Annotated in this window: 50 protein-coding genes and 6 pseudogenes (1 of these 56 running past the window's edge); 42 read left to right on the top strand and 14 right to left on the bottom strand. The window is 65.2% G+C overall.

Going from position 1 to position 57,017, the window contains the following annotated elements:
- From ICN82_RS07995 to ICN82_RS07890, 22 genes and pseudogenes are all read left to right on the top strand, one after another.
- On the top strand, window positions 1-159 hold the final stretch of the coding sequence (locus ICN82_RS07995) for an ABC transporter permease (RefSeq protein WP_193181515.1). It extends 762 nt beyond the left edge of the window; 159 of the gene's 921 nt are visible here — the last part of the coding sequence; its start codon lies off the left edge, out of view; its stop codon occupies window positions 157-159.
- Window positions 159-1,043 (top strand): ABC transporter permease, encoded by an 885-nt coding sequence (locus ICN82_RS07990; protein WP_226898363.1) that lies wholly within the window; start codon window positions 159-161, stop codon window positions 1,041-1,043. Before ICN82_RS07995 ends, ICN82_RS07990 begins: the two co-directional genes overlap by 1 nt.
- An 8-nt stretch (window positions 1,044-1,051) precedes the next feature.
- A complete protein-coding gene (locus ICN82_RS07985; RefSeq protein WP_193181513.1) occupies window positions 1,052-2,008 on the top strand; it encodes a formylglycine-generating enzyme family protein in 957 nt (318 codons plus the stop codon).
- Window positions 1,977-3,257: an ROK family protein gene (locus tag ICN82_RS07980; RefSeq protein ID WP_407943752.1), complete on the top strand. Its 1,281-nt coding sequence runs from the start codon at window positions 1,977-1,979 to the stop codon at window positions 3,255-3,257. The genes ICN82_RS07985 and ICN82_RS07980 overlap by 32 nt, the downstream gene beginning before the upstream one ends.
- Window positions 3,258-3,610: 353 nt before the next feature.
- Window positions 3,611-3,841 (top strand): annotated as a pseudogene (locus tag ICN82_RS07975) (phosphonate ABC transporter ATP-binding protein); the annotation flags it as partial.
- Window positions 3,842-4,585: 744 nt separating this feature from the next.
- On the top strand, window positions 4,586-5,743 hold the full coding sequence (locus tag ICN82_RS07970; RefSeq protein WP_193181511.1) for a transporter substrate-binding domain-containing protein: 1,158 nt from the start codon (window positions 4,586-4,588) through the stop codon (window positions 5,741-5,743).
- Window positions 5,740-6,399 carry an ANTAR domain-containing response regulator gene (locus tag ICN82_RS07965; RefSeq protein WP_193181510.1) on the top strand — a complete coding sequence of 220 codons (660 nt, stop codon included), beginning with the start codon at window positions 5,740-5,742 and terminating at the stop codon, window positions 6,397-6,399. Before ICN82_RS07970 ends, ICN82_RS07965 begins: the two co-directional genes overlap by 4 nt.
- A 29-nt stretch (window positions 6,400-6,428) precedes the next feature.
- On the top strand, window positions 6,429-7,664 hold the full coding sequence (locus ICN82_RS07960) for an urea ABC transporter substrate-binding protein (protein WP_193181509.1): 1,236 nt from the start codon (window positions 6,429-6,431) through the stop codon (window positions 7,662-7,664).
- 121 nt (window positions 7,665-7,785) lie between these two features.
- Window positions 7,786-8,658 (top strand): ABC transporter permease subunit, encoded by an 873-nt coding sequence (locus tag ICN82_RS07955; protein ID WP_193181508.1) that lies wholly within the window; start codon window positions 7,786-7,788, stop codon window positions 8,656-8,658.
- 1 nt (window position 8,659) lies between these two features.
- On the top strand, window positions 8,660-9,730 hold the full coding sequence (locus tag ICN82_RS07950; RefSeq protein WP_193181507.1) for an ABC transporter permease subunit: 1,071 nt from the start codon (window positions 8,660-8,662) through the stop codon (window positions 9,728-9,730).
- Window positions 9,730-10,446, top strand: a complete 717-nt coding sequence (locus ICN82_RS07945) for an ABC transporter ATP-binding protein (protein WP_193181506.1) — start codon at window positions 9,730-9,732, stop codon at window positions 10,444-10,446. Before ICN82_RS07950 ends, ICN82_RS07945 begins: the two co-directional genes overlap by 1 nt.
- Window positions 10,439-11,152 (top strand): ABC transporter ATP-binding protein, encoded by a 714-nt coding sequence (locus ICN82_RS07940; RefSeq protein ID WP_193181504.1) that lies wholly within the window; start codon window positions 10,439-10,441, stop codon window positions 11,150-11,152. Before ICN82_RS07945 ends, ICN82_RS07940 begins: the two co-directional genes overlap by 8 nt.
- A gap of 67 nt (window positions 11,153-11,219) precedes the next feature.
- On the top strand, window positions 11,220-12,218 hold the full coding sequence (locus ICN82_RS07935; protein ID WP_193181502.1) for an acetamidase/formamidase family protein: 999 nt from the start codon (window positions 11,220-11,222) through the stop codon (window positions 12,216-12,218).
- 108 nt (window positions 12,219-12,326) lie between these two features.
- Complete coding sequence (locus tag ICN82_RS07930) at window positions 12,327-13,892, top strand: amidase (protein WP_193181500.1); 1,566 nt, start codon at window positions 12,327-12,329, stop codon at window positions 13,890-13,892.
- A 388-nt stretch (window positions 13,893-14,280) separates the two neighbouring features.
- Window positions 14,281-15,103: pseudogene (locus ICN82_RS07925) on the top strand (DDE-type integrase/transposase/recombinase); the annotation flags it as partial.
- Window positions 15,104-15,232: 129 nt separating this feature from the next.
- Window positions 15,233-16,066, top strand: coding sequence for a MurR/RpiR family transcriptional regulator (locus ICN82_RS07920; protein WP_193181499.1), 834 nt, complete (start codon window positions 15,233-15,235; stop codon window positions 16,064-16,066).
- Window positions 16,067-16,251: 185 nt separating this feature from the next.
- The gene (locus tag ICN82_RS07915) at window positions 16,252-17,802 is read left to right on the top strand and encodes an ABC transporter substrate-binding protein (RefSeq protein ID WP_193181498.1); all 1,551 of its coding nucleotides are present in this window, start codon (window positions 16,252-16,254) and stop codon (window positions 17,800-17,802) included.
- A 107-nt stretch (window positions 17,803-17,909) separates the two neighbouring features.
- Entirely contained in the window at window positions 17,910-18,836 is a 927-nt protein-coding gene (locus tag ICN82_RS07910) for an ABC transporter permease (protein WP_193181497.1), read from the top strand.
- Entirely contained in the window at window positions 18,833-19,714 is an 882-nt protein-coding gene (locus ICN82_RS07905) for an ABC transporter permease (RefSeq protein WP_193181496.1), read from the top strand. Before ICN82_RS07910 ends, ICN82_RS07905 begins: the two co-directional genes overlap by 4 nt.
- The gene (locus ICN82_RS07900) at window positions 19,711-21,381 is read left to right on the top strand and encodes an ABC transporter ATP-binding protein (protein WP_193181495.1); all 1,671 of its coding nucleotides are present in this window, start codon (window positions 19,711-19,713) and stop codon (window positions 21,379-21,381) included. The genes ICN82_RS07905 and ICN82_RS07900 overlap by 4 nt, the downstream gene beginning before the upstream one ends.
- A complete protein-coding gene (locus ICN82_RS07895) occupies window positions 21,378-22,331 on the top strand; it encodes a DUF6963 family protein (RefSeq protein WP_193181494.1) in 954 nt (317 codons plus the stop codon). The genes ICN82_RS07900 and ICN82_RS07895 overlap by 4 nt, the downstream gene beginning before the upstream one ends.
- Window positions 22,332-22,533: 202 nt before the next feature.
- Entirely contained in the window at window positions 22,534-23,130 is a 597-nt protein-coding gene (locus ICN82_RS07890) for a recombinase family protein (RefSeq protein ID WP_193181493.1), read from the top strand.
- 303 nt (window positions 23,131-23,433) lie between these two features.
- Here the strand turns inward: ICN82_RS07890 and ICN82_RS07885 are convergent, their stop codons facing one another.
- Window positions 23,434-23,682 carry an Atu4866 domain-containing protein gene (locus tag ICN82_RS07885; protein ID WP_226898362.1) on the bottom strand — a complete coding sequence of 83 codons (249 nt, stop codon included), beginning with the start codon at window positions 23,680-23,682 and terminating at the stop codon, window positions 23,434-23,436.
- 65 nt (window positions 23,683-23,747) lie between these two features.
- Complete coding sequence (locus ICN82_RS07880) at window positions 23,748-24,470, bottom strand: SDR family oxidoreductase (RefSeq protein WP_193181489.1); 723 nt, start codon at window positions 24,468-24,470, stop codon at window positions 23,748-23,750.
- 94 nt (window positions 24,471-24,564) lie between these two features.
- Between ICN82_RS07880 and ICN82_RS07875 the strand changes: the two genes are divergently transcribed.
- Window positions 24,565-25,455, top strand: coding sequence for a LysR family transcriptional regulator (locus ICN82_RS07875; RefSeq protein ID WP_193181487.1), 891 nt, complete (start codon window positions 24,565-24,567; stop codon window positions 25,453-25,455).
- A 453-nt stretch (window positions 25,456-25,908) separates the two neighbouring features.
- On the opposite strand, the gene ICN82_RS07870 is transcribed toward ICN82_RS07875, so the two are convergent.
- Complete coding sequence (locus tag ICN82_RS07870) at window positions 25,909-26,817, bottom strand: LysR family transcriptional regulator (RefSeq protein ID WP_193181485.1); 909 nt, start codon at window positions 26,815-26,817, stop codon at window positions 25,909-25,911.
- A 161-nt stretch (window positions 26,818-26,978) separates the two neighbouring features.
- Here ICN82_RS07870 and ICN82_RS07865 point away from each other — a divergent pair, with 161 nt between their 5' ends.
- The 4 genes from ICN82_RS07865 to ICN82_RS07850 all read left to right on the top strand — a co-directional run bounded on the left by ICN82_RS07865 (window position 26,979) and on the right by ICN82_RS07850 (window position 30,278).
- A complete protein-coding gene (locus tag ICN82_RS07865; RefSeq protein ID WP_193181484.1) occupies window positions 26,979-27,308 on the top strand; it encodes a nuclear transport factor 2 family protein in 330 nt (109 codons plus the stop codon).
- Window positions 27,305-28,084, top strand: coding sequence for an SDR family oxidoreductase (locus ICN82_RS07860; protein ID WP_193181483.1), 780 nt, complete (start codon window positions 27,305-27,307; stop codon window positions 28,082-28,084). Before ICN82_RS07865 ends, ICN82_RS07860 begins: the two co-directional genes overlap by 4 nt.
- Before the next feature lie 452 nt (window positions 28,085-28,536).
- Window positions 28,537-29,724: a DUF3500 domain-containing protein gene (locus ICN82_RS07855; RefSeq protein WP_226898361.1), complete on the top strand. Its 1,188-nt coding sequence runs from the start codon at window positions 28,537-28,539 to the stop codon at window positions 29,722-29,724.
- Window positions 29,721-30,278 (top strand): hypothetical protein, encoded by a 558-nt coding sequence (locus ICN82_RS07850; protein ID WP_193181482.1) that lies wholly within the window; start codon window positions 29,721-29,723, stop codon window positions 30,276-30,278. Before ICN82_RS07855 ends, ICN82_RS07850 begins: the two co-directional genes overlap by 4 nt.
- A gap of 262 nt (window positions 30,279-30,540) precedes the next feature.
- Here ICN82_RS07850 and ICN82_RS07845 read toward each other — a convergent pair whose 3' ends face one another.
- The gene (locus ICN82_RS07845; RefSeq protein WP_193181531.1) at window positions 30,541-31,926 is read right to left on the bottom strand and encodes an IS1182 family transposase; all 1,386 of its coding nucleotides are present in this window, start codon (window positions 31,924-31,926) and stop codon (window positions 30,541-30,543) included.
- Window positions 31,927-32,280: 354 nt separating this feature from the next.
- Between ICN82_RS07845 and ICN82_RS21705 the strand changes: the two are divergent.
- From ICN82_RS21705 to ICN82_RS21700, 4 pseudogenes are all read left to right on the top strand, one after another.
- A pseudogene (locus ICN82_RS21705) lies at window positions 32,281-32,406 on the top strand (IS3 family transposase); the annotation flags it as partial.
- A 594-nt stretch (window positions 32,407-33,000) separates the two neighbouring features.
- Window positions 33,001-33,150, top strand: a pseudogene (locus ICN82_RS07840) (IS5/IS1182 family transposase); the annotation flags it as partial.
- Between the two features lie 230 nt (window positions 33,151-33,380).
- Window positions 33,381-34,700 (top strand): annotated as a pseudogene (locus ICN82_RS07835) (IS3 family transposase).
- A 54-nt stretch (window positions 34,701-34,754) separates the two neighbouring features.
- A pseudogene (locus ICN82_RS21700) lies at window positions 34,755-34,949 on the top strand (integrase core domain-containing protein); the annotation flags it as partial.
- Window positions 34,950-35,188: 239 nt separating this feature from the next.
- On the opposite strand, the gene ICN82_RS07825 reads toward ICN82_RS21700, so the two are convergent.
- Together ICN82_RS07825 and ICN82_RS07820 are read right to left on the bottom strand one after the other, a co-directional pair.
- Window positions 35,189-35,392 carry a hypothetical protein gene (locus ICN82_RS07825; protein ID WP_193181481.1) on the bottom strand — a complete coding sequence of 68 codons (204 nt, stop codon included), beginning with the start codon at window positions 35,390-35,392 and terminating at the stop codon, window positions 35,189-35,191.
- Window positions 35,393-35,463: 71 nt separating this feature from the next.
- Window positions 35,464-36,372, bottom strand: a complete 909-nt coding sequence (locus ICN82_RS07820) for a LysR family transcriptional regulator ArgP (RefSeq protein WP_193181480.1) — start codon at window positions 36,370-36,372, stop codon at window positions 35,464-35,466.
- Window positions 36,373-36,461: 89 nt separating this feature from the next.
- Between ICN82_RS07820 and ICN82_RS07815 the strand changes: the two genes are divergently transcribed.
- From ICN82_RS07815 to ICN82_RS07805, 3 genes are read left to right on the top strand one after another with little or no spacing between them, the layout of a single operon-like run.
- Window positions 36,462-37,073, top strand: a complete 612-nt coding sequence (locus ICN82_RS07815) for a LysE/ArgO family amino acid transporter (protein WP_193181479.1) — start codon at window positions 36,462-36,464, stop codon at window positions 37,071-37,073.
- 11 nt (window positions 37,074-37,084) lie between these two features.
- Entirely contained in the window at window positions 37,085-37,720 is a 636-nt protein-coding gene (locus ICN82_RS07810) for a LysE family translocator (RefSeq protein WP_193181478.1), read from the top strand.
- A gap of 13 nt (window positions 37,721-37,733) precedes the next feature.
- Window positions 37,734-38,621, top strand: coding sequence for a dihydrodipicolinate synthase family protein (locus ICN82_RS07805; protein WP_193181476.1), 888 nt, complete (start codon window positions 37,734-37,736; stop codon window positions 38,619-38,621).
- 574 nt (window positions 38,622-39,195) lie between these two features.
- On the opposite strand, the gene ICN82_RS07800 is transcribed toward ICN82_RS07805, so the two are convergent.
- On the bottom strand, window positions 39,196-40,050 hold the full coding sequence (locus tag ICN82_RS07800) for a formylglycine-generating enzyme family protein (protein ID WP_226898360.1): 855 nt from the start codon (window positions 40,048-40,050) through the stop codon (window positions 39,196-39,198).
- Window positions 40,051-40,353: 303 nt separating this feature from the next.
- On the opposite strand from ICN82_RS07800, the gene ICN82_RS07795 reads away from it, so the two are divergent.
- On the top strand, window positions 40,354-41,115 hold the full coding sequence (locus ICN82_RS07795; RefSeq protein ID WP_193181472.1) for an SDR family NAD(P)-dependent oxidoreductase: 762 nt from the start codon (window positions 40,354-40,356) through the stop codon (window positions 41,113-41,115).
- 43 nt (window positions 41,116-41,158) lie between these two features.
- Here ICN82_RS07795 and ICN82_RS07790 read toward each other — a convergent pair whose 3' ends face one another.
- The 4 genes from ICN82_RS07790 to ICN82_RS07775 all read right to left on the bottom strand — a co-directional run bounded on the left by ICN82_RS07790 (window position 41,159) and on the right by ICN82_RS07775 (window position 45,846).
- Window positions 41,159-42,643, bottom strand: coding sequence for a sulfatase family protein (locus ICN82_RS07790; RefSeq protein WP_193181470.1), 1,485 nt, complete (start codon window positions 42,641-42,643; stop codon window positions 41,159-41,161).
- Window positions 42,644-42,679: 36 nt separating this feature from the next.
- Window positions 42,680-43,363 (bottom strand): HAD family hydrolase, encoded by a 684-nt coding sequence (locus ICN82_RS07785; protein ID WP_193181468.1) that lies wholly within the window; start codon window positions 43,361-43,363, stop codon window positions 42,680-42,682.
- Window positions 43,360-44,862 carry an FGGY-family carbohydrate kinase gene (locus ICN82_RS07780; protein WP_193181466.1) on the bottom strand — a complete coding sequence of 501 codons (1,503 nt, stop codon included), beginning with the start codon at window positions 44,860-44,862 and terminating at the stop codon, window positions 43,360-43,362. The genes ICN82_RS07785 and ICN82_RS07780 overlap by 4 nt, the downstream gene beginning before the upstream one ends.
- Window positions 44,863-45,042: 180 nt before the next feature.
- Window positions 45,043-45,846 (bottom strand): BtpA/SgcQ family protein, encoded by an 804-nt coding sequence (locus ICN82_RS07775; protein ID WP_193181464.1) that lies wholly within the window; start codon window positions 45,844-45,846, stop codon window positions 45,043-45,045.
- 162 nt (window positions 45,847-46,008) lie between these two features.
- Between ICN82_RS07775 and ICN82_RS07770 the strand changes: the two genes are divergently transcribed.
- The 7 genes from ICN82_RS07770 to ICN82_RS07740 all read left to right on the top strand — a co-directional run bounded on the left by ICN82_RS07770 (window position 46,009) and on the right by ICN82_RS07740 (window position 54,316).
- Window positions 46,009-47,373, top strand: coding sequence for an extracellular solute-binding protein (locus ICN82_RS07770; RefSeq protein ID WP_193181530.1), 1,365 nt, complete (start codon window positions 46,009-46,011; stop codon window positions 47,371-47,373).
- 284 nt (window positions 47,374-47,657) lie between these two features.
- Entirely contained in the window at window positions 47,658-48,428 is a 771-nt protein-coding gene (locus ICN82_RS07765) for a carbohydrate ABC transporter permease (RefSeq protein WP_193181462.1), read from the top strand.
- A gap of 2 nt (window positions 48,429-48,430) precedes the next feature.
- A complete protein-coding gene (locus ICN82_RS07760) occupies window positions 48,431-49,318 on the top strand; it encodes a carbohydrate ABC transporter permease (protein WP_193181460.1) in 888 nt (295 codons plus the stop codon).
- 4 nt (window positions 49,319-49,322) lie between these two features.
- Window positions 49,323-50,381 (top strand): ABC transporter ATP-binding protein, encoded by a 1,059-nt coding sequence (locus ICN82_RS07755; protein WP_193181459.1) that lies wholly within the window; start codon window positions 49,323-49,325, stop codon window positions 50,379-50,381.
- 3 nt (window positions 50,382-50,384) lie between these two features.
- Window positions 50,385-51,791: an amidase gene (locus ICN82_RS07750; RefSeq protein WP_193181458.1), complete on the top strand. Its 1,407-nt coding sequence runs from the start codon at window positions 50,385-50,387 to the stop codon at window positions 51,789-51,791.
- A gap of 97 nt (window positions 51,792-51,888) precedes the next feature.
- A complete protein-coding gene (locus tag ICN82_RS07745) occupies window positions 51,889-52,677 on the top strand; it encodes a DeoR/GlpR family DNA-binding transcription regulator (RefSeq protein ID WP_193181457.1) in 789 nt (262 codons plus the stop codon).
- A 118-nt stretch (window positions 52,678-52,795) separates the two neighbouring features.
- Window positions 52,796-54,316 carry a sulfatase family protein gene (locus ICN82_RS07740; RefSeq protein WP_193181456.1) on the top strand — a complete coding sequence of 507 codons (1,521 nt, stop codon included), beginning with the start codon at window positions 52,796-52,798 and terminating at the stop codon, window positions 54,314-54,316.
- Window positions 54,317-54,787: 471 nt separating this feature from the next.
- Here ICN82_RS07740 and cobF read toward each other — a convergent pair whose 3' ends face one another.
- The 3 genes from cobF to cbiT form a co-directional block, all read right to left on the bottom strand.
- Window positions 54,788-55,567 (bottom strand): precorrin-6A synthase (deacetylating), encoded by a 780-nt coding sequence (gene cobF, locus ICN82_RS07735; RefSeq protein ID WP_193181455.1) that lies wholly within the window; start codon window positions 55,565-55,567, stop codon window positions 54,788-54,790.
- A complete protein-coding gene (cobM, locus tag ICN82_RS07730) occupies window positions 55,564-56,352 on the bottom strand; it encodes a precorrin-4 C(11)-methyltransferase (protein WP_193181454.1) in 789 nt (262 codons plus the stop codon). Before cobM ends, cobF begins: the two co-directional genes overlap by 4 nt.
- A gap of 25 nt (window positions 56,353-56,377) precedes the next feature.
- Window positions 56,378-57,017, bottom strand: a 640-nt coding sequence (gene cbiT / locus ICN82_RS07725) for a precorrin-6Y C5,15-methyltransferase (decarboxylating) subunit CbiT (protein WP_193181453.1), incomplete at its 5' end; no start/stop codon positions are given.

Genomic DNA, 57,017 nt, shown 5'->3' with positions numbered 1-57,017 from the left:
CCAGGGATCGGGCAGCTGATCGTCAGTTCCGTCAGTTCGCGCGACGTGGCAGTGGTGCAATGCGTACTGGTTCTGGTGGCGACCACGATGGTGGTTTCCAACATGATCGTCGACCTGCTCTATGGCTGGCTCGACCCGAGAATGCGGGAGGCGGGATGATGCCTGCTGATGTATCGATGCAGACGGCCGCGGCGCGTCCGGGTCTGCGGGCGAGGCTTCCGGATGTGCCGGTCACGGTCCTTCTGTCGATGGTCTGGATGGTCCTGATGATCCTCGTGGCGCTGCTCGCGCATTGGCTGAAACCCTACACGATCACCGAGATGGACCTGATGGCGCGGCTTCAGCCCCCTGTCCTGATGGGGGGCAGCTGGGCCCATCCGCTGGGCACCGACCAGCTGGGGCGGGACGTGTTGGCGCGGCTGATCGTGTCCATCCGGGTCAGCCTGTCTCTGGCTGTGTCAGCGACCATCCTGGGCGTGCTCTTCGGCGGGATCATGGGGCTTCTCGCGGCGCATTTCCGTGGCTTTGTCGAGCAGCTGGTTCTGATCCTGATCGACGTGCAGGCGGCACTGCCCTTCATCATCCTGGCGCTGTCGGCGCTGGCGTTCTTCGGAAATTCCTTCCTTCTGCTGGTCTTCCTGCTGGCCTTCTACGGCTGGGAGCGTCACGCAAGGGTGGTGCGAGGCCTGGCGCTGGCCGCCTATGGGCAGGGCTACATGCGCGCGGTCGAGCAGCTGGGCGCCGGGCCGGGGCGGCTCTACCTGCGTCACATGGTGCCGAACATGGGCGCGACGCTGGTGGTCTCCGCGACGCTGGCCTTTCCCGAGGTGATCCTGGCCGGAGCCGGGCTCAGCTTTCTGGGCCTGGGGATCCAGCCGCCGGATACAGACCTCGGCAACATGGTGGGCTATGGGCGGACCTACCTGCAGACAGCGCCCTGGGTGTTGCTGTGTCCGGCCGCCGTGATCGTGCTCACGACGCTTGCCATCAGCATGCTGGGCGACTGGATGCGCGACCAGCTTGACCCCGGCCAGCGCGCATGAGCGGTTGCATGACGGCCGACCCCGCCGCGAGCGCCTCCTGCTGCGGGCCCGCCGGCGCGGCCTCTGCCGACGAGGACGCGCATCTGCGGCGGGCCCTCGATGTCCTCCCGGCGCCGCCGGAGGTGCAGGCGGAGCTGCGCCAGATGCTGCGGCCCGTTCCCGGGGGCTTCTTCGAGATGGGAGCCCGCATGTCGCGCTACGCCGGTGACCTGGATGCGCCCCGGCGCAAGGTGAAGGTCGCGCCGTTCCGGATCGCGCCCACCTCGGTGACCAACGCACAGTTCGGACGCTTCGTCGCGGCGACGGGCTACCGGACGGTGGCCGAAACCGAAGGCTGGAGCTTCGTGTTTCACCTGCTGGTGGCCCGGCCGCAGGCCCATCCCCGCGCGCCGCTGGGGATGCCCTGGTGGCACGCGGTTGAGGGCGCATGCTGGGCGGCGCCCGAGGGCCCTGGCTCGGGCACCGACGGACGGGCGGATCATCCGGCGGTTCACATCGCCTGGTTCGACGCCTTGGCCTATTGCCGGTGGTCCGGGCTGCGCCTGCCCTCCGAGGTGGAGTGGGAACGCGCCGCCCGCGGCGGCCTGGCGCGCCGGAAGTTTCCCTGGGGCAACGCGTTCCGGCCGGGCGGGCAACAGGCGATGAATACCTTCGAGGGCACCTTTCCCGATGCGCCCGCCACCGGGCAGGATTGGCGCGGTACCGTCGCGGCGGACAGCTTCGCTCCGAACGGCTACGGGCTGTTCAACATGACGGGAAATGTCTGGGAATGGGCCGCGGACCGTTTCGGGCCCTTGCCGGGCGGCGCCCAGGTGCCGCGGGCGGGGACGGAGCGTGTGCAGCGCGGGGGGTCCTACCTGTGCCACGCCAGCTATTGCGACCGGTATCACGTCCATTCCCGCACCCGGAACACGCCCGACAGCACCACCGGCCATGCCGGTTTCCGCGTGGCCTGCGGGGCCTAGTTCGCGGAGACGTCCAGATGGGCGCTTGCCCCGGGCAAGACGTTCCGCCATCAGCTCCGGAAATCCGAATGGACTGTTTCGTATGTCGATGCCGCAGAATTGCTTTCCCGTTGCACCAGAGACGCTTCTTCCGGAGCGCTTTCGCCGGCACGAGGGCGGCCTGGTCCGGCCCAGCGAACGGCGCCTTCTGTCTATCGTCCGGCGCAGGCCCGACGTGACACGGGCGGAAATCGGCGCTGACATGGATCTCGCCCAGCAATCGGTGCATCGGCTGCTCGGCGGCTTGCTGGATGACGGGCTGATCGTCTTCGGTCGCGCGGCGGCCGGCCGACGCGGCCAGCCAAGCCCGAGCGTTCGCCTCAACCCGCGCTTCGCCTGTTCCCTCGGCGTCGCCCTGAGTACCAGCAGGGTCGGGATCTCCTGCAGCGATTTCGCGGGTGGCCAAAAGATGCGCTCATTCGAGATCGACGGAGACCCGGTGGATGACGTCCTCGACCGGATCGACGCCTGTTTCACGGAGCTTCTGGAGGAGATGGAGTTTTCCCGGGACGACGTCCTGGGGATAGGCTTCGCGATTGCGGGCTACGTGATCGCGGACTGGCGCTACAGCCCCCCCCATACCCTGTCGCACTGGTCGAAGGTCGAGATCGCGCCCCGCGTGTCGCGGCGATTCGGTGTGCCGTGCTGGTCCGAGAACACGTCCAGCGCCGCCGCCCTGGGCGAAGCCATGTTCGGCGCGGGCAAGCAGCACGACAGCCTCGTCTACGTGGACATGAGTTACGGGTTGGGCTCGGGAATCTATTCGGACGGACGGCTGATGACAGGTGCCTACGGGAATGCAGGTGAAATTGGGGGGATCTTTCCCGATGCCGTCTATCATCTCCGCCCCGCACCCGGCCTTCTGATTGAAAAGCTGCGGCGGTCCGGGCGCCATGTCGCAGGCCTGCCCGATCTCGGCCGGGCGGTGGCCGAGGAATGGCCGGAGGTCGAAGACTGGCTTCGGCGCGTGCAGCCTCAGTTCGACAGCATGATCAGCGCCATTTCCGGTCTGATCGATCCTGATTGCATCGTCCTGGGGGGGGATGCCCCGGTGAACCTGGCAAGCAAGTTGGCCGAAAGGTCCACCTACTTCCGGCGCAAGCGCTACGGATTTGCCCGGCGCCTGCCGGACCTGATCCTGTCGCAGGTCGGGGACGACGCCTCTTGCATCGGCGCCGCGTGGCTGCCGTTGCAGGATTTTGCGTTCTGACCTGGTTCGTTTCCGCGGAGGCACCAACGGGCCGGTGGTCCAGGACCCGGCCCGGTGCTCCGCGCGACAGCGTCGCGCCTGAGCCCGGCGCAGCCCCCGGCCGTCGCTCGTCGGGGCGCGTCCGCCCCGAAAGCGGCAGCAAACCCATCCGGGACATCGGCGACCCTTCCGGCAATCTGCACATTTCATTCGCAAACCCGTCACGCTTCCGTTTTCGACCCAGCCTAGCAACGCCGCTGAACAAAGGATGACGCGTGCTTCAGGTCGAGACACTCACTCGGCACTTCGGCGCAAGAACGGCCGTGAACCGGGCCAGCTTCGAGATGCGGGAACCGGCAATGATCGGCGTCATCGGCCGCATGGTAATCGCCAACCTCCACATGCTGGACACCGCGAGGCGCTACTGCGACCGGATCATCGGCATGCTCGACGGGCGGATCGTCTTCGACGGGACGCCCGAGCAGCTGGCCACAGGCGTCGCCCTCGACATCTACGGAGCCGACGCGGATTTCTCCGAAACCGCCACCTCCACCGCCATCGTCACGCCGAACCGCGCGCGGTTCGAGGCTGAGGCGCATCTCTGACACCAATTCAAGATCATATCCACTTCCGCAAAACCGTCTTAACTACACTTAACGTATTGATATGAAGTCGTTCATGGCGAAAGGGCGGAGCGCGGCTCAGAACTTGCTGCGCCGCGGTGACGGAATTCCCGCCCCCGCGGATCGCTGATGCCCTGCTATTGCATCGCCTCCTCCCGCACCCGGATTGCCACGACGACGAGGAACGTGGCCAGGCGGATGGTCGACATATGTCCATCGCCTGTCGCGTTCGAGCGGCAGCAGAAACTGAGACAAGAAGGCGTCTAAGAAACACGGGGCTATTCAAGGTCTTTCCCGTCGCGGAGACCGCTGACTACCTTGAAGGCGCTTCATCAGGCACCTGCGGCTATTGCGAAGTGGCCAGGTCGGCCAGCCGGCGCATGAAGGCGAACTGCTTGGAGTCGACATTCAGGAGCTGCGTGAGACGAGGATAACCATAGGCGTTGCTTGCCACGACCTGACTCTCGGGAATGTCCCCGATCGGAAAAACAAGATCCGCGTAACTTTTGACCAAATAGCCGCGAGCTGAACGAAGTTTAATCGGCGCGACTGATCCGGCCAATCAGGTCCTCAGGGCAATTGACAGACGTGTGACCGCTTCATAGCGTCTCTACGTGGCGGAGAGCAAATGCGCTCGTACAACGTCATTCCCAAATCCCAGATATGTCAGCAAATGCGCTCCAAAAGCAGAAATGCTTCTGGGGCTTCTCGTCGTTGGAAACGAAGATGGTCCGTACAGAAATTCAGATCGGCATTTTGTTTTCCCGCACCGGGCCCTATGGCACGATCGCCCATTCGCAGCTCAATGGCGCGATGCTTGCCTGCAGCGAGATCAACGCAGACCCGAAAGGTGCCGTGTCTCTGATCCCCGAGATCCGCGACCCCGGGGGGCGGCTCGAAAATTACGCGAGCGATGTGAAGTCCATGCTGGGCAAAGGTATCCGGCATGTCTGCGGCTGCTATACCTCGTCCTCGCGCAAGGAAGTCATTCCGCTATTCGAAAAGCATGATGCCCTTTTGTGGTATCCAACCCATTACGAAGGTTTCGAAAGCGCGACCAACGTCATCTATACGGGTGCGGCGCCCAATCATCACATGTCGCCGCTGATCGATTATCTTTGCGGCCGGTTCGGCCAGCGTGCCTATTGCGTCGGCTCGAATTACATTTGGGGCTGGGAAAGCAATCGCGTGATGCGCGACGGCTTGCAGCGGCGCGGCGGCACTGTTCTGGCCGAGCGCTACATGGCGGTGGGGGATACCGATCTTGACGCGATCGTCGACGAGATCCTCGAGCTGAGGCCCGATTTCGTGTTCAACGCGCTGATCGGCGTGTCGTCCTACACCTTGTTTCGCACGCTGCGCGCCGCCTGTCAGGCGCGCGGAATAGATCAGCCGCGTGAGGTACCGGTAGCAAGCTGCAACCTGTCCGAACCTGAGCTGGAAGAGATCGGCGCCGACAGCGCCGACGGGCAGATCAGCTCCAGCGTCTATTTCTCGTCCCTTCAGAGCAGCTGCAATGCCGCGTTCGTGGCGGCCTATCACGCCGCCTATCCCGAAGGGCCGCGCGTTTCCGCCGAAGCCGAGGCCGCCTATATCGCCATTCACCTGATGGCACTGGCCATCGCGGAGGCGGGCAGCGATGAGGCCGATGCCGTGCGCGAGGCCGTGGCGGGACGTTCGTTCGAGGCGCCCCAGGGCTGCGTCACCATCGACCCCCTGTCCTTCCATGCCAGCCTGACACCGCGGATCGCCGTGTCACGCAAGGACTTCGAGTTCGACATCCTTCTCGACACGGGCGCCCCCGTCGAGCCGGACCCCTATCTGGTCGGGTCCATGACCTGCGCGCCGCGCCCGGCAAGAGCCAATGTGAGGATCGTGAAATGAAGACAGCCCGCATTGTCCAGAATTTCCGCGGACGTCAGGCCCATGTCATCACCCATGATCGCAGGGCGGGCGAGCTTCTGGCACGTGTCCTGCCGCGGCTCGGACTGCTGCCCGCCATCCTCCCCGTGTCGGAGCGTGACGTTGTGACATTGCCGCCGATCGCAGCCTGCGAGGATGCGGTGCTGTTCCTCGACGGTGACCTGTCGCTGCCCGAGGACTGGGCGCGGGAGGACCTTGCCGCGGGGCTGCCGCCTTGCCCGGTCGTGGGACTGGTCGGCAGCGAAGCTCCGAGCCGCCTGCGCGGCCTCGTGCAATTGGGGGTCGGCAGCCTTCTGACCAAGCCGCTGCAGGGCGGCGCGGTCTATTCCTCGCTGTATCTGGCCGTCAATTCCCATGCCGCAGCCCTGCAGAGCAGCGCGGTCCTTGAGGACATGCGCGAACGCAGACGCAAACGCATCTGGGTCCTGCGCGCGGTCAACGCAGTGATGCGGATGCAGGGGCTCGACGAAGATGCCGCCTACGAGATCCTGCGCAAGCAGGCGATGCGCGCACGCACCAGCATCGAGGATCACTGCGAGAGCTTCATGCAGGTGACAGACGACCCGGAGCCAATCCGGGCATCCATTGCAAACGGTGCGGGGCACCCCCTGAAATAGCACCTGAAATCCCAACAAGGAGTTGAAAAATGAAGAAAAATCTGAAAAGCACCGCTTCGGTGCTCGCTACCCTATTGTCTGTTGCAGGCGGCGCGATGGCGCAGGATGCCGAGCCGATCAAGCTGGGCGTCCTGGAAGACCAGTCGGGAGATTTTGCACTGGCGACCATCGGCAAGGTCCACGGGATCGAGCTGGCCGTCTCCGAGATCAACGCGGCCGGCGGCATTGCCGGGCGTCCGATCGAGATGGTCACCTATGACACCCAGTCCGACAACACGCGGTATCAGGAATTCATGCGCCGCGCGCTGCAGCGGGACAAGGTGGACGTGGTCTTCGCGGGCTTCTCCTCGGCCTCTCGCGAGGCCTATCGCCCGATCGTCAACCAGTTCGACGGGCTTGCCTTCTACAACAACCAGTATGAGGGCGGCGTCTGCGATGCCAACATGATCGTCACCGGGGCGGTGCCGGAGCAGCAGTTCTCGACGCTGCTGCCCTACATGATGGAAACCTACGGACCCAATGTCTACACGATCGCGGCCGACTACAATTTCGGCCAGATCTCGGCGGAATGGGTGCGCAACATCGTCGCCGAGAATGGTGGCGAGATGGTCGGCGAAGAGTTCATTCCGCTGGGCGTGTCGCAATTCTCGCAGACCATCCAGAACATTCAGGCGGCCAAGCCCGATTTCGTGGTGACGCTGCTGGTGGGCACCGCGCAGTCTTCCTACTACGAACAGGCAGGCGCCGCGAATGTCGATCTGCCGATGGCATCCTCGGTCAATGTCGGACAGGGCTACGAGCACAAGCGCTTCACCGCGCCCAGCCTCAAGGACATGTATGCAACGGTGAACTATGTCGAGGAAATCGACACGCCGGAAAGCCAGGCCTTCGTCGAGCGGTTCCGCGCGATGTTCCCCGACGAGCCCTATATCAACCAGGAAGCCGAGAATTCCTATGCCGCGGTCTATCTCTACAAGGAGATGGTGGAACGCGCCGATGGGTCGACCGAGCTGGAAGACGTGCGCGCGACCCTGGCCGATGGCACGCTGTGCTATGACGCGCCCGAGGGCGAAATGTGCATCGACCCCAAAAGCCAGCACGCGTCGCACACGATCTATCTTGCACATGTGACCGAGGATCACTCGATCGAATTCCCGAAGAAATGGGATGCGATCCAGCCCTATTGGCTGGGCGATATCGGCTGCGACCTGACCCAGGAAGACCCGAGCGCGCAATACACCCCCTCGAGCAATCCCAGCAACTGAGCCGAACCGCAGGGGCGGGCCGGGTGCCCGCCTCTGCATCTCTGCCGCAAGGCGCCCGGACGCGCCCGCTCTCTGCCTGTGTCCGCGTTGTCCCACCGAAAATTCCCGAAAGGACAAGGTCGTGGAGTTCCTCTACGCGATATTCAGTTTCCTGTACCAGTTCGGCGATGCCTTCGCCTTCCTGGTCCTGAGTGCCTGCGGCCTTGCCGTGATTTTCGGCATGATGGGCGTCATCAACCTGGCGCATGGCGAGTTCATCCTCTGCGGGGCCTATGTCTCGACTTCGGTGGCGCATATGGGCCTGCCGCTGCCCGTCGCCATCGCGGCCGGTTCGCTCGCCGCGGGCATCGCCGGCATGATCGTCGAGCTGGTGGTGATCCGTCCGCTCTACAAGCGCCCGCTGGACACGATCGTGGCCACCTGGGGGATCTCCATGATCGTCACCCAGGGCACGCTGATCGTGCTGGGCACGACCATGGCGGGCAGCGGAACGCCGCTCGGCAGCTTCGTCGTGGGGGATTACTCCTATTCCACCTACCGCGTCGTGCTGATGGGGATGGCGCTGGCGACGCTGGCGGCCCTGTGGCTGATGTTCACGAAGACCCGGTTCGGGATCCTGGCACGCGCCACGATCCAGGTGCCGCATGTGGCCGAGGCCCTCGGCGTGAACACCAACCTCGTCTACAGCCTGACCTTCGGCCTGGGCGCGGCCCTCGCGGGGCTTGCCGGGGGGCTTTACGCCCCGACGATGACCCTGGTGCCGACCATGGGAGCGGCATTCATGGTCGAGGCCTTCGTGACCGTTGTCGTGGGCGGCGCCGACATCTTCCTGGGCACCGCGCCCGCGGCGGTCGTGCTGGGCCTGATCAAGGCCACGCTGACCTCGTGGCAGGGGCAGCTTGCAGGCCAGATCGGCATGCTCATCGCCGTCATCATCGTGATCCGCATCCTGCCGCGCGGCATCAGCGGCAAGATCCTGAAAGAAAGGGCCTGACATGCTCGACTCTTCGCGTCGTGCCTCCATACTGCGCCTCGTCGAGGGGCCGCAGACCATGGGCCGCGGGCCCGGCTTCTGGACAGGCTTCGGGTTGGTGCTGCTGGGGGCCATCGCCTACCCGTTCTTCGCCGACAGCTATGATGTCGGCAACAATGTCTACTTCTTCAACTGGCTCTTCATGGCGATGGGGCTGAGCTTGATCTGGGGCTATGGCGGGGCGCTGAGCTTTGGTCAGACGGCCTTCTTCGGGGTGGCGGGCTATTCCTATGGCGTGCTGACGATCAATCTCGGCGATGCCTACGGGCTGACGCTCCTGTCCCTGGTTCTGGCCGTGGGGATCAGCGCGCTGTTTGCCGCGATCCTGGGATATTTCCTGTTCTTCGGACGGATCAGCGGCGTCTTCCTGGGGATCGTCACCCTGTCGGTGACACTGGTGCTGGAGCGGTTCATGGCGCAGACGGCCGGGCCGCAATGGGCAATCGGGGCCGCGCGCCTGAACGGGTTCAACGGCATGGGGGCGATGCCCTCGCTGACCATCCCGTGGTTCGGCGGCGATATCACCCTCTATCCGGATGTTGCGCTCTACTATGTCACGCTCGCGCTTCTGGTGGTGGTGTATCTGGGCCTCAGGATCCTGGTGAATTCGCGTTTCGGCAACGTGATCGTGGCGATCCGCGAGAACCCGATGCGCGCCGAGATGCTGGGCTACGACATCCGCAAGTACCAGCTTGCGACATTCGTCATAGGCTCGGCCCTGGCCGGCCTGTCGGGGGTCCTCTACACCTCGTGGGGCAATTACATCACGCCCGCCTCCATGGGGATGACGGCGGCATCGCTGCCCATCGTCTGGGTGGCCGTCGGGGGGCGCACCGACCTGACGACGACGATGATCGGCACGCTGGCCGTGCTGGTCATCTTCCAGTCGCTGACCATCCATGGCAGCCAGTACGCGCTGATCGTGATGGGGGCATTGCTGGTGATCACGGTGCTGGTCGCGCCGAAGGGCATCGTCATCGCGCTGGTCGACCTGTTCCGGCGCAGGCGCTCCCGCCAGGAAGGAGGTGCATGATGGCCATCCTCGAGACACGCCAGCTCAACAAGCGTTTCGGTGGTCTGCACGTGACCGGCAATGTCGATTTCGCGCTGCAGCCGGGCGAGATGCACTGCCTGATCGGCCCGAACGGGGCGGGCAAGAGCACATTCTTCAAGCTGATCCTGGGCGAGCATCTCAGCGACAGCGGGCAGATCCTGTATGACGGTGCCGATATCACGCGCGCCAAGCCCTTCGAGCGGATCCGGCGCGGGATCAGTGTCAAGTTCCAGGTGCCGGGGATCTTCCGCGAGCTGAGCACGCGGCAGAACCTGACCATCGCGCTGCAGCATCACGTCAGCCCGCAGGTCCTGTCCGAAGAGATCGACCGCCTGCTCGAATTCCTCAAGCTGGCCGATGACCGCGACAAGCAGGCCGGCAACCTGAGCCATGGTCAGAAACAGTGGCTAGAGATCGGCATGGCGGTCGCGCTGAAGCCGCAGCTTCTGCTGCTTGACGAACCGACGGCCGGCATGACCCCGGACGAGACCTACGCCACCGGCGCCATGCTGCAGGACCTGAACCGCGCAGGCATGACCGTCCTGGCCGTGGAGCACGACATGGCCTTCGTGCGCCAGATCGCGCACCAGGTCACCGTGCTGCATCTGGGCAAGATCTTTGCCCAGGGCACGATCGACGAAATCGTCGCGGACGAACGCGTGGCCGCCATCTATCTGGGAGAATCCGATGCATAGGGATGTGCTTCTCGACGTGATCGGCCTGCATGGCGGCTATGGCGGCAAGCCCGTGCTGCAGGGGGTCGATTTCCGGGTCCGCGAGGGCGAGATCGCCGCGGTGATCGGGCGCAACGGAGTGGGCAAGTCCACGCTCATGCGCACGCTGATCGGCCTGCTGCCCACCGCGCGCGGCTCGATCAACCTGCGAGGCCGCCCCCTGGATGCGATCAGCGCCCACAAGCGGGCCCGCCACGGCATAGGCTACGTGCCCCAGGGCCGCGATGTCTTTCCGCGCATGACCGTTGTCGAGAACCTTCTGGTCGGCGAGAGCATCGCGGGACGGTCCATTCCGGGCAGGCTGGAGGAGGTCTTCGGCTATTTCCCGATCTTGCGCGAACGCGCCGATCAGCGCGCCGGAACCATGTCCGGCGGACAGCAGCAGCAGCTGGCGATCGGGCGCGTGCTGATGGGCGATCCCTCGGTCATCCTGCTCGACGAACCCTCCGAGGGGATCCAGCCCAATATCGTGCAGGATATCGCGCGCATCATGGTGGAGCTGAACCGCAAAACAGGCGTCACGGTGATCTTCGTCGAGCAGAATATCGACATGATCCGCGCGATGGCGCAGCGCTGCTACGTGATGGACAAGGGCCGCATCGTCGCAGAGCTGGATCGTGACGCCCTGAGCGACCGCGCCCGGATACGGCAATACCTGTCGGTCTGAGGGCCGCCCCGCGTGGCGCCTGCGCGGTGCCACGCCCCCTCATGTTTCATGCAAGATGGAGATCCAGATGAGCTGGTTTGATGAATCCCTGATGGCCCGCAAGGGCGTTGCCGGCGGCAAGGCGCTTGACCATCGCACCCTGACCGAGGCCGAGCAAGGCGAATATCCCTATATCTACACCGCAGGCATCGCCCCGGTCATGACCATCGACCCCGGCACCGTGATCGCGGCGGAAACCCATGATGCCTTCGAGGGCGCGATCACCTCGGAAAGCGATGTCCCGACCGAGATTCTGAACTTTCCGTTCCTCAATCCGCAGAACGGCCCGATCTGCATCAACGGCGCCGAGCGCGGGGACACGGTGGCGGTCTATATCGAAAGCATCGTGCCGCGGGGGCCGCAGCCTCGCGGCACCACCGTGATCATGCCCGAATTCGGCGGGCTGGTGCCCACGGCCGATACCGCGCTTCTGACCCAGGCCCTGCCGGAGGTGGTGCGCAAACTCGAGGTGACCGCCGAAGAGGGCACCAAATGGAATGATCGCATCACGCTGCCCTACGAGCCCTTCATCGGCACCATCGGTGTCGCTCCGATGGCAGAGGCGATCTCGTCGCTGGTCCCCGACTACTACGGGGGCAACATGGATCTGCCCGATGTCGCGCCGGGCGCGGTTGTCTATCTGCCGGTGCAGACCGATGGCGCCTTCCTGTTCCTTGGCGATTGTCATGCGGCGCAGGGCGATGGCGAGCTGTGCGGCGTGGCGATCGAGCATCCCACGGTGACCACCGTGCGCGTCGACCTGATCAAGAACTGGACGATCCGCACGCCGCGCCTCGAAAACGAGAAATTCTACATGACCGTCGGCTCGTCGCGCCCGATGGAGGATGCCGCGCGGGGCGCCTATCGCGAACTGATCCGATGGATGGTCGCCGACATGGGCTTCGATGAAATCGACGCCTACATGCTGCTGACCCAATGCGGACGGGTAAGGCTGGGCAACATGGTCGACCCCAAATACTCGGTCGGGGCTTCGGTGCTCAAATCCATTGTCGGCATCGCCCGGTGACGCGGCGCCCGCGGCCGGGGGCATGCGTGCCGATCGGTTGCGGGCACAGGGCGGGGCACCGAACGCCCCGCAGCGCCCATCCCCCGGTTTCAGATTCAGGAGCTTTTCATGACCTCAGTCACCACCCATGCCGCGACTTCCCAAGGCGACCGCGCAGGCATTCCCGATCTCGGCTCGCTCGATGTCGAGACGATCCGCGAGGGGCTCCTGGCGGGGCGCTTTACCGCCGAGGAGCTGACGCTTGCCTCGATCGCGCAGATGAAGGCGCTTAACCCGCGCTACAATGCGATCATCTTCGAGAACGATGCCGCCCTGGCCACGGCGCGCGAGATTGACCGCAAACTGGCCGCGAAGGAGCCTGTCGGTCCGTTGGCCGGGGTGCCGGTCGTGGTCAAGGACCCCATGGACATGGTTGGCTTTCCGTCCACGGCAGGCTGGCGTCTTCTGTATTCCGGCACGGGCGGCGTGGATCTGATGCCGGAACGCGACAGCCCCGTCGTTGCCCGGATCAAAGCGTCTGATGCGGTGATCATCGGCAAGACGAATGTGCCGATCCTCAGCTGGACGGGCACGCATGCCGATGACAGCTGGGCAGGCCCGACGCTGAACCCTGCGATCGAGGATCGGGTGCCGGGCGGCTCAAGCGCGGGAACCGCCGCCGCGGTTGCAAGCCATATGTGCGTTCTCGGCCTGGCAGAGGAAACCGGTGGCTCGATCCAGAACCCTGCCTCGGCGCAGGGACTGGTGGGGATCAAGCCGACCATCGGTCTGGTGCCGAATGCCGGCGTCATCCCCTTGTCGGGAAATCGCGATGTCGTCGGCCCGATCGCACGCAACGTGCGCGATGCCGCGTTGGCGCTCGATGTGCTGGCGGGATTCACGACCGAGGACCCCAAGACCCTTGCCTCGGTCGACAAGATCCCTGATGGCGGCTATGCGCATGGTCTGTCGGCCGAGGGACTGCAAGGCAAGCGGCTTGGCTTGTATGGCCCCGGCTGGCGCGGCGATGCCCTGTCTCGCGAAACGGCGGAGTTGTATGCCCGTGCGCAAGACGAGCTGGAGAAACTTGGCGCGACGCTCATCGAGGACCCGTTTGCCGGCACCGATTTCGCCTCCCATAGGCAGATAACCCCCGGCACGCCATTCTTTGATGGCCGCGGGCTGGAATCAATTCCCTATGACATGACGCAATATCTGCGGCGCCTGGGCCCGGATGCGGCGCTGCAGAGCTGGGAAGCGTTCTGTCAGGCCACCGCAGCAGAGGATGTTTTCGCGCCCGGCGCAATCCTGGGCTACCTGCACGAACTGCCCGATTTCGTCGAGGCGGTGAAGACGCCCGAAACGCCGCCAAGCCTGCCGCAATTCCTCGCGCTCAAGCGCATCTACCTGAAACTGATCGAGCAGGTCTTTGCCGAGCATCGGCTGGACGGGCTGGTCTATCCTCAGATGCTCGAAGAGGTTCCGCAGCGGGGCTCTGGCGATGCGATCCGCGAAACGACCGTGGGCGAGCTGAACATTGCCGGTCTTCCCGGTGTGACCGTTCCGGCGGGCTATTATGCTTCGGGTGCGCCCTTCGAGCTGATTTTCCTCGGCCGTCAATGGTCCGAAAAGGGACTGATCGAATGCGCGCATGCTTATGAGCAGGGGACGCTGCATCGCATGGCAGCCGTCTGAAGCGCCGGTTTCGGCTGCTCGGGCAACGGGGGCCGCGCCACGGCACGGTCCACATGCCAGGGAAAGCACCATGCAAATGCGGTGCGGGGAGGCCCCCTTGAGATCGTGTCCCGCATGGTAATGATCTTGGGCTTGAGTGGACTGCTGGCCGTATCCGATGGACGAGCGGCACCAGCGCCAAGGGTTCACGCCGCCGCAGGGCCGGTGAGAGCCCAAACTGACCGCGTTTGTTGCTGGAGGCTTAGCACTTGCAGCATGGGCGCTCCTGTCGCGCCACGGCCCTGAGCTGCCGTTCGCCAGACTGGTCTCCGCTGCAGCGCGGCTTCTCCATACCGGACCTCCACAGCACCGCGCTGACCTGCCGCGCCATCGTCTCCTCCCCCAGGGCCGCCGGAATGAGCTTCTTCTGGACCCGCTGGACGATTGCCTCTATGCCCTGCAACCGTCGATCCCGCATCTGACGCGATCGGCGCTGCATCGGTGCCTGCAACGGCACGGCATCTCGCGTCTGCCGGATGTCGAGGGTGACAAACCCAAGCGCCAGAAGTTCAAGCGCTACCCGATCGGCCCTCGCCAGCGGTTCTCGGACCGATGGCGAACACGCTGGCTCGATCCACATCGACATTGCCGAGGTGCAGACCGCCGAGGGCAAGTTCTACCTGTTCGTCGGCATCGACCGGACGTCCAAGTTCGCAGTTGCTCAACTCGTTGCAACAGCTGACAGAAAGACGGCCTGGGAGGTCTTGCAGCACATGCTCGAAGCCGTGCCCTATCAGGTTCACACGATCCTAGCCGACAACGGGATCCAGTTCGCAGAGCAGCCCCGCAATCGGAACACCATCTACTCCCGGCCGATGCGCTTCGACATGATCTGCGAGGCCAACGGCATCGAGCACCGGCTGACCAAGCCCAATCACCCATGGAGTTCCGAGGGCCAGAAAACGATCCGGGGGATCGTTTTCCCGAGGGACGGCCAGGTCGAACGGATGAACCGCACGATCAAGGACGCGACGGTCAAACGGTTCCATTGCGACAGCCACGATCAGCTCCGAACCCATCTCGCCGACCTCTTGGCAGCCTACGATTTTGCACGCAGGCCGAAGACGCTCAGTGGCCTCGCGCCCTGCGAATACATCTGCAAAATCCGGACTTCAGAGCCGGATCGTTTCATCCTTGATCCCCTCCACCAGATGCCGGGACTGAACACCTAGCCCGGCAGCGAACTGGTCCAAACACCGGGACCATCTTCCTCGTACGTGTTGGCGGCAAGCTCAACAGAGTGTCCGGATTTCGGGGACTACCTCACTTGACATGAGGCGACGCGGCTTTATGCCTGCACAGTGACCTTCAGCCAGCGCATCGTTGACGTCTATGACGACCTGACCCGCAGCGAGCGGCGTCTGGCCGATCTATTGCTCGAGTCTCCCGAGCGTATCATTGCCGATCCGATGCCCAAGCTGGCCGAGAGCGCTGCCGTGTCCAAGGCGACGGTCGCGCGCTTTCTGCGGCGGCTCGGCTTCAAGGGCTTGCGCGACGCTCAAGCCAGTCTCGGCTCCGATGTGGCAGCCGGTCCTGAATGGCGGGGCCGTTTTCGACCGCAAAGCGGCCCCGGCGCGCATCTGACCAGCGAGCTGCAGAATCTCAGCCGCTCGATCGAACAGATCCGCACTGACGAGCTGGACCGGGCGATCCGCTCCATGGCGCGCTGCGAAAAGCTCTGGGTCGTCGGCTTCGGCGACAACTACCCGCTCGCGCATTTTGCGCGGGCGCTCCTCATCCGCGTGAAGCCTGACATCCGCATGATCCCCATCGGCGGCTTTTCCCTGCCCGAGGAGTTTGCCTCGATCAGCGGCGAGGATGCGATGCTGGCCCTTGGCGTCGGACGGCGGACACGCCTGCTGCGTTCGGTGATGCGCTCGGCCCGTCAGGCCGGGGCGCAGGTCACACTGATCACCGATCAGGCCGCCCCCGTCTCGAGGGATGTCGCAGATGTCGCGCTGCGGTGCCGCACCCGAGGCGCCGGCGTTTTCGACAGTGTCGTCGCCCCGGTATCGGTGCTGACATACCTTTGCTCTGCCATGGCCTTGCGCATCGGCGAACCGGCATTGTCCCGCCTTGATGATATCTCAAAGATTCACGAGGACTGGCAAGATCTGCTCGATGGCGATCTCTAGATCTCAGGATTGATGCTCCGCGCTCCATCCTGACTGCAAGGCAGAGTCAGTCTTGATGTCTTCGAGCACATTTTTGCAGTTTTTCTTGTCGGCGCCGGCACCCGCAGGCCATCTGTCGATCGAGGCCGCAACGACGGCCAGATTGCAGAAAACGGGCCGTCTGGTCCACCGACAGGAGAGTTGCCATGACCACCTTACCGAGGCTCCGCCTCTGTCTCGCCGGGGCTCTGGCCCTGGGCACTGCCCTGCCCGCCGCCGCGCAAGACAACGAAATCGTCTGGGCAAGATATGGCGATATCGACACTCTCGACCCGCACCGCGCAACCTCGACGCTTTCGCTGCAGGTCTGGTCGCTGATCTACGATACGCTGATGGCAACGGATGAAAGCGGTGCCCCGGTGCCCAACCTTGCCACCAGCTACGAGGTCAGCGAGGACGGGACCGAGTATACGTTCACCCTGGCCGAAGGCGTCACCTGCCACGATGGCACGCCGCTGGACGCGCAGGACGTGAAATACACGGTAGACCGCGCCTTCGACGATGCCGAACCGTCGGTCACGCAGTCCTCGTGGGGGCCGGTGACCAGCGCCGAGGTCATCGATCCGCTGACGGTGAAATTGACGCTCGGGTCGCCCTTCGTGGCGCTGATCCCCTTCTTGGCCGACAGTTTCAGCTCCATCATCTGCGACAGCAACGCGGAAGCCGAAGGGTTTGGCAGCAGCGTTGCGATCGGTTCTGGCCCATGGAAACTCGAAAGCTGGACCCGGGGCGACCGCATCTCGCTTGCCGCGTTTGACGACTACGTCAACCATGGCAAGCTTTCCGCCAATCCCGGCCGCCCGTACATGGACCGCCTCACGATTGTCACGGTGCCCGAGGCGCAGGCGCGTCTCGCAGGTCTGCGCACCGGCGAAATCCACGTGGCCGAGCCGCCGCTCGACGATGTGAGCGCCCTGCAATCCGGCGACGAGATCGATATCGTCGTGGCCGAAAACACCGGCCAGAACGTATTCTGGGAATTCGCCAATCGGGCGCCCTTCGATGATGTGCGCCTGCGTCAGGCAGTGGCCCACGCGACCGATGTGGACACCGCGCTGATGCTGATCTACGGCGACCTTTCGATCCCGGAGCAATGCCCCATCAGCCGCGGCGTCTTTGGCAATGACCAGGAATTCTGCGCGCAGCACCGGCCGCAATACGATCCGGAGCGCGCGCGCGAGCTGCTGGCCGAGGCCGGTTACGGCCCGTCCAACCCGCTCGAGACCAACCTGCTGGTCTGGACCGGCGGCAAGCGGGACCGTCTGGCCGAAGTGTTCCAGGCGCAGCTCGCGGAAGTCGGCATCAACGCACAAATCGAGATGATGGACATCGGCACCATGAACGCCCGCGTCCGTCAGGAGAACGAGCGCGAGGATGGCAAGGCCAGCATGGATATGATGACCTGGTCCTGGTACGACCCGGATATCCTCTATGCGCTCTGGCACACCCCCGGCGCCTATCGCGGCTTCACCTCGCCCGAGCTTGACGCGATGCTGGAGAAGACCCGCGTGACCAGTGGCGACGCGCGCGATGCAGCGGTTCGCGACGTGATGGCCTATCTGCTGGAAAACGCGATCCATGTCCCGCTGTATACGCCCGGCTGGGAATGGGTCTTCGCGATCCGCAGCGAGGTCGAGGGGTTCAAGGTGGCGCCCTTCGTCTATCCGATCTTCTCGGATGTGCGCATCGGCGACTGAGTGCCCGTTCCGACACTTTCACCTGCTCGGCTCCGGGATACATGCCCGGGGCCGGATTTCGCCAGTTCCGGATGCCGCAAAGACGCATCCCAGCATGAGAAGACATGATGGCGCGCTATCTGATCCGACGCCTGCTGATGGGCGTTACGACGATCTTCGTCACCACCATCGCGGTTACGCTGCTCATCCATCTCGTGCCGGGGGACCCGGTGCAGATCATGTATGCGCAGAGCCAGGGCACCACACCCGAACAACTCGAGGCAATCCGCGACAGGCTGGGCCTGAATGATCCGCTGCCGCTGCAATATCTGTCCTTTCTCGGTCGTCTGCTCGAAGGCGATCTCGGCCAGACCATCCGCGGGCAGCAGCCGGTCCTCGAGCTTCTGCTTGAACGCCTGCCGAACACGCTTGCTCTTGCCGGGGCGGCGATGGTCCTCGCGGTTGCCATCGGCCTTCCCATCGGGTTCCTGGCAGCCTATCGCCGGGGCAGCTGGGTCGATTCCACCCTGATGATCGCCGCCATCGCCGGTGTCTCGGTTCCGCATTTCTGGCTTGGCCTCGTCCTGATGTTCGTCTTCGCGGTCAATCTCGGCTGGCTTCCGGTCGCCGGCACCGGACCGGCAAACCTGATCCTGCCCGCGATCACGCTCGGACTGTCGAATGCCGCCATCGTCGCGCGCATGACACGCTCGAGCATGATTGACGTCATGAGCCAGGATTTCGTCCGGACGGCGCATGCCAAGGGCCTGCCCAAGGCCATGATCCTGAACGCCCATGTGATGCGCGCGGGACTCGTTCCGATCGTCACGATGATGGGCCTGCAATTCACCTACATGATGGGCGGCGCCATCGTGGTCGAGAACATCTTTGCATGGAACGGCATCGGCCGCCTCGCGATCGATGCCATCTTCCAGCGCGACTACCCGCTGATCCAGGGCTTCATCCTCGTCTTCGCCACGACCGTGGTAATCGTCTCTCTGCTGATCGACCTGGCCTATGCGCTGCTCGATCCACGTATCCGGAGAAGTGCATGACCGCCTTCGCCCCCTCTGATGCACCGCGCCGGACCAGATCGTTCTGGTGGCGTGTCCTCATGCAGCCTGCCGGCGCCATCGCCTGCGCCATCATCGTGCTGCTGCTCGCCGCTGCTGGCCTCGCCGACCTTCTGGCGCCGCATGATCCGACGCGAATGGCCGCCGGCCGCCCGTTGACGCCGCCTTCCCTGGCCTATCCCATGGGTACCGACGAGCTTGGCCGCGACGTTCTCAGCCGCATCATGTACGGCGCCCGGTTGACGCTCCGGATCGGAGCCATAGCCGTCGGCATCTCTCTCGTCCTCGGGCTGACGGTCGGCCTGCTGGCCGCGTATCTGCGCGGCTGGCTCGAAGCCCTGCTGATGCGCTCGGTCGACGTGCTTTTCAGCTTCACCGAAACCTTGATCGCGCTGGCCTTCGTCGCGGTGCTCGGGCCGTCACTGACCAACGCGATGATCGCGGTCGGCGTCGCCGGCATACCTTTCTATGCGCGCACGGCCTATGCCAGCGCTCTGTCCGAACGCTCCAAGCCATGGTTCGAAGGCGCCGTGGCAGCGGGAGCCGGCCCCGGTCGGCTGCTGTTCCTGCACCTTCTGCCCAATGTCATGCCGACGATGATCGTCGTGGCAACTCTGGGGTTGTCGAATGCCATCCTGGCGGCCGCGGCCCTGTCATTTCTCGGTCTCGGCGCCCAGCCGCCGCAGCCGGAATGGGGCTTCATGCTCTCGGCCGGGCGGGACTTCTTCAGCCGTGCGCCCTGGCTCATGCTGTTCCCGGGCCTTGCCATCGCATTGACCGTTCTGGCCTTCAATCTCGCGGGGGATGCGCTGCGCGAGGCGATGGATCCGCGCTCGCTGCTCAGGGAGGATGCCCGATGACCGTTCTCGACATCCGCAATCTTGCCGTCGCCTTCGGTGCAACGCCCGTGGTGCATGGCGTGGACCTCTCGATTGCGCGCGGTGAAGCCTTGGCTCTCGTCGGCGAAAGCGGCTCGGGAAAATCGATCACCGCAATGGCGCTGATGGGCCTTCTGCCCGCGCGTGCCAGCATGACCGCCGACGCGATGGAGCTGGAGGGGCAGGACCTCCGGGGGCTATCCGACGCGGCGCTGCGCCGGCTGCGCGGACCGCAGATGGGGATGATTTTCCAGGAGCCGATGACGTCCCTTACCCCGGTGCTGACCATCGGCCGCCAGATGACCGAAGCTCTGCGGGTTCATTTCGGGCTTTCCGGAGAGGCGGCGCGGGCCCGTGCCATCGACATGCTGGACCGGGTCGAAATTTCTCGGCCCGCTGATCGGCTCCGGCAATATCCGCACGAGTTTTCCGGCGGCATGCGCCAGCGCGTGATGATCGCGATGACCATGGCGCTAGAGCCGCGCCTGCTGATCGCGGATGAACCGACCACGGCGCTCGATGTGACCGTGCAGGCGCAGATCCTCGACTTGATGCGTACGCTTGTCCGAGAGACGGGGACGAGCCTTCTGCTGATCACGCACGACATGGGCGTCGTCGCGCAAATGGCCGATCGGGTGACGGTGATGCGGCACGGTCGGTTGGTGGAAACAGAGGCGGCCGCGCCGCTTTTCGCCGCGCCAAGGCAGGATTACACGCGCATTCTGCTCAATTCGGTTCCCAGGCTTGACGCCCCCCTTCGCCCGGCGCCGCAGCCGACCCCGCCAGTGCTCGGCTTTCGCGACATTTCGCGCAGCTTCGCCGGACGCGGGCTGCTCCGGCGCTCGGAGCCCGTGCGAGCGCTTGACGGGGTGACGCTCGACATCGCCCGGGGAGAAACGCTGGCGCTTGTCGGAGAAAGCGGCTCGGGGAAATCCACTCTCGGACGGATCGGGACCCGGCTGGACCTGGAGCATGACGGACGGGTCGAGATCGACGGCATCGACATCACGGGACTCCGCGGCAGGGCCCTTCGCAAACTGAGATCGCGTGTCCAGGTCGTGTTCCAGGATCCCCTGGCCAGCCTCGATCCGCGCTTCACTGTGGGGCGCACGCTCGGCGAGCCGCTGCGCATCCATCAAGGTCTTGCCGGCGAATGTCTGCGGACCCGCGCCGCCGACTTGCTGGCCCAGGTCGGCCTGCCCTCCTCGGCCCTCGGCCGCCTGCCGCACGAGTTTTCTGGGGGCCAGCGGCAGCGCATTGCGATCGCCCGCGCCCTTGCCGTCGATCCGGCCGTCATCGTCGCCGACGAGCCGACCTCCGCCCTCGATGTGTCGGTTCAGTCCAAGGTGCTTGACCTGATGGAGGATCTGCAGCGCGAGCGCGGCCTCGCCTACCTTTTCGTCACGCACGATCTCGCGGTGGTCAGGCGGATCGCGCATCGCGTTGCGGTGATGCGGCGCGGGCGGATCGTCGAAATGGGGCCGGTATCCGCGGTGCTCGACGACGCCCGCCATCCCTATACCCAAGCTTTGCTGGCAGCCGCACCGGTGGCTGATCCGACCCGCGCGCGCCGTCCGCCCGCCCCCATGCCGCATACGCCGGACAAGCCGCTTTCGCTGGTGTCCGACGGACATTGGGTGGCGGCATGACCATAGGAATCGCGGCGGCCGGGCATTGCGCGGGAACGGCGATCCTCGAGACCTTGGCCCGGATCGAAGCTGTTGCTCACGGTGCGGTCGGAGGCTTCATCAGCGTCGCCGCCATGACGGCCGAGGAGGAGATTTTCCGCGCCGAAGGCCAGCGCGGCGGGGCCCGGGCGCTTTTGCGCAGCGGGGTGCCAAGGCAACTTCTGGCCGCCCCTCTCGCGGTGCTGATGTCCTCCGGCCCGGACCGCCCCGCCCCCCTGTCGCAATTCACCCCGGCCCGGGCCGGGGTCGGTTTGGTGACCGGTCACCGTTTTCCCAACACCCGCGGGGTCGACGGTCCGCCGCTGTCCCACACCGCCCTCCAGGCGCTTGAAAACGGTCAAGCGCCGCAGGACGCGGTGGACAAGGTGCTGCAGCACAATCCGCGTGCTGATGCCGGGCTGATCGCCCTTTCGCGGTCCGGCGAGATCGGCATCGGCAATGCCGCTCTCGTGCGACGCCATGGCGATCTGGGACAGATTGTCGAGCGGGGATCAGGGTACAGCCTGGCCGTTCTTCACAACTCCATCCATCCGCATGCCGTTCTGGGGCAGCTCGCCCGCGACCTTCTTGTGCCGCGGCTGGCGGCCCCCAGGGCGCGCGCGCCCCGGAGCATCGAGATCGTCGCCGGTCTGCCGGTAACCGAAACCGCGTCCCGGTCCGTCGTGGAGGTGCAGGATGGCAAGGCAACCGCAATCCGCCTGGCGACCGCGTTTCATGGCGACGCCTGCTGGTCCGCAGGCCTCGGCCCGGATGCCGAAATTCTCTCCGGCGGAAGGCTCATCGGCCATGCGCGCTGCGACCCGTTTCTGTTGATCGAGGATGGCAAGCTTGCGTCCATTGACGGAAAATCGGCATTTGCGTTGCTCTACGACGGCGCAAGCCGGCAGCCCGCCCCGTGTGGCGCCGCGTAGAACTCCCCGCGCGCCACCTCATCCACCAAGCAATGACACCACAACCTTCCCCGCTCCTGCAGGGCTGCTGTCATAGGCCTTGAATCCGTCCGGAAGCCGATCCTTCAACGGACAGGGGCGAGCGCTCCATGCGGGTCATGACAGGCTGGCCGGAACGTGTATCAATGGACTGGTACGATGTCTTTCTCGGTAGAGAGGCCTCATGCGTCACACATCTGCGGCCCGTCTCAGGATCGGCTATGCGCGCTGCTCGACGGACCGCCAGGATCTTGCGGCGCAGCGTGCGGCGCTCCTGGCGCTCGGCGTCGTCGCGGAGCGGATTTACACCGATCACGGGTTGACCGGGCGGGACCGCCACCGGCCCGGGCTGGCCGAAGCCCTGGCGGCGCTGCGCGAGGGCGACACCCTCGTCGTGCCGAAGCTCGACCGGCTGGCCCGATCGGTGCCGGATGCCCGCGACATCGCCGACGGGCTGGCGGCGCGCGGCATCAGGCTGGCCCTGGGGCAGGCGGTCTACGACCCGGCCGATCCGATGGGCAAGATGTTCTTCAACATCCTGGCGACCTTCGCGGAGTTCGAATCCGACCTGATCCGGATGCGCACGCGGGAGGGCATGGCCATTGCCCGCGCCAGGGGCAAGCTGCGCGGCAAGACACCGAAGCTGTCGGACCGGCAGGCGGCGGAACTGGCGCGGATGCATGACACGGGAGATTATTCGGTGTCGGACCTGACCGAGCTGTTCTCGGTCCCGCGCCCGACCGTCTATCGCACGCTGGCGCGAACCGGCAGCAAAGGCTGACAGGACCGATGGTGTCCCGCAGCGCCGTGTCGGTCGGGACACTGGCAAGCGTCGCCCCTTTGCCGGAGGTCAGATTGCCCTCGACCCTGTCGAGAAAGCGTTTGATCGCCGCGCACTGCCGCACACGGTCGGGGACCCTGGCCCGGCTTGTCGGAGATCTCGGCGGCCCGACCAGGCAAATCCAGGCCAGTCCTCCTGCCGCTGGATATCGATCATCGAACCCCGCATGTTTTGCGGCGATCACGGCTGCATGCCCCGCGGAGGCCGGGAGCGTTTCGAGCACGTGCCGTTCCAGCGCCAGGCTCAGCGGCGGTAAAGGATCATGCCGCCGTGATGGAGCACCCCGTCGACGAAATCGCCATCGGCAGTGAAGCCGGTGTCGTCCCGGTCGTCGATATGATCGCCCGTCACCTCGTAGCGGCCGAGATAGGCGCGCTCGCGCGGGCCGCGCGCCTCGACATAGCGCCCGTTCGGCAGCAGCTCGTGGCGGACACGGCCATCCTGCGTGACCCGGAGTCCGACATAGGGATGGGCGGGCCTGTGACCGGGCATCGGAGCCTCCTGCGCGGATAGGGGGAGCGCCGCGGCGAGGATCGCCGCGGCAAGGGCCCTGCGCCTCATGCGGCACCGGCCGGGATGCGGGTCGGGCGCAGGACGATCTCGTTCACGTCGACATCCCCGGGCTGCTCCAGCGCGAAGCGCACGGCGCGGCCGATCGCGTCCGGGGTCAGGGCGATGGCGCGGTAGCGCTTCATCGCCTCGGACGCCACCGGATCGGTGATCGTGTCGGCAAGCTCGCTTTCGACCACGCCGGGATGGATGCAGGTGACGCGCAGGTCAGCATGTTCCTGGCGCAGCCCGTCCGAGATCGCCCGCACCGCGTATTTCGTGGCGCAATAGACCGCCGCCGTCGGCACCACCGACAGCGCGCCCACCGATCCGATGTTGATGACATGGCCCGATCCGCGCGCCGCCATCTGCGGCAGCACGGCAGCGATGCCGTTCAGCACGCCCTTGATGTTGACATCGACCATGCGCTCCCATTCCTCGGTCCTCATTGCCGCCATCGGCGAGAGCGGCATGACGCCGGCATTGTTGACGATCGCATCGACATGGCCCCATGCGGCGCGGGCCGCCTCGGCGAAGGCCATGACCTCACCGGCGCTGGTGACATCCAGCGCGCGGAACCGCACGTTGCCGCCCATCTCGCGCGTCAGCCGCTCCAGCCGGTCGGTGCGGCGGGCGCCCAGCATCAGTTTCGCCCCCGTGCGGGCCAGTTCGCGGGCGATGCCTTCGCCGATGCCGCTCGAGGCGCCGGTGATCAGGATGACCTTGTCCATCTGTCTCTCCTTGATTGACGGAGCAAATCTAGACAGCGGGCATTGGCGACGGTATCCGTCGGATGATGACGGGGCTGTCAAGCATGGCTAACCAATGGAAGACCTGAACCTCCTGCGGATGTTCGTGGCCGTGGCCGAAACCGGAAGCTTCCGCGCCGCCGCCGACCGGCTGGGCGTGACGCGCTCGGCCGTGAGCCAGGGGATCCGGCGGCTGGAGGATGCGCAAGGCGCGGCGCTGTTCCTGCGCACCACGCGCAGCGTGCGTCCGACCGAGGCGGGCCAGGCGCTGCATGCGGCCGTGACCGGACCGCTGGCCGAGATCGCGGCGGCGCTGGAGACGCTGTCCGACCAGCCGAAGGGCCGGCTGCGGCTGGCCGTGACCTCGATCGCCGAGCGGTTCCTGTCGGGCCCGCTTGTCGCCGAGTTCATCGCCGCCCATCCGGGGATCTCGCTCGACGTGACGGTGACCGATGACGAGGCCGACATCGTGGCGGGCGGGTTCGACGCGGGGGTGCGGCTGGGCGAGGTCATCGCGCAGGACATGATCGCGCTGCCTCTGACCGGGCCGCAGCGGCAGGTCTGCGTGGCCAGCCCGGCCTATCTGGCGCAGGCCGGGCGGCCCGGGCATCCTCGCGACCTGATCGCGCATCGCTGCATCGGCTGGCGGGCCGATCCCGGGGTCGCGCCCTATCGCTGGGAGTTCGAGGAGAAGGGCCGTGCCTTCGATGTCGAGGTGCCGACGCATCTGACCACCAATGACATGCAGCTGATGGTGCGCACGGCACTGGCGGGAGGCGGGATCACCTTCGGGATCGAGGACACGTTCCGCCCCTGGCTCGAGACCGGCGCGCTCGTGTCGCTCCTGGACGCCTACCTGCCGCCATTCACCGGCTTCTACCTCTTCTACCCGGGGCGGCGGAACCAGCCGCCGAAACTGCGCGCCATGATCGACCATGTGCGCGCCTGGCGCGAAACCGCCCGATAGGGCCCTCGGCGCCTGCCAGGGCATCGCGGTTGTCGACACGGACGCTACGGGACCTTAGCCGATCTCAGGGCCAGATCCTCGGCCTCAATAGCCCGCCCCAACCCCGCCTCCCGCGCGGCCTCTCCGCTGATCCTCTGAGTGGCGCTGATCCCCATGCGGCAGTGCAGAAGTTTGGGCGAGGCGGCGATCATTCACAGGGCGACACCCTGTCGTCTGCGGCACGGAAGCTGACGGCCGCTCAGCCCTGCCGGACGGGTGCAGAACAGCATCGGCCCACAGGCGACATTCGCCGGGTGATCATCGCTGCAACGCAGCTACCCCGGACCAGCCTTTCGGCACATTGCGCTGCACAACCGGATGCGCGAAGGTCAGCGGTGGAGGCCACTCAATCGTTCGCTGCGCTGATGTAGGACTCCCACTGCATGCTTTTGCGACGGGATGAGCACGACGCCTTCAACCCGGCCTCGAGGATCGCGCGAGTTCCCGTGCGAGATCGATGAAGACCTTGACGGCTGCCGGCGGATTGCGCCGGCTGGGATAGTATAGGCAAAGCGGCGCCAGCGGCGGCGTCCAGGCGTCGAGAACACGCACCAGCCGCCCCGCATCGATATCCTCTCGCACGTCCGCCTCCATGAAGAAGCCGATACCGAGACCATCAAGCACGGCAATGCGCGCGAGGCTGGCTTCGTCCAGCGTGATCGGGCCCTCGACATTGACGTGAATCGGCTGCCCCTCGGCTTCGAACTGCCAGCGAAAAAGCGCGCCATTCGGCAGGCGCGTGCGAATGCAGGCATGCGCCATCAGGTCGGAAGGCACCTTGGGCGGCTCCCGGCTTTCGAAATAGGCGGGGTTCGCGACGACCGCGTAGCGCCGTGCGGGCCCGAGCGGGATGGCGATCATGTCGCTCGGCACAAGGGTCTGGCTGCGCACCCCGAAATCGAAACCATCCGCCACGATGTCGACGAGGTTGCCTTCGGTCACCAGGTCGATCTGCACCCCCGGGAAGCGCCGCAGGCATTCGAGGACGAGCGGCGCCAGGATCTCGCGGCCCGCCGTGGCGAAGGTGTTGATGCGCAGAATGCCGGTGGGGGTCTCCTGCTGTGACCGGACCGTGTCGATCGCGCCATGAATGTCCTTGAGCGCCGGGCTGACCTGCTCGACGAAGCGATGTCCGGCAGCGGTCAGCGACACGCTGCGGGTCGTGCGATTGAAGAGCCGCACGCCAAGTTGCTCCTCGAGCTTCGCGACCGCGCTGCTGAGCGCGCTTGTCGACATCCCAACGTCCAGCGCGGCCGCCCGGAACGATCCCCTGCGGGCAATCGCCAGAACCGCGTCGAAATCGGCCAGCTTGTAGGTCGCCATTATCCCGAAAATCCAAATTCAACATCCGGATTAATCCCGCTTATCCGCAGAGTGTCAAAGCCCTAACTTCATGCACAGGGCGCCGGACCCGATGCGGACCAAGAGGTCGAGCGTCGAGATCGGCAGCGCCCCTTGCCCCCTATTCAGACAGGAGACCCGCCATGAGTATCGAACTGCCAGACGCAATCGAGGCCTATTTCTCGGCCGACAAGCAGGGCGACGTGCAGGCGATCGCCGAGGGCTTCACGCAGGACGCCACCGTCATCGATGAAGGCAATACCTACACGGGGCGCGACGCGATCCGGCGGTGGATGGACAATGCCTCCACGCAATACACCTACACGGTAGAGCCGTTCGACGTCACGGGAGACGGCCAGCGCATCATCGTCACCAGCCATCTTGTCGGCAATTTCCCAGGAAGCCCGGTCGACCTGCGCTATTTCTTCGTCCTTCGCGGGGACAAGGTCGCCGAATTGGAAATCGTGCCATGAGCCCCTTTCTGACCCTTAAGGGAAAACGGGCCCTCGTCACCTCCGGCACGCGCGGTGCCGGAGGCGCGACCGTGGCCCTGTTCAAAGAGCTTGGCGCCGATGTTCTGACAACTGCGCGCACAAGGCCGCCGGAGATGCCGGAAGACCGGTTCGTGGCGGCGGACCTGACCCGGGCCGAGGGCTGCGCCCAGGTGGCCCAGGCCGTGCGCGAGAGGCTGGGTGGCGTCGACATCATCGTTCACATGCTAGGCGGCTCCTCGGCGCCCGCGGGCGGCTACAGGGCGCTCGGCGACGACGAATGGCGGCATGAGCTTGACCTGAACCTGATGCCGGCGGTCCGTCTCGACCGCGCACTGGTTCCCGAGATGGAGGCGCGGGGCAGCGGCGTCGTGATCCATGTCACATCCATCCAGCGCGAATTGCCTCTGCCAGAGGCGACAACTGCCTATGCCGCCGCCAAGGCGGCCCTGTCCACCTACAGCAAGAGCCTGTCGAAGCAGGTCTCGCCAAAGGGTGTGCGGGTTGTCCGCGTCTCTCCGGGCTGGATCGAGACGGAGTCCTCGGTCGAGCTGGCCAAACGCCTCGCGGCGGAACACAGGGTCGACGTAGAGGCGGGCAAGCGCATGATCATGAACTCGCTGGGCGGGGTGCCGATCGGGCGTCCGTCAAAACCTGGCGAAATCGCGAACCTGGTCGCCTTCCTCGCGTCGGACCGCGCGGGGACCATAACAGGCACCGAATACGTGATCGATGGCGGAACCGTGCCGACAGCTTGATCACCCTTATCGCCCCCCCCCCCCCCGGCTCCTGCACCTTTCCAAAGGCCGTTCTAGTAGATCAAGGATGCCGGGGTCAGCGGTGCTCGACTACACGAAGATGGAGGGGATTGTGCGCCACCTTGAGGTCCAGCATCAAAGATCCGCTCGCCATCTCGGAAGAGCTCGAACTCTAGGAAGTCGGGCCGGCCGGTAACGGTCGGCCCTCCGGGGACATTCAGGACGCTTGCAGCCAGGGTCGGCTTCGAGCCCAACCTGGCGAATGCTGTGCCGCGAGCGAACGGCGGCTTCGATGGCCCGAGGGACGATGATCTTTTGCCGTTTCATGCCAATCAGAGCCGGATCGGGAGGCTTGTGGTGTGCTTGGTCGTCTGCCGGGCATCACCTTGCTTTTTTTCTTGGTTCCCCCGATCCTGAGGGCTGGATGCAGTGACTCCACAAATGGATCGCCAATGTCTCATCGTTTTGAACTTGTCGGCTTGGCTGCGCTGGCCGCTCTTCTGGTTTCACCGGTCTTTGCTCAAGGTCACGAGGGCCCGCCGCCCGGTGACGGCGGTCCACCGCCGATGTCGGAGGAGGATCAGGCGCTGAGCGAAGCGCTTCAGGCGCGCATGGGCGACACCAGCACCTTGATGGAGACAGTGCCGATCCCCGACAGCGCTGCCGAATGCGGAGACACGCCGGACTATGACCGGATGCTTTGCCTGATTGATCTGCTGAAGGCCGACGTGCCGGAGGATGTCCTCGAACAGCTGCAAATGGAGTATTCCCGCACCGAGGCGGAATACTGGAGCAACCTGCCTGCGGGAGCCTTCCCCAGGCGTCCGGGTGTTCTGCTGGGCGAGCTGAACACCAAACAGCGCGGGCTCGTCAAGGCGATCATGATGGAAGCGACGAGCGGTGAAATCGATGAGGGCTGGGACGAGATGATCCAGACACTCAACGCCGATGATTACATCAACACCGTCAGCACCGACTACAAGGCCGGGTACTCCTCCTACAACACCAAGTTCGCCTTCCTGGGCACGCCCGGGCCGACCGGCGTATGGGAGCTCTATTATGGCGGGCACCACATGGCCTTTGCCAATACCTATGTCGATGGAAAACTGGCAGGGGCCACGCCGTCCTTCCGGGGCGTCGAACCTTTCCCCTATTTCGAAATGAACGGCCGGGTGAACCAGCCCCTGACGCAGGAACGTGACGCCTTTGCCACGCTGCTCAGCGCACTGTCGGAGGATCAACGCGCAGTCGCCGAACTGGACGGAACCTATCGCGACATCCTCGCCGGGCCGCAGGCCGATGACGCGATCCCGGACAGCTTCGAGGGCCTGCCGGTCTCCGAATTGGGCGAGGATCAGACCGCCCTGCTCCTGGCCGCGATCGAGACCTATGTCGGTGACATTTCCGACACCGAGGCCGCTGCCTACATGGAAAGATACACATCCGAATTGCCCGAGACTTACCTCGGTTATTCCGGCACGCCGCAACTGAGCGCGGAGGATGATTACGTCCGGGTGCATGGGCCGTCGCTCTGGATCGAGTTCTCGCTTCAATCGAACAAGTCCACCGACAAGGTGGGGAACCACCCGCATTCGGTCTGGCGCGATCTGATCGACGACTACGGCGGGCAGACGGAATGATCTGGCGGTCTGGCCTTCTTGCGTTAGGGGCCCTTGTCGGCTGTGCAGCTTCTGTTCTTGCACATGCCTTGCCCGGCAGCGTCCTTCTGCTGCGTGAGCAGGGATCCTCTTTGGAGCTGACGGTCCAGTTCCCGGCGGAAGACCTGATCATCGCGGCCCCCGAGCTTTCTGCTTTGGAGGCGCTGCCGCCAAGCCAGCCGTTGCCGCAAGAGCTGGCGGCGGCGTTGGCGCGCTATCTCGAGCGCCATCTTTCCGTGACGCGCGATGCTGCGCCGCTAGCCCTGACAATGACCGAAGCGCGCATTCAGTCCGCATACCATGACCATCTGGGTCAATTTTCCTTGGTGGTCAGCCAGTGGCACGTGACGGGCACCGTGGATCGCTCATCCCGTCTGGTGCTGACCTATGACGCTGTGATGCACGAGGTGCGCAATCATCGTGCCACGGTTCTATGGGGTGAACAGAACGGAGAATTGCGCCCGATTTCAGAGTTCGGCTACCTCGGCGCAGCCGATGGCGTTCCGCTCGATCCGACCGCGGCCGATCCGGAGTGAGCGGGACCCAGGACCAGCTCCGATATCCATCGTCTTCGCAGTGACATGAGCTCAGGCAAACGCCAGGTAGAGACCCGGCATTTACATGTTTATGCGGTCCAAACGGACCTCGGTGTGAGATTTAGCGAATGTCTGCAAAGTCCGCGGTGCGGTCGCTCAGGCTTGGCGCAGCGAATGCCTGCTCTCCGCCGATTCCGTGGAAAAACACCCGTTCGCTGGCGCAGAATGTTGCCCCCAGAATGGGACGCGCGGGCCTTTTCTGTCAGGCTTTTCGCGGTTGCTGCGGCGCAGGAAAGATCTTGGCCAGTTTCCGGAGGTTCTGGGCGGCTGCGGCGAGGAGGAATTCGTCATTCGCACCGCAGGGTCCTCGCAATCGGAGCCGGTTCAGGCCAAGGATCCGTTTGAGGTGGGCGAAGAGCATCTCGACCTTCTTCCTCAGCCTCATCGAGATGACGTATTGCTCGGTCTTCGCGATATCCCGCGCGACCTGGCGGGCATCTTCATGTTCCTCCCGGGTGATCTTGCGGGCATCCGCGTTCGGGCAGCACTTTGCCTTGGATGGACAGGCTTGGCAGACCTCTTTCAGCGCCCGATAGCGCGCTGTTCCCTTGCCTGTCGGCCCCCGGTTCGGGTCGGAATAGTTCCGGCGGAATTGCTTCAGCTCGTGCCCCTCGGGGCAGATGTATTGGTCGTTCTCCGCACCCCACTCGAAGTCGGTCCGGGTCCAGGTCCCGTCATTGCGCCCTGACTTGTCGAATACTGGAATGTGGGGCGCGATCTTGCGGTCGACCAGCCAACCCAGCATCGGCGCAGTGCCGTAGGCTGTGTCTGCGATGAGCCGCTCTGGGTGGAGGTCAAACCTGGCCTTCACACGCTTGAGCATGGTTCTGGTCGAGCCCACTTCAGCCTGCCGGATGGACCGCGTCGCTTCCACGTCCACGATGACGCCATGGTCCGTATCGATCAGGTAGTTGTCGGAATAGCTGAAGAATGCCGGACCCTTGCGCGCCGCCGTCCACTGGCTGGCAGGGTCGGAATGCGAGGTGAACTTGGGCTGAACCTCGCTGGCCGCACCAAACGCGGCCTCATCCAGGGCATCCAGATACTCGCGAACGGCGCGGGGCGCGTCGGCAGGATCGATCTGCATCGCGTCCCATTCCTCCTTTGGCGTCGAATTCTGCTTGTTGGCATCCGCCTTGATCAGACTGGCATCGACGGCCATCCTTTGGCCGCTTACCAAGCCCTCCTCGATGCACCGCGCGACGGTCGTCTCAAACAGGTGGCGCAGCAGTTCGCTGTCGCGGAATCGTCCATGCCGGTTCTTGGAAAAGGTCGAGTGGTCCGGGACGCGGTCGCTCAGATCGAGGCGGCAGAACCAGCGATACGCCAGGTTCAAATGCACCTCCTCGCAGAGCCGACGCTCCGACCGGATGACGAAGCAATATCCCACAAGAAGCATCCGAATGAGGAGCTCGGGATCGACCGACGGACGCCCTGTGTGGCTGTAGAACTCTGCAAGGTTGGCGCGGATCCCGGTCAGGTCGACGAACCGGTCGATGGAGCACAACAGGTGGTTCTGCGGGACATGATCCTCGAGCGAAAACTCGTAGAACAGCGCCGGTTGCGCCTCTTGCCGCGGTCCCATCATCGCCAATCCTCCCATCCATTGCAGGAATTGAATCAGCCGAGGCGCCTTCAATCAAGCACGAGTTTTTCAACGAAATAAGCCCTCCTCGACCAATGCTGCAAGTCGCACGAACGCCCGGGAAGGGGCTCTCAGCAGCCTTGCGGCAGCGCGGAACCTTGGCGCTTCCGCCGATAGCTCATCGAATGAGACCGTGCGACGCCAGGGACGGAACCTGCCGTTCGCCCTTAGCATCCCAAGCGCCTCCACCCAGCTCATTCCGGCCCACTGGGGCGGCGGCCTGTCGCCGCGCGGAGGCTGGCTGGCGCCGCACGGAGGCGGACGCGCGCACTGCCAACGCGGGCGCGCAACGCGGAGGCGTCATGGCGCGCACCGGCGAGCCGTGTTCGCCGCCACCTGTGCCACACGAGCCTCGACGGGCTCACCCCGTGGGAGTACCACCAACGGTCAGTAGAGGACCAAACCCTGAACGGAGCGAACTAATAACCGCAGACTCTATGGGGAGCTGGTCACGCTCAATGTTCGCACCTGTTACCAAATGTTCGCACTTGCGCACTTTTGGTAACAGGTGCGAACACTTGGTAACAGGTGAACCAGAACGGCGCCGCGAACTTTCCGAGGGTAATTTCCGGAAACGGATCGATGCATGCGATCGCGGAATTGCCCTGAGGCTCTGTAAGCGCGTTCTGGGCAGCAAAGCGCGTGTCTAAGCATGGGGGGTAGCCGAGGCATGCCGTAACGCACTGTGGACCGCCCCCCAGGGCCTCCCCGGGGCCTCAGGAAGGGCGGCGGCCGTGAGATTTCCAGCTTGGATTGCTTGCCTTCGGTTCAAGAGCGCAAAAGGCGCTGAAAATATCGGGACAGGTTAAGAACGTCTGTAGGGCCCCCGTCGACCCCAGCCAACCAACAGAAATAGCAGTATTTTTTCAACGCGGTAGAAGCATGAAAACGCGTTTTTTTTCCACGCGATATCTGCACTGCATGCATTGCAGATTTCAGCTCGAAAATAGAAATGGGGTTCTTTCCGGGATGCGCAGTCGAAAATATGAAGCTAGACACTGCGGTGGGAGTGCAGGACACCTGAAGCGCATCCTCGGCCTGACCCGGCTGCGCCTGCGTGGCCCCGACGGGGCAAAGGACGAATTCCTTCTCGCCGCCATCGCCCAGAACCTCAGGAAACTCGCGAAGCTCCGTCCTCAGTGCGCCATCTCGGAGGCCGCGGCATGAGTTGAGAAGCCAGTTCGCCGCATTCAGGCGACATCTCGGGCAATGGCCCGAGCCAATCGGCGCAACCCGCAACCGGCGGCATGGAAAACCGTGCTTTCCGCGCGACTTCTTCAACAATATCCGCCCTTGTCGACGGATGCCGCGTCTCACACGACCGGCAGGAATGAAGTGGTCCCCGAAAATCGGACACTTTGCTAATCTTGCCGCCAACGATGACGAGGAAGAACGGCGTGGCTGGCAAACGAAAGAATTACGGCGCCGAGTTCAAGGCGAAGGTGGCGCTTGAGGCTATCCGAGGTGAGCTGACGGTCGCCGAACTGGTGGCAAAGCACGGCGTTCATCAGACCCTCATCAACACCTGGAAGCGGCAGGCGCTCGAGGGCATGTCCGGGATCTTCTCCGGCAAGGCCGAGGCGAAGTCGGCCGAGAAGGAGGGCGAAATCGAGAGTGAGCCTGCCCGCGCCACCGGTCCGAGCGGAGCAGGCGAACGCACGCGAAGATCGGCCAGCTCGTGGTGGAACGGGATTTTTTAGCGATAGGTGAGCGGGCGAACGCGATCCGTCCGAGAGAGCCCGCGAACGGCCGGTGAGCGTGTCGCGGAGGCGAGAGATGATCGAGCCGAGGCAGCCGGTGCTGTCGATCACGAGGCAATGCGCGTTGATCGGGATCAGCCGATCGGCGTGGTACGGGCCAGCCAGGACCGAGACACCGCTGAACCTGGCGCTCATGAAGCTGATCCATTGCCCGGCAGGGTCATGCGCAGCATGATCCCGAGAGGGACGCGCAGTTCATGGAGACACCGTTCTACGGCAGCCGGCAGATGGCGCGGCACCTGCGCAACCAGGGCTACTGCGCCGGGCGCAAGCGTGTCCGGCGGCTGATGGCGAGGATGGGCCTGCGCGCTGTCTATCAGCGCCCACGCACGACGGCGCCCCATCCGGAGAACCGCAAGTATCCATATCTACTCAGGGACTTGGTGATCGAGCGCCCGAACCAGGTCTGGTGCGCGGACATCACCTACATCCCAATGCGGCGCATTCGCCATCGGGCTCGGACCGGTGGCGCCTCGATGGCTCATTCCTCTACCTCGTGGCGATCATGGACTGGGCGACGCGCCGGGTGCTGTCTTGGCGGCTCTCAAACACGATGGACACCGAATTCTGCATCGAAGTGCTGGAGGATGCCTTTCGGCTTCACGGACGGCCCGAGATCTTCAATGCGGACCAGGGCAGCCAGTTCACCAGCCCGCGCTTCACGCAGCCCTTGCTGGATGCGAAGGTGAAGGTCTCCATGGACGATCGAGGGCGCTGGATGGACAACGTCATGATCGAGCGGCTATGGCGCTCTCTGAAATACGAGCGTCTACCTCCGGGCCTGCGAGTCCGGGTCAGCAGCCCGGGCAGGCATCGGCAGGTGGATCGTTCGGCATCTCTCTCGGACGGATCGCGTTCGATGCCTCACTCTACAACACCGAGCGCCCGCATTCGGCGCTCGGAGGCAGAACACCGGTCGAGGCCCATCAGGGCCCTGACCTTCAGGCGGCAGCATGATCACAAGGCAAGCTTGGCAGCGCCGCAAACCTGTCCGGGAAATGGGGACCAGCTCACTACATCGCGCCGGGAAAGCCCATGCAGAATGGCTTCGCCGAAAGCTTCAACGGACGCCTCCGGGACGAGCTTCTCAACGAGTCGCTGTTCTCGTCTCTGGCCGATGCCCGCGAGCAGATCCGGGCATCGGCCAGAGACGACAACCACCATCGCCCTCTCGCAGGCCCGGGAAACATTCCGCCCGTCGAGTTCGTGGCAAAGAAGGGCTGGCCATGCGCGCCGCGTAGGCCCGGAAATCAACCTGCGGACTCTCCGAAAATCCCGAGGAGAAGCGGGCCTCAGGTCGCAAGGCTTTCCTGCTTTCGGAAACAGAGCATCGCGAACGGCTGATCTGGCTGCTTCCGCGCTGGAGCGGCGGCTGGTTCATCGGCATCGATGATCCGAAGGCGGCGCCGATCGGCAGGGCAGGTCCGGAACTCAGGGAGCTGAATTCAGCCGGAGCGTTCGCCCCCGTTGATGATCTGTGGATAGGGCAAGGCGAGGCGCAGGCCGACGTTCAGGAGGCGAGACGCGACGAACCGGCTCGTGTTGAGCGAGGGTTCCCGGCACGGCGCGGCGCCGTGCGCGATGCCTCCGAGCATGCGGGCCGCGTGCGGATGCCCATTTGCGATCCCTTTGTCCTGAGCGTACTGCAACTCCCGGTCCGGGATCCGGCGGCAAGGTCAGGCGACCGCATCGCGGATGAAGCTGCCGGCTCAATCTCGCGTCAGGCTGGCAAGCCGAGGTCGCGCCGCGCCACCGTGAGGATGGACCGGGACAATTCATGCAGCTGGTCGGCGGCGAGCCGGTTGATTTGCCAGAACAGGGGCCGCTCCAGAAATCTCCCGGGGACAAGCTCGACCAGGTCTCCGCATTCGAGGTGGCGCCTGGCGAGCTGCACCGGATTGAGCGCCCATCCCATGCCGGCGATGCTCGCTTCGAGAAAGCTCTGCGTGGAAGGAAGCCAGTGGGTGGGGAAGGACATGGCCTGTCCGAAAACCTCGCGCGCCCAGATGGTCTGGAGCTGGTCCTTCTGGTCGAAGGTGAGAGCGGGCGCGCGCCGGAACGCCTCCTCCGTGAGGCCGTCGGGGAAGTAGCGCGCCACGAAACCGGGACTCGCCGTTGCCTGATAGCGCATGGAGCCGAGCGGCGTGACACGGCATCCCTGCACCGGGCGCTCCAGCGCGGTGACGGCCGCGAGCACCCGGCCCCGGCGAAGCCAGTCGGCCGTATGATTTTCGTCATCTATCGCCACGTTCACGAGATAGTCGGTGGCCCTGGTGAAGGACGCGATGGCCTCGAGAAACCAGGTCCCGAGGCTGTCGGCATTCGTGGCCAGGTTGAGGGTCACCCGTTGCCCGGCGCCTTCAAGTCCGGAGAATTCCGGCAGCTGCGCCATGAGGTCCTTCTCGAGCATCCCCACGCGGTCCATGTGCCGACAGAGCGCAAGCCCCTTGTCCGTGGCGGTGCAGGGCGTCCCCCGCTCGATCAGCACCGCGCCCAGACGCTCCTCGAGATGCTTGACGCGCTGCGAGATGGCCGAGGGCGTCACGTGGAGCGATGCGGCGGCCCTTTCGAAGCTGCCGGTCCTGACGACCGCGGCAACCGCCCGGAGCGCGGCATAATCCACCGGCATTCAGCTATCCTTCATTCGCATCAGCTGCTTTAATTTGTCTAAGCCTCCGCGGCCGGATAGTCCAATGGCAGTTGCCTGGAGCCGCGCATATGGATCTCGCTGTCTTTTTCACCGGCATGATGATGAGCCTCAGCCTCATCGTGGCGATCGGCGCCCAGAACGCCTTCGTTCTGCGCCAGGGATTGCGGGGCGAGCATGTCCTGGCCGTCTGTCTTGCTTGCGCCATCTCGGACGCCATCCTGATCACCGTGGGCGTGACCAGCTTCCGGACCGTCTCCGACTGGCTGCCCTGGCTCGCGCCCGTCATGCGCTACGGCGGCGCGGCCTTCCTGATCTTCTACGGCGCGAGGAGCCTTCTGTCGGCGCTGCGATCGCGCGAGGCCCTGTCGGCGGAAGCCTCCCTGCCGGTGGCCGATCTGTTCCGCACGCTGGCGGCCTGCCTCGCCATCACCTGGCTGAACCCGCATGTGTATCTCGACACGGTCGTCTTGCTGGGAACGCTCTCCACGCAATTCGCCAGCAGCCGGGGATCCTTCGCCATCGGCGCAATCCTCGGATCGTTCGTGTTCTTCTTCGCGCTCGGATACGGTGCCATCAAGCTGCGCCCGGTATTCGCGCGACCGGCGGCCTGGCGCATCCTCGAGACCCTCATCGCGCTGGTGATGTGGACCATCGCCTTCAAGCTGCTGGCCCCACCCTGAGAGGATACGCAATGGAGAACGTCAATCACCTGCTCATGGTCTTCGCCGCCTATGCGATCGCGGCCGGCAGCCCTGGCCCCAGCACCCTGCGGATCATGGGCGTGGCGATGAACCACGGTCGGCAGGCCGGGCTGGCCCTGGCGGCGGGCGTCATTTCCGGGTCGCTGTTCTGGGGGCTGTCCGCGGCCACCGGCGTGTCCGCCTTGCTCGCACGCTACGCCGAGGCCTTGATCGCCCTGAAGATCCTCGGCGGGATGTACCTGATCTACCTCGCAGCGCGCGCCGCCCGCAGCGCGACGACTCCGGACACCGCCACCGCAACCGGCCCCGCGGCACCTTATGCGCCCCCGTCCCCTGCCGCGCTCTACCGCCAGGGATTGATCATGCATCTGGCCAATCCCAAGGCCGTGCTGGGCTGGATCGCCCTCGTGACGCTCGGCCTCGGCGCCGAGGCGTCGCGGCATGACGTGGCCGTCATTCTGGCAGGATGCGCGGCTCCGAGCGTGACGATCTTCGGCGGCTATGCGCTCGTGTTCTCGACCGCGCCGATGATCCGCCTCTACCGCCGCGTCCGGCGCGGAATCGAAGGCGTCCTGGCCGTCTTCTTCGGGTTCGCCGGCCTCCGCCTCCTCCTATCCCGCATCTGAAGGACATGCGCCCATGACCCTGTTTACCGGCCTGTCGGCCTTCCCCCTTACGCCCGCCGATGACGAGGGGCAGCTGAAGCCCGAGCTGCTGCAGCACTTCCTCGAGCGGATCGTGGCGGCGGGGGCGGATTCCATCGGACTGCTCGGCAGCACCGGCGGATACGCCTACCTGACGCCGGAGGCGCGCAAGCGCACGCTGCAGGCCGCCGTGGAGAGCGTGGCGAGACGGACGCCGCTCATCGTCGGTGTCGGTGCCCTCACAACCGAAGCCGCCGAGGACCTTGCCCGCGATGCCGGGAAGGCCGGTGCAGACGGCCTGCTTCTCGCGCCGATGTCCTATCAGCCGCTGACCGACGAGGAGGTGTTCCGCCATTTCGAGGCCGTCGCTGCGGCCGGCGGGCTTCCCCTGTGCATCTACAACAACCCGGGCACGACGAGATTCACCTTCAGCCCGGAGCTGATCGCGCGACTGGCCGGACTGCCGAACGTGGTCGCGGTGAAGATGCCCCTGGCCGCGGACGGCGACCATGCGGGCGAGATGCAGCGCCTGCGGGCCATGACGCCGGAGGGCTTCGCCATCGGCTACAGCGGGGACTGGGGCGCGAAGGACGCGCTGCTTGCCGGTGGCGCCTGCTGGTACAGCGTGGCGGCCGGGCTCCTGCCGGACCCCGCCCTTGCGCTGACCCGTGCCGCGCGGAACGGAGATGCGGCCGAAGCCGCGCGCATCGATGCCGCTTTCGCCCCCCTCTGGGCGCTGTTCCGGGAGGTCGGCAGTTTCCGGGTGATGTTCGCCATCGCGGAAAGTCTCGGCTTCGGGGGCATCACGCCGCCGCGTCCGATCCTGCCGCTTGAACCGGCATTGCGCGAAAGGGTGGAGGCGGCGCTGTCTCGACTGCCCTAGGGTGCGACCGGCACCGCGTCCCGTGTCGCGCTGTCCGACGGGCTCCCAGCCGCCCGTCGACGCCGACGGTGTCGTTGGCAAAGCCGGGATGATGGTGCGCCTGCGCCGGACCGGAAATCCTGGGGACCGCCTGCGCGTGCGGCGCCGGGCCGCAAACAGCCCTGCGCAGAAAGGACGCGCATGCCTTCCTTCCGCCAGCCGACGGATCGGCCAGCGGCTTGTTCGGCAAGTATGGCATTCTCGCCCGGCTGACCAAGGCGCTGGCAGAGCGCGCCCCGAGCGCCGATCCGGATGACCTCCCACACCCATCGGCATCCTCATTCCGCCCAGGGCGGCAAGCCTCCGGCGCTGGTCTGCTGGCAGAGAAATGATATCAACCAACCCGACCAGCAGGGGCGAGGCGAGGCTTGGATCGCGCCGGATCCTGTCCGACAGGCGGGGCGCCGCGCACCTGCCGGGACCGGACGCCCGCGCCCGCCGCCTGTGTCCGGCGCGCTGCCGGCCGGGGACCGCGCTTTCGATCACGCACGCGCCCCGCAAGGTTTCACCGGTCGATCCGCGCGGCGGCGCGCGCCTACATGGATGCGCCGACGCGGAACCCGACATTGGACGTCGCGCTGTCAGGGTCGTTTCTGGTGCGGGAGTGCACGTGGTAACGGTCGCAATAGCTGTCATGGCACAGGAAAGAGCCGCCGCGCTGAATGCGGGCATGGCCCTGCCCCGGCCCCGTGGGGTCCAGTTCGGGCATCCTGCCCGGAGCCGGGCGCGGCCCGTACCGGTCCGCGACCCATTCCCAGACATTGCCGGTGCAGTTGTACAGCCCGTAGCCATTCGGGGCATAGCTGCGCGCCGGAGCGGTGCCGGCAAAGCCATCCTCGGCCGTGTCGTGATCGGGGAAATCGCCCTGCCAGGTGTTCATCCGATGCCCGTCCACAGGCACCAGGGCATTGCCCCAGGGGAATTTCAGCCGCGCCTTGCCGCCCCGCGCCGCGCGCTCCCATTCGGCTTCGCGCGGCAGGCGCAGCCCGGCCCAGGTGACATAGGCCAGCGCATCGTACCAGCAGACCTGGACCACCGGATGATCGGCGCGCGCCGTTTGCCAATCGCTGCCCGGGCCTTCGGGCATGTGCCAGCAGGCGCCTTCAACCTTGCGCCACCAGCGCAGGCCGGGCGCGCTGATGGTCCCCTTGCCGCCGCCTGGCAGCAGAAGATGGAACACGAAGCTCCAGCCCTCCTGTTCGGCGACGGTGCGATAGCCCGTCGCGGCGACGAAGCGGGCATATTGCGCATTGGTGACCGTGGTCTGGCCTATCAGGAAGGGCGCAACCTTCACCTTGCGGCGCGGGCTGTCCAGGTCTCCTGAATAGGTGGAATGGCGGGTGCCCATCTCGTAGATGCCCGGGGGTATTGCCAGCAGTTGCGCGCGCAACGCTGCCTGCTCGTCGGCCGGGGCGCTTGGCACGGAAAGCGCGGATCGCGTAAATGCGGTCTCTCGCGCCTTCGCGCCGGTTCCCGGCGCGCCGCAGCAGCCACCCTCGCCCAATCCCGTCCACTCCCATCGAAACATCATCCGGGCCGGTCGAAGGCCTCGACCATCAGCGCGGCGCCCGGCAAGCCCGACTTTGGAAGCACAGGCATGCGCCGTCAAGAAGTTTGTCACTTATTGATTTTTTATGTTAGAAGTTGTCTTATAAAGTCCGAAATTGAGAGAATCCCGGGGAGCCGTCGCATCATGACAGATACAGTTTTCATCACCGGCGCGGCCAGCGGCATCGGCCTGGCCTCGGCCCGGGCCTTCGCAGCCGCTGGCTACAACCTGGTCCTGTCCGACCTTGATCCGGACCGCTGCACCGACGCCACGAAGGATATCGATGCGCCGAAAAGCGTCCACAGGGTCGACGTCCGGGACAAGGCCTCCATCGAGGCCGCGTTCGCCGCGGGGGCCGCAAGTTTCGGCCCGATCACGCATTGCCATGCCAATGCGGGCGTGTCGAACATGAAGCCCGCGCTGGAATTGAGCGAGGACGACTGGGACTTCAATTTCAGCGTCAATGCAAAGGGCGTGTTTTTCACCAACCAGGTTGCGGTGGCGCATTTCCTGGCCCACGGATGCAAGGGCGCAATCGTCAATACCGCGTCGCTCGCCGCCAAGGTCGGCGCGCCGCTTCTGGCGCATTATTCGGCGTCGAAATTCGCCGTGCTGGGCTGGACGCAGGCGCTGGCAAGGGAACATGCAAGGGATGGCATCCGGGTGAACGCGGTCTGCCCGGGCTTCGTGCGCACCGCGATGCAGGACCGCGAAATCGCCTGGGAGGCGGAATTGCGCGACATGACCCCGGAGCAGGTCTTGCAGGACTACATCGACCAGACGCCGCTTGGCCGGATCGAAACGGCCGAAGACGTGGCGGATGTCGTGGTTTTCCTGGCCTCGGACGGCGCACGCTTCATGACCGGGCAAGGCGTCAACGTCACCGGCGGCGTCTACATGACCTGACCGCCCAAGGCCCCGGCGGCGCAGCTTTGCAAGACCTGCGCCGTCAGTAGTTTCCCGTGCGCTCGATCCCCGCATCCGACGTGCCCATCACGGCATCGAGATGCTGTTTCAGCAACCGGATCTGCTCTCGCTCGAAACCCGGCCTGTCCCAGAGCGACTCGAATTCGCCGGGGTCGTTTTCCAGATCGAAGATCTCGGCCTTGCCCGCGTCATGATACATGCAGGTCTTGTAGCGGCCGTCAAAAACCATGGTCCCGTGGCTTTGATGAGGCATCCCGGCCAGCGCCCCGTTGAATTCGCAGACAACATGGGGCTTGTGCGTGGTGACCTGGCCGCTCAGCAGGCCGCGCAGGGACCGGCCTTGCATGTTTGCCGGGACCGGCACCCCCGCGATATCCAGAATCGTGGGCGCAAGGTCGACCAGTTCGACCAGGGCATCGCTTTGCGAACCCGGTTCGGTCACGCCAGGCCAGCGGATGATCAGCGGCACATGAACCAGCCCTTCGAAGAACCGGCAGCCTTTGTAGAGCATTCCGTGGTCGCCCATGGTCTCGCCATGGTCGGAGGTGAAGATGACGATCGTGTCCTCCGCCTGCCCCGAGGCGTCCAGCGCCTCCAGAACCGCGCCGACACGATCATCGACCATCTCGATCATCGCATAGTAGCAGGCCTTGACCATGCGCGCGTCGTAGGTGTCGGGCGGGAAATCGAACAGGTTGCGCTCTTCCAGCGCGATTTCCGTCTGGTCCACGTCCTCGGCAGGGTCGTAGCGCCGCACGTCCTGAATTTTTTTCCATTGCTGGTCGATGTTCCGGAACCCCTCCTGCCGCACGATGTCGCTTTCGCGAAACAGCGGCAAGGGCATGTCGGCAGGATCATAGCGATCAAGAAATTCCCGCGGCGGAAAAAACGGCGGGTGCGGGTCGACAGCGTTCAGGTTCAGGATCCACGGCGCGCCCCTGTTGTTGCGGATGAAGGCCGAAGCGCGCTCGGCCCACCATGTCGATTGCTGCAGCGCCATCGGCAGGCCGGGGCCGTAATCGCGCGGTGACCTGGCCAGCAGCTCGGGATAGAGCCCGCGCGGATCCTCGATGCCATGCTCGCGCTTCAGCCAGTCGTCATAGGCGCGCCCGATCGGCCAGCAATCGGCAAGTTCGGCGACATCGTAGCCGTCCTCGGGGATCAGTTCGATCCGGTCCTCCGAGCGGGACAGGTGGTGCTTGCCCACCAGCCCGGTGGTGTAGCGGGTGGTCTGCTTCAGGATCGCGGGCAGGATGGTCTCGGTCGCCGGCCAGTGGTCGTTGCCGTTGCGATGCACGTGATGCGATGCCGGATAGCGACCCGTCATGAAGGACGCGCGGCTGGGCGTGCAGATCGGCGACTGGCAATAGGCGCGCATGAACGACATGCCCTCGGCCGCAAGCCTGTCCAGGTTGGGCGTATTGATCGCCGTGTTGCCATGCGCCGCGATGGTGTCAAAGCGTTGCTGGTCGGTGGTGATCCACAGGATGTTCGGGTTACGTGTCATGCGGGACTGCCATCTCGTCGCTATTTTCGAAATCCGTCATCTGCCGGCGGCCCGTTTCAGGCAGTCGTGCGATGTCTCCGGTTTGCCCGCCAGTTCCGCGATCAGATCCGGAAGCCGCGACAGGGCGCGAACGGTGAATTCCGCCTCCGAGCGCGCGCCGCCATGGGCATCGAGGAACGCGACCCGCAGCCCGGCCGCGCGGGCACTGGCGACGCCGGTGGCGCTGTCTTCGACGGCCAGGACCTCGCTCGGGTGAAGACCCAGCCTGTAGGCCGCCATCCGGTAGGGAAACGGATCCGGCTTGCCTTCGCAGACATCGTCCAGGCTGATGCTGAACTCCAGCGTCCCGGTCACGCCGATGGCGTCGAGATTGGCATCCACCACCGCCCGGTTGGAGTTGGAGACCGCGATCTGGCGCAGGTCCATCGCCGCGAGCTGCTGGATCACCGCCGCGGCACCGGCGATTTCGCGCAGCTGGTCGCCGTTCGCCGCGAAGGCCAGATTGATCTCGCGCGCCCAGCCATCGAAGGACAGCCCGGCGGGAAAGCGTGGTTTCAGCGCCTGCCAGACATTGCCGATGTGAACGCCGACGAAATGCGTGTCGGCGAGGTCGGATATGTCCACGCCATGGGCGCGGCAGACCTGCCGAAGCGCGAACAGGTGCAGCGGCTCGCTGTCCACCAGCGTGCCGTCTATGTCCCATGCAACCGCCTTGATCATGTGCGCTGATCCCTCTGCCTGAGATAGGTTTCGCGGAAGAACCGGTACCCGTCGTCGTACAGGGCCTGCCGCGCCGGGTCCGGTCCGACCTGCGGGCCGTAGCTGACGCAGTCGGCCACCCCGGCCCAGTCCTCGGTCGCCCCGGTTCCGATCCCCGCCAGCCAGGCCGCGCCGAGGCAGGAGCCAGGGTGCCCGGTCAGCAGCTGGATGGGGGCCTTCAGGACATCGGCGCAGATCTGCATCCAAAGCCCGGATTTCGATCCGCCATCCGAGGCAAGGAACCGCGTCGACGGAAAGCCCATCTCGTTGAAGACTTCGATGTGATGGCGGAAGGCATAGGCGTAGCCTTCGAGCAAGGCGCGCCAAAGGTGACGGATATCATGGTTCAGGCTGAGGCCCAGAATGGTGCCGCGCGCCTCGGGGTCGTGGATCGGGGTCTTTTCGCCCAGCAAGTAGGGAATGAACGTCACGCCATCCGCACCCGGACCTGTCCCGGCGGCCAGCTGATCGAGGTATTGATGCGGGCTGAGTCCGAGGCTTTCCGCCGTCGCCGCCTCGGATCTGGCAAAATTCGCGATGAACCAGTTCAGCGCCGATCCGCCGGTCGACATGCAGCCGTTCGGCATGAAAAGACCCGGGATGATGTGGTAATCCAGAAACATGCGCGGGTCCGGGCGCAGCCTGTCCGTGGCGATCATGATGTCGGCCGCACCGCCGAATTTCAGCAGCACGTCGCCCGGGCCCTGGACGCCGGCGGCATAGGCCGACGCGATGTGGTCCGCCGCGCCGGCGATCACCGGCGTCCCTTCGGCCAGGCCCGATTGCGCCGCTGCCACGGGCGAAACCTGCCCGACGATGTCGGATGACCTGGCCTTGGGGGGGATCGCTTCAGGCGCGAGATGGGCAAGCGCGATCAGGTCATCGGCCAGCTCATCCGTGGCAAGATCGACGAACCCCGCCTCCAGCGCCCAGTTCTGTTCGACCGCCCGAATGCCGGTGAGGCGCCAGTTTATGTAGTCATAGGAACCGAAGACCGTCGCGATCCGGGCAAAGACATCGGGCTCGTGCCGCTCGATCCAGCGGATGCGGCTGGCCACCAGCTGCTGGTTGATGCCATTGCCCGCGCGCCGGATGAACTGCGCCTCGGGGATCTCGGCGGCGATGTCGCGCACTTCCTGCCCCGTACGCCCGTCGCTCTGCTGGATGGAAGGACGCAGGATCTTTCCGCCGTCATCCAGCAGGACCGTTGCGGGCAACATGCCTGTCGTTCCGACAGCGGCAATGTCGCGCGCGTCAAGGCCTGCCTCGCGAAGGATTTCGGGGACGATATCGCAGACGTTGGACCACCACTGGTCCGGGTCTTCCTCGGCCCAGCCTTGCTGCGGCGAGGAAAGGGTGACCGGTCGGCTGGCAGAGGCGAGGATCCTGGGGGCCGCCACATCCAGCACGATGCCGATGGTCGAGGTTGTCCCGATGTCGAGACCGATGACGTAGCTCATGACGCCTTCCCGTGTTTGCCGAAACGTGATGTTGGATTTCGGCTATCATGTTCTTTTTTATGCGGCGCCGCCGCGGCGCGGGCGGGCCAATGGGAAAATCTGCCCGAACGACCGCCCCGAAGCGCATGATCGCGGCGCTCTGCCGTTCATGCCACCTTCCGAGGCGATCGTTCCGCGAGGTTAGCGAAGGGAATTGACCTTATCCATGAAACGCTTGACGCGATCGCCGTCCACCGCGTTCCATGTGTTCCCATCCACCTTGAAGTGCGAGCCGATGATGCAGCCCGACGCAACGGACATGACGTCGGTGACGTTGTCTACATTCACGCCGGTATTGGCGAAGACGGGCACCATGTGGCCGACCGCTTCGGCCACCTTGCGCAGGTCAGATGCGTCGGCCGGCTGGCCGGTGATCGGGCCCGACACCAGTATCGCGTCGGCGAGGGAGGAAAAGATCGCCGACTTGGCCCGCAGGTCGATCGGGCGCTGATCCAGGGAATGCGCGAACTCGGCATTGATGTTGAAGAACAGCTTCAGATCGCGGCGATCAAGGTCACGCTTTAGACGTGCCGGGCGCGCCGCGTCGGGGGCCCAGATGCCCATGTCGGAGGCGAAGACCCCGGTGAAGATCTCGCGCACCCACTTGGCCTGGGTGGCCACGGCGATGGCAATCGACGCGGTGGGATCCCAAAGGTAGTTGACGCCGAAAGGCACGGTGAGTTCGGGTTTGCAGGCCTGCACGACCGCCGTGTAGGCGGCAATCGATTCCGGCGTGGCTTCCAGCAGGTACGGGCGGTCATTCTCGTTGCCGAACATGATCGCGTCGACACCGCCGTCCTGCAACTTGCGAATGTCGGACACCGCGTCGTCAATCAGCTTGTCGATGCCGCCATCCGAATCGTACAGCGGCGAGCCGGGAAGGGCGCCCATGTGGCACATGGATACCACCGCGCGTTTCTTATCCCCCAAAAAATCGAAAATCATGGGCTGACACTCCTTGAGCATGTTTTCTATTGCACAATATCTAACATAAAAGGACATTTACACAACTAATTTGTTTATTTGTGTCTTTTTCTGTGCTACTTGATACTTGTACAGAACAGATCGCGCCCACGGGACGCGGCTTGAACAGGGAAAACTGAAGAGATGACGAAGGTTAAAACATCACTGGAAGACGTGCTGATCGCGCGGCGGAATTTCCTGAAGGCGCTGGCTGCGGTCGGAGCTGCGGGCGGCGGCGTGCTGCCGGGCATCTCATTCGCCGAGGGCGCCTATTCAGCGCGCCCCGATTCTGACGTCGATCAGATCAATCTGGTCGTCTGGCAATACGGCAACATCTACGACGAGATCGCCGCCAAGTTCGAGGCCGACTGGGGCATCCCGGTGGAGAAGGTGATCGAGCCGAACATCGAGCCGCAGATCGCCAAGCTGACCACGATGTTCGCCGCCGGCGAGGACATCGACACCTTCGTCTCCATACTCTCGACCATGGCCAGTTACATCGACCAAGGCATTGCTGCCCCGCTGGACGACCTGCCCGGCGTCCAGGACTATATCGACGACATGACCTCGCTGGCGCGCTCCACCGCCACCGTTGACGGCAAGCTCTGGGGGCTGCCCTACCTGTCGATCGCCTGGGCCTTTGCCTATAACGACGAGCTTCTGGGCAAGGCCGGTTTCGCGGGCAAGCCTTTCGGAAGCTGGGAAGAACTGACCGAGCAATGCCTCAAGGCCAAGGCTGACGGCATCTCGACCTACCCGCTGCTCTGGGTGGGCGGACCGGCGCTGGAAACCCTGCCGGGCACCTGGTTCAGCCAGGTCTGCAACCGGGGCGGCCGGATCTTCGACGAAGACATGAACCCTGAAATGGGCCCCGGGTCGATCGCGCGCGAAGCGCTGCAATACTTCCGGGACAGCTTCATCAAGCACGAGATCGCGGATCCCGATTCGCTGAACCTGAAATTCCTTCCCGCCGTGAAGGTCTTCAACACCGGCAAGCACCTCTACCTTGGCACCTTTCACAACTATTTCATGAACCAGATGAACGACCCGGCGCAGTCCCCGATTGCCGGAAAGGGCAGGATCCACGGCCTGCCGGGCGACGGCGCGACGCTGGTCGCGACATGGTACTACATGCTGTCGGACGCGACGCGAAATCGCGAATGGGCTTGGAAAATGCTCCAGTACCTCGGCGGAAAGACCAAGGACGGCGTCTACACCCAAGCGCTGAGCCTGGCCAAAAGCTCGATGCTCTACCCCGGCTACACGTCGGTGGCGCAAAGCGCCGAGGTCCGCGAAGCCTGGTCGGACCGGGTGGATGTCGACGTGCTGAACCAGATCTTCGCCAGCGGCGTGAACTATGAACGCGTCGTCCCCGCCGTGACCGAGCCCTGGTACAGCAAGTGGAACGAACAGCTGAACCTCGAACTGACCGCCTGCCTCAAGGGCCAGATCTCGGTCGACGTTGCATGTGACAATATCGCCGCGGCAGCCATCGCGGCCAAGCGCTGAGGCCGAATGCGAGAAACCCGGTGCCGGCCCGGCGCCGGGACCAGGAGAAGGGTGCCCGACCACGGCCGCTTCAATCCGGGAAACCTCAGAAATATTGGACATTTTTCATGACAGGACAGTCGAAGACTGCAATCGGCAAGACCAACAGCGCCAGGCGACGCCGCAAGGAACTGGCGCCCTCCTGGTTGGCATTGGGGATGAACGTCCCGACCCTGATCTGCTTTGTTCTCATCCTCGCATATCCCATATTTTTCGCCGGCTACCTGTCCTTCCACGAGGTTGGCGTGCGTGAACTTCGCTCGGGCGACTATGCCTTCAGCGGGCTTGCCAATTACATCGAGCTGTTCGGAGACCCGGTGTTCTGGAAGTCGCTGCGCAACACCATTCTCTTCGTCGTCGTTTCCGTTCTGCTGGAGGTGGTGATCGGGCTGGCGATCGCATTGGTCATCAACGAGAACCGGATCCAGCTGTCCAGGGTCACCAAGTTCCTGATCCTCGTGCCATGGGCGGTGCCCCCCATCGTGAACGGCTTTCTCTGGGCCTTCATCTTCAACACCCAGTTCGGCTATCTCAACCGTCTACTTTACCAACTGGGCCTGATCGACCAACAGGTGATCTGGCTGGGCAATTCCTCGACCGCGTTCATGGCGATCGTCATCGCCTATGTCTGGCGGACGGTGCCCTTCAACATCCTGCTCTATCATGCCGCGCTTCAGGGCATCCCCGATCACCTCTACGAGGCGGCCGAGCTTGACCGCGCCACGCGCTGGGAGAAGTTCCGCTACATCACCCTGCCCCTGCTGCGGCCCATCCTCGCGGTCACGCTGATCCTGCGGACGACCTTCGCCTTCATGGTCTTCGACGAGATCTTCGCGATCACCCAGGGCGGTCCCGGAAACGATACCTGGGTCGCGGCCTGGTACACCTACAAGACCTCCTTCAACCCGCCCTTCGACATCGGCGTCGGCGCCGCCTCTGCCTATGTGCTGGCGCTGATCGTCGGCGTCGTCGCGATCGCATACGTCCGCTACGTCTACAAGAAAGTGGAGTACTGATCATGAACCGGATGTCATGGCGCTACCGCCTCGGCATGAACCTTGCCAACGTTCTGGCGATCTGTTTCCTGATCCTGCCGCTGGTTCCCGTGGTCCTCGGCTCTCTGCAATCCGAACGCACGCTGCAGGAGGATGTATGGGCCCTGCTGCCTGCGGAATACACGCTGGACAACTTCCGCCTGATCCTGTCGGGCGGCACGAACAAGGGCCAGGCGTTCCAGGGCATCGACTATCTGCCGAACTCCGTGACCTGGTTCCGCAACGCCTTTCTGAACTCGGTTCTGGTGGCGTCCAGCGTGACCGTCCTGACCCTGGTCCTGGCGACGCTCACGGCGCTGACCGTCACGCGGCTGAAGCTGCGCTGGACCGGCTACCTGATGAACGCGACGGTGATCAGCCGCATGGTGCCGCTGATCGTGCTCATGCTGCCGCTGTTCGTGGTGATGCGGCAGATCGGGCTGCTCAACACCCTGCCCGGCATCATCATGGCCGAGGTCGGGTTGCTTCTGCCCTACGCGATCATCATCCTGGTGCCCTATTTCCAGGCCTTTCCGAAGGAGCTTGAGGAATCCGCGCGCCTTGACGGCTGCACCCGCCTGGCATCCTACCTGCGCATCGTGGTTCCGCTGTCCACCCCTGCCCTGGCCGCCTGCGGCGTGATCATCTTCATCATCTCCTGGCACGAACTCATGATCCCCCTGATCATCGCCTCCAAACCGGAATTCATGACCTTGCCGGTCGTCCTGGCGGGCCTGGTCTCGGATCAGTTCGTCTTCTTCACGGTCATGATGGCGATCTGCCTCATCGGCCTCGCCCCGACCATGCTGCTGGTGCTCCTGCTGCAGAAATACCTTGTCAAAGGCCTCACGGCCGGCGCCGTCAAAGGATAGTTGAATGGCCAACGTTTCGGTAGAAAACCTCAAGAAGAACTATGGCTTGCACGAGGTGATCCATGGCATCGACATCGATATCGGGGACCGTGAATTCGTGGCGCTGGTCGGTCCCTCCGGATGCGGCAAGTCGACCCTTCTGCGCATGATCGCCGGTCTCGAGGATGTCTCGGGCGGGACCGTCAGCATCGACGAGGAGGTGATCAACGATATCGCGCCGCGCGACCGCGACATCGCCATGGTGTTCCAAAGCTACGCGCTCTATCCGCACATGACGGTGGCGCAGAATATGGGCTTCGCGCTCAAGCTGGCGAAGGTTCCGGCCGATGAAATCGACGCCCGCGTCCGGCAGGCCGCGGCCACGCTGAACCTGACGGACTACCTGGAACGCTTTCCGCGCGAACTGTCCGGCGGCCAGCGGCAGCGCGTCGCGATGGGCCGCGCCATCGTGCGCCGCCCCAAGGTGTTCCTGTTCGACGAACCCCTGTCCAACCTCGACGCCAAGCTGCGCGTCCGGATGCGGACCGAGATCAAGTCGCTGCATCAGCGTCTGGGGGCGACCTCGATCTATGTCACCCATGACCAGATCGAGGCGATGACCATGGCCGACCGGATCGTCGTGATGCGCGGCGGCAATATCGAACAGATCGGCGCCCCGCTCGAACTCTACGACGCGCCGGTCAATGAATTCGTGGCAACCTTCATCGGCTCTCCGGCCATCAACCTTCTGGAAGGGGTGATCGACGGGGCCGACTTCCGGCTTCCCGACGGCAGCACCCTGCCCCTGCCCGCCGCGAAGCCGGGCGACAACGGCCGGGCCGCGAAATACGGGATCCGGCCAGAGCATTTCGCGATCGTCGAAACCGGCGCGATGACGATGATGAAGATCGACGTGGTCGAGCCGACCGGGAACGAAACGATCCTGAGCGGGACGATCGGCGGACAGGAGGTGCAGATCACCCAGCAGCAGCGGCTGTCCCTCGCCCCCGGCCAGGAAATCGGCGTGTCCCTGCGGCTGGACGCGGTGCATCTGTTCGACGCGCAATCCGGCCAGAGGCTCTGAGCCATGAGCGGGACCGAGCTTCACTGGATGAGCGCCACGGAAATCGCCTCGCGGGTGAGGGACAGGACGCTGTCGCCCGTCGAGGTGACCGAAGCCTGCATTTCGCGGATCGAACAGCTGGATGGCGCGCTGAACGCCTTCTGCCTGCCGATGTTCGATATCGCCCGCCAAAAGGCCAGGAAGGCCGAAGAGGCCCAGATGCGCGGCGAATTCTGGGGCCCCCTCCACGGCGTGCCCTACGCGATCAAGGATTCCGACGACTACAAGGGACAGGTCACCACGGTCGGCTCCCTGACCAGCGCGGGGCATGTCGCGACGGGCTTCTCCCCGATCATCGAGCGGATGGAAAAGGCCGGGGCGATCCCGCTGGGCAAGACCACGACGCCGGACATGGCCTGGATGGGGCTGACCTGGTCCCGCCTGCACGGCATGACCCACAACCCCTGGGACAGGACCCGCAATCCCGGCGGAAGTTCGGGCGGGTCGGCCGTCGCGGTGGCGACGGGCATGGCACCCCTGGCGACGGGCACGGATGGTGCCGGCTCGATCCGCATTCCCGCGTCCTTCTGCGGCATCTTCGGCCTGAAACCGTCGCACGGGCGCATCCCGCTGATGCTGCCCAACACCAATCAGCACACCCATTACGGCCCCCTGACCCGCAGCGTCGCCGATGCCGCGCTGATGATGGAAACCTGTTCCGGCCCCGATGACCGCGACCTCTATTCCCTGGAGGCGCCGGCGCCGGGATATCTCGGCGATCTCGACAAGCCGCTGACGGGGCTGCGCGTCGGCTGGAGCGCGGACCTGGGCTTCGTGACGAAGATCGACCCGCAGGTGCGGGACACCTGCGAAAGGGCGGCACAGCGGTTCCGCGATCTCGGCGCCGAGGTCGTGCCGGCCGATCTCGACCTCTCCGGCTCCATGGAGATTGCCAAGCGCAACTGGCAGGCGATCATGTCCGCCATCGTGTTCCACCGCCTCGGCGACCAGCTGGATGCGCTTGATGCGGCGCTTGTCGCCTGCGCACGCGGCGCGCTGACGCAGACCTCCGGCGAATTCCTGTTCGACAAGGTGAGGGCCTTTCCGATCTACCAGCGCCTTGTCGCGTGGTTCGCTCGGCACGATCTGCTGCTGACGCCGGCGGTGGCCTGTCTGCCGGTCACCAACGGGCGGCTGCTGCCCGAAGACTATCCCGATCACGCCTGGGACTGGATGGAATGGGCGCCCTTCAGCTCTCCGTTCAACCTGTTCCACAATCCGGCCGCAAGCGTTCCTGCGGGGGTCTCGCAGGAGGGATTGCCGATCGGCTTGCAAATCGTCGGGCCGCGCCACGCCGATGCCCTGGTCCTGCAGGCCGCGCGCGCCTATGAACGCCTGGCGCCCTGGGCGCAGCACCGCCCCCCGGAATGAGAAAGCCCGAAAACCAGCCTGATTTCATCAAGGTTTCTTGTTCGATTTTGATAGAATGCGTATATACTCGGCAAGAAAGTAACTCTGGGTTGTCTCAATGACCACGAAACGCATACCTGCCACTGTCCGGCTGGAAACCATCCTTGCAGAGGTCGAGGCGAAAGGCCACGCGTCGGTCAGCGACATCGCCGAACGGCTGGGCGTGTCCGAAATGACGATCCGGCGAGACATGGACAAACTGGGCGCCGACGGCCAGGTCGTGCGCACCCATGGCGGGGCGCATGCCAACGACGATCTGCGCAGCCGCGTGGTCGAGATGGTCGAGCCGAGCGTCGAGAACCGCGCGACCCGCAACCGCGCCGAGAAAAAGCGCGTCGTGGCCGCCGCCGCGCGACGTATCGAGCCGCACTCGACCATCGCCATCGACGTCGGCACCACCTGTTTCGAACTGGCCTCGCTCATCTCCGACACATCGGTCCACATCGTCTGCGCCTCCTTGCCGATCCAGCGCCTGCTTGCGAAGAACCAGTTGCAGATCTACGCCCCCTGCGGGCGCATCGCCGGGGCCGATCCTTCGACCGTGGGCGCCCAGACGATCGGATATCTGCGCAAGTTCCGCTTCGACACGGTCTTTCTGGCGGTTGCCGGGATTACCGAAAGCGGCCTGTTCGATTATTCCTTCGAGGACGCGGAGATCAAGAAGACCCTCGCCGAACAGTCCAGGACGCGCGTGCTCATGCTCGACAGTTCGAAGGTCGGAAAATCCTCCGCCGTCCGGGTCATGGGCTACGACGACATAGACGTTCTGATCACCGATGCCCCGCTGCCCCAGGACATGGCGGCGCTTCTGGCCGGTTTCGGGGTGGAGGTCGTGATCGCCACCTGACACCGGGACGAACCCCGGCAGGGAAAGCCGAAAAGCAACAAAAATAGTTTGATTTTGGTGTTTTTTGGAAGTATTTGTGACTACCGGCGCCATCGCCGGGCCGGAACAAGAGGTACAAATGCGCATCATCTACATCGACGTCGATTCCCTCCGGCCTGATCACACCTCGCCTTACGGCTATGCGCGGAAGCTGACACCGAACATCCAGTCCATCGCCGACAAGGGCGTTCGCTTCGATGAATACCACAGCTCCGATACACCTTGCGTGCCCTCGCGCGCCGGCATGACGACCCAACGGTTCGGCATCGCCACCGGTGCGATCGGACACCAGGACAATGACGGCGATCTCTACCTGACGGAATCGCGCAGCCAGCACGCCGATGCGCCGTTCCTGGGCTTTCACCTGGCCAGTACCGGCGGCTATCACACGGTGGGCATGACCTGCTTTGCCGAGCGGCACCAGGCCTACTGGTTCCATGGCAACTTCATGGAGTTCCTGCGCCCCAGCCTGTCCCTGGGCATCGACGAGGATGCGGCCGATGTCGCCGATGCCGCGATTGGCTGGCTGGACCGGCGCGGCAAGGACGACAAGTGGTTCCTGATGCTGAACTTCTGGGACGCGCATCGCGACTACCAGATCGACAGGGCGCTTTCGGACCGCGCCGCCGCCAGCGGACCGGCGCCCGAATGGCCCGACGAGGCGGCAATCGCCGGGCATCAGGACCTGTACGGCGCGGCCACGGCCAGGGATCTGCACGGCGCCTATGGCGACCCCTCCCCCACCCCCGAGATCACCCCCGACGCGATCACCAGCCGCGCCGACTTCGAGAAGTTGATCAACGGCTATGACGGTGCGATCTCCTATCTCGATCACCACATCGGGCGCATCCTGGCGAAAGTGAAGGAGCTGGGGATCGAGCAGGACACCGCCATCGTCTTCACCGCCGACCATGGCGAGGCCTTCGGCGAACATGGCATCTACGGAGAGCACGCCTATGCCCATCCGGCCACCACCCGGGTGCCGCTGATCGTGCACTGGCCGGGCATCACCGACAGGCTGCCCGAGGCGAAGCGCGCCCATGACGGCCTGTTCTATCACCTCGATCTCGGCCCGACCCTCTGCGACCTGCTCGGCCTGCCCACGCCCGAGGGATGGCACGGAAGATCCTTCGCGCCCGTGCTGCGCGGCGAGGCGTTCGACGGGCGCGATCACCTGATCCTCAGCCAGGGGGTTCACACCTTTCAGCGGGCCGTTCGCAAGGGCGATCTGCTCTACATCCGCACGCTGCATCCGGGCACCTACAAGGCCGACCCGGAGGCGCTGTACGACCTTGCGGAGGATCCCCACATGACCCGGGACCTCATGGCCGCGCAACCCGAGCGCGCGGCACCGCTGAAGGCCGCCCTCGCCGACTGGTGGTTCCGCTATGCCGGTCAGCCGACCTCCCGGCCTGACAAGATGCAGCAGAACCTGACACGCGGCCCGGTTCTCTATTCGGATCCTCAGCGCTACCTCGAAAGGCTGGAATCCTCCGGCAGGGGCGATCTTGCCGCCGATTACCGCAAGCGGCTGGGCGGTTTCCTGAAAGATCCGCACGCCACCCCCGCCCACGAGAAGGGCAAGCCGACACCCATGTGACACGGGCCGCCCGACGGAACCGCAGGGGTGCAGACACCCCCCGGCCGAGATGCGCGAGCCACTTCTGGTTCGGCCCCCCCGCCCGGAAGTCGCGATGAAAGGCATCGCCTGCAATGACGGATCGCCGCCATCGTCCTTCGGCCTGCCATGAGGCCCGGAACGGGCGCGCATGGCATCCTGCCGCATGAGCCGCCCGGGCCGGCGGACGGCGCCAGCCCGGCCGTCTTCCGGCGCGTCGTGCCGGACCCCTTCCTTTCCGAGACCACTTCAGATGTCCCATGGGCGCTGATGCCGGACACGCTTGCGCCACGGCGCGACCGCCTTCAGGGCGATCCCCGGATTCCGGCCCGGCCCCGCGGTCGCAGCCTGCGATCGCCGCATTGCCGCGCGCATGGCATGAGGGGGCGTGGCGCTGCCGCGACGACCCTGTCCCGCAGGGAGTCCTTCCGTTCCGGCGTGCGGACGGCGCCATCAAGCCGCGGGATCGACCCGCTGGCGCGGCGCCCGGTGCAGCAGGTAGATATCCATGATCCAGCCATGGCGCGCCCGCGCCGCCTGACGGGTGGCCAGGATATCGGGCCCCGCCTCCGCCAGCGGTCCGGCGAGCAGGATCTGTTCCTTCATCCCCAGGAAGGCGCCCCACCAGATTTCCACCCCGTCGGGGTCCAGACCGGCAAAGGCGCAATCGCCATCCAGCATCACGACCAGCCGGTCGCTGCCCGCGGGCCAGCCCCCCGCGCGCAGCCGCCGCCCCGTGGTGATCGTCACCGGCGCGCCGATCTCGTTGAGCGGGATGGCATGGGCGGCGCAGAGCGCCTGGATCGCGGTGATCCCCGGCACGACGCGGGTGGCAACCGGCAGAACCCGGCCCAGCCGTTCGGCGATGCGCAGCGTGGAATCGTAAAGCGACGGATCCCCCCAGACCAGCAGCGCGACCCGCCCCGCCCCGTCCAGATGCGCGCGGATCTCGGCCAGCCAGGCGGCAGCGATGGCATCATGCCACTCCTCGACCCCGGCGCGGTAATCCGGCGCCGCGGCATCGCGCACCGGCAGAAGGAACTCGGCGATGCGCGGCCCCGGCGCGGCGATCACCGCATCGCAAAGCTGGCGGCGCAGCCCGGCCAGGTCGGATTTCTCGGCCCCCTTCAGCGGGATCAGGATCAGGTCGGCGTCATTCATCGCCGCCACCGCCGCCTGCGTCAGGTGGCCCGGATCGCCGGTGCCGATGCCGATCAGCGTCAGCTCGATCATTGCCCGCCGGTCTCCGGGAAACGCGGGCTGGCCCCGACGGGGCGATAGCGGCGGTCGTAATCCCCGGCATAGAGGCGGCTGTCGTCGAACTCCTCCGCGCCCAGCGTGCGGCCCACGAGGATCAGCGCGGTGCGCCCGCGCTCGGCCCCGACCTCGGCCTCCACCGTTCCCAGCGTGGCGCGCACCACCCGCTCATCCGGCCAGCTCGCGCGCCAGACCACCGCCACCGGGCAGTCGGCGCCGTAATGCGGCAGAAGCTCCGCAACCACGCGGTCGAGCGCATGGACCGACAGGTGGATCGCCAGGACCGCGCCGGTGCGGGCGAAATTCTCCAGGCTCTCTCCTTTCGGCATGGCGCTGGCGCGGCCCGACAGCCGGGTCAGGACCACCGACTGCGCCAGGCCCGGCAGGGTCAGCTCGGCCTCCAGGCGGGCGGCGGCGGCGGCGAAGGCGGGCACGCCCGGCGTCACCTGCACGGGGATGTCCAGCGCCCTGAGCCGCCGCATCTGTTCGCCCATCGCCGACCAGACCGACAGGTCCCCCGAATGCAGCCGCGCCACGTCCTGCCCGGCGGCATGGGCCTGCGCGATCTCCTCGATGATCCCGTCCAGGCTCATCGGCGCGGTATTGACGATCCGCGCGCCCGGCGGGCAATGGGCCAGCACCGCCTCGGGCACCAGGCTGCCGGCATAGAGGCAGACCGGGCAGGCGGCGATCAGGTCGCGCCCGCGCAGCGTCAGCAGATCCGCGGCCCCGGGGCCTGCGCCAATGAAATGCACCGTCATGTGTCGTCCTTCCTTGCACGCGGGCTCATCGCACCACGCTCCATTGCAGCACCGGACGCGCCGCCTGCCAGCCGCGGAACCCGCCCAGCGGCCCCGCCTGCGCGATCTCGGCGCGCATCAGGGTCCCGCCCCGCGCGCCCTGCAGCGCGATCAGCAGGGCCTCGGTCTCCAGCGTCACGGCATTGGCCACGATCCGCGTCCCCGGCGCCAGCATCGCCCAGAGCGCGTCATGGCACGCCGCCGTGCCGCCGCCGCCGACAAAGACCGCATCCGGGGCGGGCAGACCGGCCAGCGCCTCCGGCGCGCGCCCCGCCACCGCCTGCATCCGCCCGGCGAGGCCGAACCCCTCGATATTGGCGCGGATGGTCTCCAGCCGGTCGGCGCGCGGCTCGATCGTCACGGCGCGCCCGCCCGCCAGGCAGAACTCGACCGAGACCGAGCCCGAGCCGCCGCCGATATCCCACAGAAGCTCGCCCCGCCGCGGCGCCAGCGCCGCCAGGGTCAGCGCGCGGATCGGCGCCTTGGTGATCTGTCCGTCATGGGCGAATTCCGCCTCCGGCAGGCCCGGCACCGCGGGCAGCCCCGCCCCCGGCGGCAGGCCCGTCCCCTCCAGCGCGACGGCCAGCGGCGCGGCCGCATCGGCGGGCGGGAGGGCCGCCCAATCG

Source organism: Mangrovicoccus algicola (assembly GCF_014903745.1).
Lineage (GTDB): Bacteria > Pseudomonadota > Alphaproteobacteria > Rhodobacterales > Rhodobacteraceae > Mangrovicoccus > Mangrovicoccus algicola.
This window is presented reverse-complemented; position numbering and strand designations above follow the sequence as displayed.

What these genes read in the sequence shown, in the direction of transcription:
- ICN82_RS07785 (WP_193181468.1), bottom strand. Translation starts at nt 43,363, where the DNA reads ATGATCAAGGCGGTTGCATGGGACATAGACGGCACGCTGGTGGACAGC.
- ICN82_RS07755 (WP_193181459.1), top strand. Translation starts at nt 49,323, where the DNA reads ATGGCCAACGTTTCGGTAGAAAACCTCAAGAAGAACTATGGCTTGCAC.
- ICN82_RS07860 (WP_193181483.1), top strand. Translation starts at nt 27,305, where the DNA reads ATGAGCCCCTTTCTGACCCTTAAGGGAAAACGGGCCCTCGTCACCTCC.
- ICN82_RS07880 (WP_193181489.1), bottom strand. Translation starts at nt 24,470, where the DNA reads ATGGACAAGGTCATCCTGATCACCGGCGCCTCGAGCGGCATCGGCGAA.
- ICN82_RS07850 (WP_193181482.1), top strand. Translation starts at nt 29,721, where the DNA reads ATGATCTGGCGGTCTGGCCTTCTTGCGTTAGGGGCCCTTGTCGGCTGT.
- ICN82_RS07980 (WP_407943752.1), top strand. Translation starts at nt 1,977, where the DNA reads ATGCCGGTTTCCGCGTGGCCTGCGGGGCCTAGTTCGCGGAGACGTCCA.
- ICN82_RS07940 (WP_193181504.1), top strand. Translation starts at nt 10,439, where the DNA reads ATGCATAGGGATGTGCTTCTCGACGTGATCGGCCTGCATGGCGGCTAT.
- ICN82_RS07805 (WP_193181476.1), top strand. Translation starts at nt 37,734, where the DNA reads ATGACCCTGTTTACCGGCCTGTCGGCCTTCCCCCTTACGCCCGCCGAT.
- ICN82_RS07760 (WP_193181460.1), top strand. Translation starts at nt 48,431, where the DNA reads ATGAACCGGATGTCATGGCGCTACCGCCTCGGCATGAACCTTGCCAAC.
- ICN82_RS07750 (WP_193181458.1), top strand. Translation starts at nt 50,385, where the DNA reads ATGAGCGGGACCGAGCTTCACTGGATGAGCGCCACGGAAATCGCCTCG.
- ICN82_RS07915 (WP_193181498.1), top strand. Translation starts at nt 16,252, where the DNA reads ATGACCACCTTACCGAGGCTCCGCCTCTGTCTCGCCGGGGCTCTGGCC.
- ICN82_RS07950 (WP_193181507.1), top strand. Translation starts at nt 8,660, where the DNA reads ATGCTCGACTCTTCGCGTCGTGCCTCCATACTGCGCCTCGTCGAGGGG.
- ICN82_RS07820 (WP_193181480.1), bottom strand. Translation starts at nt 36,372, where the DNA reads ATGCCGGTGGATTATGCCGCGCTCCGGGCGGTTGCCGCGGTCGTCAGG.
- ICN82_RS07895 (WP_193181494.1), top strand. Translation starts at nt 21,378, where the DNA reads ATGACCATAGGAATCGCGGCGGCCGGGCATTGCGCGGGAACGGCGATC.
- ICN82_RS07845 (WP_193181531.1), bottom strand. Translation starts at nt 31,926, where the DNA reads ATGATGGGACCGCGGCAAGAGGCGCAACCGGCGCTGTTCTACGAGTTT.
- ICN82_RS07875 (WP_193181487.1), top strand. Translation starts at nt 24,565, where the DNA reads ATGGAAGACCTGAACCTCCTGCGGATGTTCGTGGCCGTGGCCGAAACC.
- ICN82_RS07960 (WP_193181509.1), top strand. Translation starts at nt 6,429, where the DNA reads ATGAAGAAAAATCTGAAAAGCACCGCTTCGGTGCTCGCTACCCTATTG.
- ICN82_RS07770 (WP_193181530.1), top strand. Translation starts at nt 46,009, where the DNA reads ATGACGAAGGTTAAAACATCACTGGAAGACGTGCTGATCGCGCGGCGG.
- cobM (WP_193181454.1), bottom strand. Translation starts at nt 56,352, where the DNA reads ATGACGGTGCATTTCATTGGCGCAGGCCCCGGGGCCGCGGATCTGCTG.
- ICN82_RS07740 (WP_193181456.1), top strand. Translation starts at nt 52,796, where the DNA reads ATGCGCATCATCTACATCGACGTCGATTCCCTCCGGCCTGATCACACC.
- ICN82_RS07905 (WP_193181496.1), top strand. Translation starts at nt 18,833, where the DNA reads ATGACCGCCTTCGCCCCCTCTGATGCACCGCGCCGGACCAGATCGTTC.
- ICN82_RS07745 (WP_193181457.1), top strand. Translation starts at nt 51,889, where the DNA reads ATGACCACGAAACGCATACCTGCCACTGTCCGGCTGGAAACCATCCTT.
- ICN82_RS07885 (WP_226898362.1), bottom strand. Translation starts at nt 23,682, where the DNA reads ATGCCCGGTCACAGGCCCGCCCATCCCTATGTCGGACTCCGGGTCACG.
- ICN82_RS07930 (WP_193181500.1), top strand. Translation starts at nt 12,327, where the DNA reads ATGACCTCAGTCACCACCCATGCCGCGACTTCCCAAGGCGACCGCGCA.
- ICN82_RS07985 (WP_193181513.1), top strand. Translation starts at nt 1,052, where the DNA reads ATGACGGCCGACCCCGCCGCGAGCGCCTCCTGCTGCGGGCCCGCCGGC.
- ICN82_RS07990 (WP_226898363.1), top strand. Translation starts at nt 159, where the DNA reads ATGCCTGCTGATGTATCGATGCAGACGGCCGCGGCGCGTCCGGGTCTG.
- cobF (WP_193181455.1), bottom strand. Translation starts at nt 55,567, where the DNA reads ATGATCGAGCTGACGCTGATCGGCATCGGCACCGGCGATCCGGGCCAC.
- ICN82_RS07865 (WP_193181484.1), top strand. Translation starts at nt 26,979, where the DNA reads ATGAGTATCGAACTGCCAGACGCAATCGAGGCCTATTTCTCGGCCGAC.
- ICN82_RS07900 (WP_193181495.1), top strand. Translation starts at nt 19,711, where the DNA reads ATGACCGTTCTCGACATCCGCAATCTTGCCGTCGCCTTCGGTGCAACG.
- ICN82_RS07970 (WP_193181511.1), top strand. Translation starts at nt 4,586, where the DNA reads ATGGTCCGTACAGAAATTCAGATCGGCATTTTGTTTTCCCGCACCGGG.
- ICN82_RS07855 (WP_226898361.1), top strand. Translation starts at nt 28,537, where the DNA reads ATGTCTCATCGTTTTGAACTTGTCGGCTTGGCTGCGCTGGCCGCTCTT.
- ICN82_RS07775 (WP_193181464.1), bottom strand. Translation starts at nt 45,846, where the DNA reads ATGATTTTCGATTTTTTGGGGGATAAGAAACGCGCGGTGGTATCCATG.
- ICN82_RS07965 (WP_193181510.1), top strand. Translation starts at nt 5,740, where the DNA reads ATGAAGACAGCCCGCATTGTCCAGAATTTCCGCGGACGTCAGGCCCAT.
- ICN82_RS07945 (WP_193181506.1), top strand. Translation starts at nt 9,730, where the DNA reads ATGGCCATCCTCGAGACACGCCAGCTCAACAAGCGTTTCGGTGGTCTG.
- ICN82_RS07870 (WP_193181485.1), bottom strand. Translation starts at nt 26,817, where the DNA reads ATGGCGACCTACAAGCTGGCCGATTTCGACGCGGTTCTGGCGATTGCC.
- ICN82_RS07890 (WP_193181493.1), top strand. Translation starts at nt 22,534, where the DNA reads ATGCGTCACACATCTGCGGCCCGTCTCAGGATCGGCTATGCGCGCTGC.
- ICN82_RS07790 (WP_193181470.1), bottom strand. Translation starts at nt 42,643, where the DNA reads ATGACACGTAACCCGAACATCCTGTGGATCACCACCGACCAGCAACGC.
- ICN82_RS07815 (WP_193181479.1), top strand. Translation starts at nt 36,462, where the DNA reads ATGGATCTCGCTGTCTTTTTCACCGGCATGATGATGAGCCTCAGCCTC.
- ICN82_RS07810 (WP_193181478.1), top strand. Translation starts at nt 37,085, where the DNA reads ATGGAGAACGTCAATCACCTGCTCATGGTCTTCGCCGCCTATGCGATC.
- ICN82_RS07910 (WP_193181497.1), top strand. Translation starts at nt 17,910, where the DNA reads ATGGCGCGCTATCTGATCCGACGCCTGCTGATGGGCGTTACGACGATC.
- ICN82_RS07780 (WP_193181466.1), bottom strand. Translation starts at nt 44,862, where the DNA reads ATGAGCTACGTCATCGGTCTCGACATCGGGACAACCTCGACCATCGGC.
- ICN82_RS07795 (WP_193181472.1), top strand. Translation starts at nt 40,354, where the DNA reads ATGACAGATACAGTTTTCATCACCGGCGCGGCCAGCGGCATCGGCCTG.
- ICN82_RS07935 (WP_193181502.1), top strand. Translation starts at nt 11,220, where the DNA reads ATGAGCTGGTTTGATGAATCCCTGATGGCCCGCAAGGGCGTTGCCGGC.